The sequence below is a fragment of the Vibrio sp. R11-SG3-ISO9 genome, assembly GCF_059834255.1.
The window spans coordinates 1-57,671 of sequence record NZ_JCBDGU010000030.1 but is presented as its reverse complement, the minus strand read 5'-3'; the positions used below and the strand labels follow the sequence as shown (position 1 = coordinate 57,671).

The following is a 57,671-nucleotide window of genomic DNA, read 5'->3' as shown; positions in this document are numbered from 1 at the left end:
TTTCTTGCATTTACTGCTTACCCAGCACTAAAGAATTCTCCTCGCGACTATATACCAGCTCTTGATTGGGTATTGGCGCTTGCTGGTAGTTTCTCTGCTGCTTATATCTACATTTTCTATACGGAACTGGCTGGCCGTTCAGGCGCTCCGACGACTTTTGATATTGTGGCAGCGGTAACCGGTATGGTACTGCTACTGGAAGCGACACGACGTGCACTTGGTCCACCACTTATGGTGGTTGCAGCTGTATTCCTGCTGTACACGTTCGGCGGTCCATACATGCCAGACGTGATTGCACACAAAGGTGCAAGCCTTAACAAAGCAATGTCGCACCTATGGCTAACGACTGAAGGTGTATTTGGTGTTGCTCTGGGTGTTTCTACCTCATTCGTATTCTTGTTCGTACTATTTGGTGCGATGCTAGAGCGTGCGGGTGCAGGTGCTTACTTCATCAAAGTTGCATTCTCACTGCTTGGTCACATGAAAGGCGGCCCTGCAAAAGCTGCGGTTGTGGCTTCAGGCCTATCTGGTCTTGTTTCTGGCTCGTCGATTGCAAACGTAGTAACCACAGGTACCTTCACGATTCCATTGATGAAGCGTGTTGGCTTCCCAGGTACTAAAGCGGGTGCTGTAGAGGTAGCGGCTTCAACCAATGGTCAACTGACTCCGCCAATCATGGGTGCAGCTGCATTCTTAATGGTGGAATACGTGGGTATCTCTTACGTTGAGGTTATCAAAGCGGCACTACTACCAGCACTTATCTCTTACATCGCTCTGATTTACATCGTTCACTTAGAAGCGTGTAAAGCGGGCATGACAGGTCTTCCTCGTCGTCACACACCAACTGTGGTTCAAAGCCTACTGTCGTTCACTGGCACGATTTTAGGTCTATGTATCATCAGTGCTGTGGTTTACTACGGCGTTGGTTGGACGAAAGATGTGTTTGGTGCGGCTGCGACACCTATCGTAACAGTAGCCCTACTTCTCTCTTACCTTGGTTTGGTTCGCATCTCAGCAAAATACGCTGAAGAGGGCGGTATCGAAATCGACGAGAACCTAACGGAAGTACCGGATCCAGGTCCAACCATCAAGTCAGGTCTACACTACCTACTGCCTATCGTGGTTCTAGTATGGTGTCTGACGGTTGAGCGTTTCTCTCCAGGTCTATCAGCATTCTGGGCAACCGTGTTTATGATCTTCATCTTGGTGACTCAACGTCCATTGATGGCGATGATGAATAAGTCTGACGATCTTGCGGCTCAAACAAAAGAAGGCTTTATCGATCTAGCGGAAGCATTGGTTTCAGGCGCGCGTAACATGATCGGTATCGGTGTTGCGACGGCCGCAGCTGGTACAGTGGTAGGTGTGGTAACACTTACTGGTATCGGTCTGGTTATGACTGACTTCGTTGAGTTTATCTCAGGTGGTAGCATCCTACTCATGCTGCTGTTTACTGCGGTAATTAGCTTGATTCTAGGTATGGGTCTACCAACAACAGCGAACTACATTGTTGTTTCGACGCTAATGGCGCCGGTAATCGTAACCCTAGGTGCAGCACACGGCCTGATCATTCCATTGATTGCGGTTCACCTGTTCGTGTTCTACTTCGGTATCCTAGCCGATGATACACCGCCAGTTGGCCTAGCAGCCTTTGCAGCCGCAGCGATTGCTAAGTCAGATCCAATCCGTACTGGTATTCAAGGCTTTACCTACGATATCCGTACTGCGATCTTGCCGTTCATGTTCATCTTCAATACCCAACTACTATTGATGGGCATTGATTCATGGTGGCATTTAGCGCTGACGATCTTCTCATCGGTAGCAGCGATGTTGATCTTCTCTGCAGCGACGCAAGGTTGGTGGTTCACTAAGAACAAATGGTGGGAAACAGTACTCTTACTTGTGCTTACCTTCTCTTTCTTCCGTCCAGGTTTCTGGTGGGACATGATCTACCCAGCGAAAGTTCTTTCACCTGGTGTTGAGATTGCGCAAGTTACTGAGCAGCTAAATGTAGGACAATCTATCGAACTAAGAGTCGGTGGTGAGAACCTAGAAGGCGATTACTCAGAGAAGACAGTGCGTCTGCCATTTGATGACAAGGCAGCAACTGCTGAAGAGCGTATCTCATCAATGGGTCTTATGCTAACCGAAGCTGACGGCAAGATGATTGTCGACATGGTTGAGTTTGGCAGCCCTGCTGAAGCGGCTGGTATCGATTTTGACTGGGAAATTAAGTCCATCATTCAAGATGCTGACCGACCAATGAAAGAGTGGGTATTTGTTCCGACTCTACTGCTCCTCATTGGCTTAGGTATGAACCAAAGAAGACGTGCTCGTAAGGATGAGATTAGCGCGTAACAATGGGAAGTGAGAGTGCTCCAAACACTTTCACTTCTGTATTACACGGAAAGGATAGTACGGCGCTAGACTCGCTCAGCGCCGCTAAACCAAAGAGACAAAAACATGTACAGACAAATCCTTGTTCCAGTTGATCTTAACGACAAAGGCTTTTCAGACAAAGCCGTTGAACTTGCAGTATGGCACGCTAAACACAGCAATGCAGAGATTCACCTTTTGAACGTTCTGCCAGGTATTCACATGTCTATGGTTGCGTCTTACTTCCCGAAAGATGCGGCAAACCAAATGAAGCAAGACGTAAAGCGTCAGCTTCAAGAGTTTGCAGACAAGTACATCGATGACGAAGTGATCTACAAAGTACATGTGGCCGAAGGCAAAACCTACTCGACCATTCTAGATCACGCAGAGAAGCTAGGCGCAGACCTTATCGTTATGCCAAGCCATAAGCGCTCTAAGATTGATAAGGTGGTTCTAGGCTCTGTAGCAAGCAAAGTTGTACAGAACTCACCAATCAACGTTTTGGTTGTAAAGCCACAAGGCTAAATTTATACCGTTCTAAAACACAAAAGGTTGGCGTTTATGCCAACCTTTTTTATTGGGTAAAATTCAACAAATCGCCGCTACGTCACTAGATTTTGAGCAGACCCGGCTGCAAACGCGTCAATGTTATCCATTAGAATATCCGCCAGCTTCTGTATTGCACTATCGCTGCCCCACGCCACATGAGGTGTTAAAAGAAGATTGGGTAAATCGCTATTTGCTAACAAAGGGTTAGACTTATCCGCCGGTTCGGCAGTGAATACGTCAACGCCCGCACCAGCAATCTCGCCACTACGCAGCGCGTCAACTAACGCGACTTCATCCACTAGCCCACCGCGCCCGGCATTTATCAGCACACAATTAGACTTCATCACCTGAAGTTCTTCGCGAGAGATGAGGTTCTCCGTCTGAGCCGTTAACGGGCAGTGCAAGCTAATTGCATCTGCGGTTCTAAGCACTTCCTCAAAAGACGTGTAACCCTCTCGGCAAGTACTCGCTCCCTTGCGTTCAGCAAACATCACCTGCATTCCAATCGCTTTAGCCAGAACTCCGGTCGCTTGACCTAAGCTGCCGCTACCAAAGATACCTAAAGTGCTGCCAGCAATATCTTGGATTGGGTGAGTAAAAAAACAGAACTGCTTATCGCGCTGCCACACATCACGCTCGATATCTTGGTGGTAGCCCTTAAGGTTACGCTTTAAGGCAAACAGCATTGCAATCACATGTTCGGGAACGGACTGAGTCGCGTACCCCTGAATGTTGCTGACCGAGATTCCATTACTTTGACAGAACTCTAGGTCAATGTTGTTTACGCCAGTGGCAGAGACAGCAATAAAACGCAGTTTAGAAGCGGATAATAGATTAGACGCATTCAGCACCACTTTATTCGTGATAACAATCTCTGCATCGGCTATTCGTTCGGCGACTTGGTTTGGCTGAGTGAAGTCGTACTCAACCCACTCATGTTCAAAGCCCAACGCTTTTAAAGAAATCTGGGACGGAATGGTTGCCCTATCGAGGAACACCACCTTAGGTTTGCTCATTGTTCTTCCTTGTTTCAACATTCGTCTATCAGTCCATTCTAACCTTTCAGCTTTTTATAGTCTGGTAACTCAGACTCAATATCAAAATATTGAGTTATCTGTGGCTTGGCCTGTGGGTAAAAGTCACAAGGGACAAAAGCGGTAAACAGTTGGTTATTGGCAGGATGATAAAAGCTGAGCTCACATGCATGAAGCTCTAATCGTTGTGAGTAGCTGAGTGCCGGTTCCGTTGAGTAGAACTCGTCTCCAACAATCGGGTGACCAAGTTCCATGGTATGAACACGCAACTGATGAGAGCGCCCAGTGATCGGTAACAAACGTAACAAGGTCGTATATTCCTCACGCAGTGCCACTTGATAGCGAGTTTGAGAAGGCTTTCCGTGTTCAAAGCACACTTTCTGACGAGGCCTATTTGGCCAATCGCAAATCAAAGGCAGGTCGACTTCTCCCTCTATTAACTCTACTTTCCCCCATACTCGAGCGTAATAAAGCTTATGAGTTAATCGATACTGAAACTGCTTCTTTAAATGACGCTCAGCCTCTTTGTGTTTAGCAAACAACATTAGCCCTGAGGTCGACATATCCAAGCGATGCACGGCTTGCGCCTGTGGGTAAGCCTCTACAACTCGACTCCACATACTGTCATAGTGTTGTGGCTCTCGACCGGGGACCGACAGCAACCCTGACGGCTTGTTAACGACCAAGATATCTGCGTCTTCAAACACAACCTCAATCCAAGGATCTGTCGGTGGCTGGTACTCAATTAAAGCCATAGTGTGCCTTCTGTTGTGCCGCCATCATTTAATCTACCTATTTAAAAGCGTGCCGATAGGCGACAGGATAAAAGTAGGGCCTTCATAAAGAAGGCCCCAATCGATACTTTTCAGTTCAACGAATTAGTTGTGCGAAACGACAATCAAACGCAGAGAATCAAGCTGTACCTGCGCTTTGGCAATGTACCCCGTTAGCTCTTCAATTTGTGTCTCAATCACTTGCAGCTCTTCATCACGAATATTTGGGTTCACCGCTTTCAGTGCTTGTAGACGCTCTAGCTCGCCATTAAGGTTCGCCTGCATATCTTTCTGAGCTTGCTCTCGAACTTCTTCCACTTTAGATAGCACTTGAGCTTCACCAGCTTCAATCAGCTTATGAATATCCGCTTGCACCGAGTTCACTAGCTTGCTTGCTAAATGGCGGTTCACAGGGCTCAATTGACGGTTAAAGCCTTCAAATTCAACCTGCGAAGAGAGATCGTTACCACGACCGTCCATCATTAGACGAATCGGTGTCTTAGGCAAGAACTGGCTGATGCCGCTGCGCTTAGGCGCCTGTGCATCAACAAGGTAAACCAACTCTAGAAGAATCGTACCTACAGGTAGTGCTTTGTTCTTCAACAGTGACACAGCTGAAGTACCCACGCCTTCACTCAATAGCAGATCAATACCACCTTGAATCATCGGGTGCTCCCAGCTGATGAAGTTCATATCTTCACGAGACAGCGCCGTATCACGGTCGAAGGTGATCGTTGCACCCTCGTATGGCAGACCTGGGTAGCTTGGAACCATCATGTGCTCAGATGGTGTTACTACCAGTGCGTTTTCACCCTTATCATCTTGGTTAAGACCTATGGTGTCGAATAGGCTAAGTGCAAATGTCACCAAGTTGGTGTCGCCATCAGTAGAAGCAATTTTCTCAGCGATTTCAGCTGCTTTCTCACCACCGTTTGAATGCATCTCAAGCAGTCGGTCACGACCTTTCTCAAGATCAGCTTTAAGGCTCTGGTTGAGCTTCGCCGACTCTTCAATCACTTCATCTAACTGTTCAGTATTGCCCGATGCTAGCATCTCAATCAGGTTTTCTGCGTACTTGTCGTAAACAGTGCGACCGGTTGGACATGTCTCGCCAAACGCATTCAAGCCTTCATCAAACCAACGTGCAAGAATTGCTTGTGAGGTGCCTTTCAGGTAAGGAACATGGATATCGATATCACGCTGCTGACCGATACGATCAAGACGGCCAATTCGCTGCTCAAGCAAGTCTGGGTTAAATGGTAGGTCAAACATCACCAATTGGTTAGCAAACTGGAAGTTACGACCTTCAGAGCCGATCTCACTACAGATCAGAACCTGAGCACCGCCCTCTTCTTGAGCAAAGTATGCCGCCGCTTTATCACGCTCTAGGATAGACATTCCTTCGTGGAATACCGTTGCACGAATGCCTTCACGCTCACGCAGTGCCTGCTCGAGTTGCAATGCTGTGCTCGCACGCGAAGCGATCACTAGGATCTTCTCGCTACGCTTATCTTGGATCTTGTCCAGAAGCCAGTTTACGCGAGAATCGAACTGCCACCAGCTTGACTCTTCACCTTCAAACTCTTGGAAGATCTCTTCTGGGTATAGCATCTTCATCGCACGAGCTTCTGGCGTCATCTTACCGCCAATCATGCCCGATACGCGCATCGACGTGGTGTACTGACTTGGGATCTCCATTGGCAACAGGTGAACGTTACGCTTAGGGAAACCTTTAATCGCAGCACGCGTGTTTCTAAATAGAACACGACCTGTACCGTGACGATCCATGAGGTTATCGATCAATTCTTGACGCGCGATAGCTTGCTCTTCTTCAGGGCTATCGCCTTCGATAACGCGGAACAGCGGCTCCACATCTTGCTCAGAAAGAAGCTCTGTGATCTGATTTTTCTGACTGTCTTCTAGCTTCACACCAGAGAAGAGTGCAGTAACCGCATCAGCTACTGGAGCATATTGCTCTTCTTCTTCAACAAATGCGTCGTAGTCATAGAAGCGATCAGGATCCAGCAGGCGCAGGCGAGCGAAGTGGCTCTCGCGGCCTAACTGTTCTGGCGTTGCCGTTAGCAGCAACACACCCGGTGTATTTTCAGCTAAGCCTTCAACCACTTGGTATTGACGGCTCGGCTTGTCTTGGCTCCACTCTAGGTGGTGCGCTTCATCGACAACCAACAGATCCCACTCGCCCTCTAGCGCCTGCTCATAGCGCTTGCGGCTCTTACGTAGGAAATCCAGAGAACACAGTACATATTGCTGGGTATCAAACGGATTATCTGATTCCGCGAATGCTTCAATACAACGCTCTTCATCAAAGATTGAGAAATGCAGGTTGAAACGACGCATCATCTCAACAAGCCATTGGTGTTGCAGTGTTTCTGGTACCACAATCAAGATACGCTCAGCACGGCCAGACAATACTTGTTGATGGATAATCATGCCCGCTTCGATGGTTTTACCCAGACCAACTTCATCTGCGAGTAAAACGCGCGGTGCATGACGACGACCCACTTCATGAGCAATGTACAGCTGATGAGGGATAAGACCAGCACGCATGCCGCATAGGCCACGCATAGGGCTTTTGTGTTGTTGGTATTGGTTGCTCAGCGCACGGTAGCGAAGCACAAAGTTGTCCATGCGATCGATCTGACCAGCGTACAACTTGTCTTGAGGTTTGTTAAAGCGGATCTGGTTGCTCAGGAAGATCTCACGAAGCGTGATATCACCCTCTTCCGTATCTTGACGAGTACCTCGGTAGGTAAATAGACCTTTCTCTTCAATCACTTCCTCAACCGACAGTGACCAGCCTTCTTGACATTCAATAACATCGCCAACATTAAACGTTACTCGGGTTACGGGAGCATCAGTACGTGCGTAAACACGATTCTCTTCTGATGCGGCAAACATTAGTGTCACTGTGCGAGCATCCATTGCTACAACGGTACCTAAACCTAAATCGCTCTCCGTATCGCTTATCCAGCGCTGCCCCAAAGCAAATGTCATGAATCGACTACCTCAATCTTATCTATGGAATTTGGTCATTTAAGCTATCAATTTCTTATCGGAACTTTGCAATTCCCAGAATAAAAATATAGCTAAAAATGCTTCATTTGCAGCCACATTTTTCTCAAGCCAATCAGATTCTATTGGTTGAGAATATGGTGCAGAAAAAGGTCGCTAATCTTACTTGATGCTGTGATTTAGGTCACGCCAAAAGGTGATGATTTCATGCTTTTTTTCTGATTTCGTCTGTGCAATCAAACTGTCAAAAAAGCATGGCTATTCTAGCACGCAAAGATTGCTGTTTTTACATGAATGAACCATATTTACAGTATCGGCAATATGGTGACATTCCTCTGGCTAAAGTTGAGCTAGGTTGTTAACTAACATGCTCATTAGGCTTTGATCCTAGCTGGCTTTATCCACGTTTATCTGTGATACAAGAAGCCGTATCTGGCAAGGAGATGCTATGGGCGAGACCAATCGGAAACTATTTGTTCTAGACACCAACATTCTACTTCACGAACCCTTCGCTATTTTTTCTTTTCAGGAGCATGACGTGGTTATCCCCATGACTGTGCTTGAAGAACTCGACCGAATCAAAGACAGCAAAAGAGATGTCGCACGCGACGCAAGAATCGCGATTCGCGCGTTAGAAGACCTATTCAGAGACGCGACCCCAGATCAAATCTCAGAAGGCATTCCATTTTCTAAAGACCTAAACAGCGCTACAGGCAGTATTTCCATTCTCGCAGACTATGAGCTGCAAGAGAGCATCAAAGCATTTGCCGACGATAAAGCCGGCGACAACCGCATTCTTAATGCTGTGCTCTACCTACAAAACAAACGCGCACCACGTGAGGTGGTGTTAATCACTAAAGACATCAACATGCGTCTGCGCGCTAAAGGTGCAGGCGTGCGTTTTGTTGAAGATTACCAAACCGACCAACTGATTGATGACATCCAATACCTAACCAAGGGCTTCCAAACGATAGAGGGCGCATTTTGGGATGGCATTGATAACGTTGATAGCAGAACTCTCGGTGGAAAAACCTATCACACCTTGGCACGTGGTCCATTTGAACCAACCTTCATCAATCAGTATGTGATTGATGAAGAGAGTGATTTTGCTGCTCGCGTTGCAGAGATAGAACCTGAAACCATCACACTACAAGACATGAGTCGTGAGCGTTTGATGAATCGCCGCGCTTGGGACATAACTCCTAAGAACATCTATCAAGGAATGGCAATTGATGCACTGCTCGACCCAGATATCGATTTAGTGATACTCACAGGAGCTGCAGGTAGCGGTAAGACATTGCTGGCTATGGCTGCCGCACTTGAACAAACCATTGAACGCAAGCAGTTCGACAAGATCATCGTAACCCGAAACACACCCGACATTGGTGAGTCGATTGGTTTCTTACCCGGCACCGAAGAAGAGAAGATGTTACCGTGGCTTGCTGCGGTCACCGATACCCTAGAGGCACTGCACAAAAACGATCACTGCACCGAAGGGTCAATGAAGTACATCTGTGACAAAGCCAACATCCAATTTAAATCCATCAATTTCATGCGTGGTCGCTCGATTCAAAACGCTTTCGTACTGCTTGATGAGTGCCAAAACCTAACCGCCTCGCAGATTAAAACCATCATTACCCGCTGTGGCGAGGGTACCAAGATTGTCTGTTCGGGTAACCTAGCTCAGATCGACTCTTCCTACCTAACACCAGTCACGTCTGGCTTGACCTACATGGTCGAACGCTTCAAAGACTTCGAAGGCAGCGCCAATATTCACCTCAATGGCGTAGTACGAAGCCGTTTGGCCGAGTTTGCTGAAGAGAATATGTAGTTCTAAACCTAACTAACAAATACGAAAAAGCGCCTCACTAGAAGGCGCTTTCTTTATTCATCAGGGGAGCCGAGGTTACTCAGTACCACCGACAGTCAGTGAGTCTAGCTTCAATGTTGGCTGACCGACACCGACTGGTACACTTTGACCTGCTTTACCACATACACCCACGCCACGGTCAATGCTTAGGTCATTACCGACCATAGACACTTGCTGCATTGCTTCAATACCAGAGCCAATCAATGTTGCGCCCTTCACTGGGTGAGTGATTTTACCGTTTTCAATCATGTACGCTTCAGAAGCCGAGAATACAAACTTACCTGAAGTAATATCAACCTGACCGCCACCGAAGTTTGGAGCATAGATACCCTTATCAACGGTTGCGATGATCTCTTCTGGTGTGTGCTCACCTGGCAGCATGTAAGTGTTGGTCATGCGAGGCATTGGAAGATGAGCGTAAGACTCACGGCGACCATTACCTGTCGGTGCCACACCCATTAGACGAGCGTTGAGCTTATCTTGCATGTAGCCTTTTAACACGCCGTTTTCAATCAAGGTGTTGTATTGACCATTGACACCTTCATCATCGACATTAAGCGAGCCACGAAGATTAGTTAATGTACCATCATCAACAATCGTACAAAGACTAGATGTGACTTGTTCACCAATTTTTCCAGAGAAAACTGAAGACTCTTTACGGTTGAAATCCCCCTCTAGACCATGACCAACCGCTTCGTGCAGTAGCACACCCGGCCAACCAGAGCCTAGTACCACAGGCATTGCACCGGCAGGCGCAGCCACGGCTTCGAGGTTAACCAAAGCTTGGCGAATTGCTTCGTCAGCGAACTGATAAGCCACCTGAGAACCGTTGTCGTCACTTAGGAAGAAATCGTAACCAAAGCGACCACCGCCACCAGCACTACCACGCTCACGACGATCGCCTTTTTGCGCTAATACACTGATAGACAGACGAACAAGAGGACGAATATCACCCGCATACGTACCATCGGTTGCTGCTACTAGCATCTGCTCGTGTACACCACTTAGGCTAATCGATACCTCTGTAACCATTGGTTCTTTGGTACGAATATAGGCATCCAGCGCCTTCAGGAGTTCAGTTTTCTGCTGTTTTTCCCAGCTCGCTAGTGGGTTTACTGCATCATAGTAAGTCTGATTGGTATTGCGCTTAAACGCATGAACCTGAGCGTTTTGGCCCTGCTTAGCAATACCTCGCGCAGCAATCGCACTCTGTTTTAGACCTTCTAGTTGAATTTGGTCAGAGTAGGCAAAACCGGTTTTCTCGCCAGCAACGGCACGAACGCCCACACCACAATCGATGTTAAATGAGCCGTCTTTAATGATGCTGTCTTCTAAAACGAGAGACTCATGCCAGCTAGACTGAAAGTAGATATCAGCATAATCAATTTGGCGGGTAGCAATGCTCGCCAATGTATCTGCGATATTTTGCTCCGTAAGCCCTGTCGGGTTAAGTAGCGCTTCTTCAATTTGATTGATGCTCATAAATGGCTCTTATTTTTAATTAAAATTGATTCGAAAATCGAGAGTGTTGAACGATTGGCATATTCTGTCTAATAGGCTCACAACTTTTGGTATCGAGTTCGACAACCATGCTCTTCGGCTCTTGGCCTAGTTGTGCCACCACTCTCCCCCATGGGTCAATCACCATGGAGTGTCCCCAGGTCTCTCGCTGACAAGGGTGCTTCCCGCCCTGTCCAACCGCAACGACCCAAGATTGTGTTTCTATAGCACGGCAGCGCAATAACGCCTCCCAGTGCGCTTCGCCAGTTACCGCAGTAAAAGCAGCCGGCACTAACATAATTTGTGCACCCTGATGTCTTAACTCAGAGTAAAGGTGCGGAAAGCGCACATCATAGCAAATACTCAAGCCTAAGTGACCGAAAGGTGTTTCCGCAGTGACCACGCGTTCACCTGGCGTAAAAATATCGGACTCTCGATAACATTTGTGGGCATCGGCAACATCGACGTCGAACATGTGCAGCTTATCGTAATGAGCAACGACAGTGCCAAAGTCATCTATCACCAGCGAGGTGGTAGTAACCCCAGCCTCTGTCTTAATAGGCATACTACCGATAACAATCCACATACGGTGCTGCTTAGCTAACTCGCACACCTGCGCTTGTAATGGCCCATCACCTAATGGCTCCGCGTGTTGGTGGTAGTCTTGCTTACTACCGAACACCAAGGCATTCTCAGGGCAAACCACCCATTTGGCACCATGTGCTTTACACTTGATAACCTCTTGAGTGAGAAAACCTAAGTTCTCACTCGGATTCGGCCCTGAAGTCATTTGAATCAAGCCAACACTATCCATGTGTTTTACTCCTATTTCACCCTTTACTCAGTCCTGACAACTCATTGTTATTCGGACTTTATTTAGCCATATCTCTCAGTTTTTCTGGCAGCTTGAATTCACCTTTACTCCGCGACAACTCACTTACGGTTGGTGAATCAAGCGGTCCTTTAACCGAATAATTCACTTGGGTAAATACCTCAACAACCGGCGAGATCACCGTCGTAATCGCAAGCACATAGAGCGCGGTTTGCGGCGTTACAGCAAATGCAGTCAAAACTGGAATGCCTGATGTAATGTCTGGAGTGAAGTTCACTTCAGCATCAACTAAACGGCTATTGAGGTTAGCGATGCCTTTAATCTTCATCTCACCCGCTACTGCATCCATTCTTAGGTCGTTGGTCAGGAAGATACCGTTTTGGAACTCACCCGTACCGGTAATACTGTTAAACGCCATGCCTTTGTCGAACACATCGGAAAAGTCGAGCTGCATTTTACGAATGATAGAATCTAGACTAAATAAGCCAAGCAGTCGGGCGGCGCCACTAACATCAGAGATGATCCCTTTGCCCAGTTCGGTCTCTACCTTGCCATCCAGCGTATCTATCTTGATGCCCCAAGGTGAACCGTCCCACTCTAATTGAGCTTTCATCGCAAATGGGGCTTTTTGAATTCCAGAAGTAATACCAAAACGCTCCATCAGCTCACTATTGTTCTCACCCTCAACATCAACGTTCAGTGCTGAATGGCTCTTTGTATCACTCAGTGCCCACCAACCATTTAGATCCGCTTTATTGTTGCCGCTGCGCACTTGGATCTTATTCCATTCAATACGATCATCTTTGCGCTGTAGCTCAACATCAACTTTGCCGACCTTGTAACCCTGCAACCAAAAATCTTTGATCATTAAGGTCAAGTTTGGCATTGCATCATGAACTTTTCTATCGAGCTCTGAGATCAGTGGAGAGTCTTCATCCATGCGCTGTAAGAGCTGATCTTCACTCTTCTTCTCGCTCCAACCCGGAACAAACAGGTGCAAGCGATCTAAGGAAACCGTTAAGTCATAAGGTGCTAGGTAGTTGATATCACCTTCCACTTCCTGACTTGAAACCTGCATCTGCCACGCTAGCTTGTTTTTGCGTGCACTAAATTCAACGTCATTCCACGCGATGCCACCAAGAGTCAGCTCTTTGCTCTCAAGCGTTATTCTGGTTGGCGCAGGAATCGTTGGTGTATTCATCTGGCTCAGTACCGCCGTTGACGGTTTAACTGGCTCCATCACCACTTCTAGCCAATCATCAAGATTAAACTCATCGGTACGGATTAATGCATGATGTCCTACTACTGGGCTGATCTTAAAGCCACCACGCCCAAGAACTAAGTTGGTCGCCGTAAGAACCGGTACTTCACCTGTAATATCAATTTCGGTTTGATACTTAGTATTTGGCAACTGTAGACGAGCTGTAATCGACTCCTGATTGCCCGACGCCTGCAATCTAGCGGTGCCTTTCTCAAGCGTACTCTTTGAAAGTGGGTAAGGATAATCACTTGCCAAATAAGTTAAGTCTGACTTTAAGTCTAGTTGATATGTGAAGCCTATGTCGTTGAGTTGTATATCGATATTGGACTGCCATGGTGCATGTCCAGACAAACGACTCAGCCACTGCTCTCCGATATAAGGTTCGAGCGGTTTAACATCCCAGTCGCCTAACACATCAATCCCAACCGCATAGCCAGGACCATCATTTTGCCCTGTGAAATCAACAGAGATCCCCTGAGTTAGCAACTCAGCAGATAAACCGGTAGCGGTAACCACATCGTTATCAAACTCAATACGACCAGTGGTGTTTTCCAGCACCATTGGCGGCGCTTCAATCTGAACATGATTGCCTTTTAGGTCAGCATAGCCCCAAGCTCTTGGTTCACGGCTACTATCAAACGGAATATCTAGTTGGAATTCAGAGTAAACATCACCACTTACTTGTAGCGCCGTTAACGCAGCCCCGACCGAATCCACCAACGGAGACGCCGTCATATAATCGCGAACTGCATTGCCCGTCGCCGTTGCTTTGGCTTCGATCTCGATATGACCGCCTTCACCAAGATAGGGAATACGCCCTGTAATACGATCGGCAGTGACGTCCATCAATTGTGCCGAGCGAGAATCAAGGTGCATCGCATCGTTTTCAAACAACAGATCGAGTTGTAAATCGGTGATCAGTGGCCACGCGGTATCAAAACTGAACTTCACATCCTCAAGCCCAACCCAGATCTGAAAGATGCCATCGTTGTTCGAATAAGGGAATTGTGCCAGCTCACCATGCCAAAGTAGTTTGACAGAGTTTGATCGGCCAGCTTGAATTGCAGTCGACAGGTAATCGGTAAGATCTTGACCTAAAGCCAAGGTTGGCAGGTAACGCCATGTTTCACCTACGTTGTAAGCATCCGCTTCGCCATAGAAAGAAAGATATGGGCTGGCATCATTCGGAAAATCGAGACGAAACGCACCAAGCACCTGCAGATCTGGTGTTGCAGCAGTCACTTTATCTGACCACAATCTCCAGCCGCTCTCATCTTGCTGCCATACAATATCGACTTGCCCTTGTTTGATGTTGAGCGGTGCCTGAAATACCTCCCCATACGGGAAGACATCATCAATCACATTGATACTGGCTTTGGCCTCAGTCGTTGAACCAAAAACAGAACCTGACACCTGGCTAAACCCGGGCAGCAATTCCCACTGCTCCATAGCCAGCTCAGAGAAGTTTGCTGAATAACGTAAGCTCTCGATATCGCTTCCCATCGAAACACGAATGTCTTCAACAAGACCTCCCGGAGATAGCTTATCAATCAGCTCATTAGAGCTTTCAGAATCCGGAAGCAGTTTAATCAAAGGAGTCAGAGCGGCGATATCTAGCTCAGAGACGTTAAGTTGCCAAGGACCTTTCTGCCAATTGAATGCAACATCCAGTTCAGGCCAAGCATGGTCATCAGTGCGCAGGTTAAGTGAGTGACCGTTTACTTGCCAACCTAAATCGGTTGGCATGAGCTTAAAGGTCCCCGATTCAATCATCAGCTCGTGATAACCATCTTCGTTCCAAGCCAGTTCGGACGGAAGTACTTCAACATAAGCATCAACAGGTTTGCTGTTTTTCAGGGTTAACCAGCTGTTTAGGCTGACATTACCGGTCTCAATCCCAGACTCAGCTTGCATGTAGCGTGTCAGCCAAGGTTTTACGGAAATATTTTCAGCACTGACATAGAACTGACCAGTCACATCCGTTAGTGAGCCACCATCGATAAAGTTAGCGCTTACTGACAAAGAGTTAAGGTTTGCATCTTTAATGCTGACCACACCCTCAGCAAGGTGGTGCTTGCCAGAGTTCTGCCACTTAAGGGTTTCGATATCGAGCTGACGCTCTTCATCAGAAACAGTTCGATAAAGTAGAGAGGAGTCCTTGGCTGTAACATCAACCAAGGTTTTCAATAGAAGATTGTCGAGCTCTTTAATCACTCGCCCAGATGAATCTGTATTTTGCTTCTCGGTATCAGCACTATTACGAGCTGCGAACAGATCGATAGAGCGAATATCGAGATACATCCCATTCATCACCAGGTCCGCAACCACAGGGCGCATTTGCAGCGCAGATTGAACCAGATCGAACTCGACTTCGACGGTTTCAACCGAGAAAGTCACGTCTTCAGCTTGTGCGAGATTGGCATGAACGCCTTTCAATGCAATCGAAGGGTGAGTATTACGCCAAAAGCCACTCACATCTTGAATCGAGAATTCAAAACCTGAATGTTGGTTTACCCACTGTTCAATCTCAGATTGGTATTTATTCAGGTTAGGGAGCGCAACACGTAAAGTGGTTATTGCAATGGCGAGAGCCACAAGCAAAGTAACCACTAACCATAAACATGCACGCAGTAGCTGAGTAACACTAGAGCTCACAAAGTATCCATTACATCATAACAACGTCAAACTGCTCTTGAATATACAAAGGCTCAGCTTGAATTTTAACTTGTTTACCAATGAAGACCTCAAGCTCAGCCAGTGCATGAGACTCTTCACCCTCAAGGGCTTCGGCTACCGCAGGGGCAGCATAAACCACGAATTTATCCGCATCGTACGCGCGATTCACTCGAGTAATTTCACGTAGAATCTCGTAGCACACCGTCTCAACCGTTTTCACGCTGCCACGTCCTTCACAAGCAGGACAGCTTGAACAAAGGATATGCTCAATGCTTTCACGTGTGCGTTTACGCGTCATTTCAACCAAACCTAGCTGAGTAAAGCCATTGATATTGGTTTTAACGCGATCTTTATCGAGTGCCGACTCTAGTGAAGTAAGTACACGCTTACGGTGCTCTTCAGATAGCATATCGATAAAATCGATGATGATAATGCCACCAAGGTTACGCAGACGCAGTTGACGAGCAATCGCTTGGGTCGCTTCCACGTTGGTGTTAAAGATTGTCTCTTCAAGATTACGACGACCGACAAAGGCACCCGTGTTAATGTCTACCGTGGTCATGGCTTCCGTTTGGTCGATAATCAGGTAGCCACCAGATTTGAGCTCAACCTTACGGTCCAATGAACGCTGAATCTCATTCTCGGTGTCGTACATATCGAAAATCGGCTTGTCGCCCTCATACAGCTCTAACTTGCTAGTCAGCTCTGGTACGTACTCCGAGGTAAACTCTTTCAGATTTTCAAACTCTTGGCGTGAATCGACTTGAATCTTGCTTAGTTCAGTACCAACAAAGTCACGTAGAATGCGCTGGCTCAGACACAACTCGCCGTATAAGCGTGTGCGTGCTTTATGTTTCCCACGACGCTCCAAGACTTTTAGCCACAAACGCTTCAGGAATGCCGCATCTTGCTCAAGCTCGTGAGCATCAGCGCCTTCCGCAGCCGTGCGGATAATAAAGCCGCCGTGTTCATCACAGTAACGAGAAACAACCTTCTTAAGGCGATTACGCTCTGACTCACTATCGATACGCTGAGAAACGCCTACATGGCTAGCACCAGGCATAAAGACAAGATAGCGAGAAGGAAGTGTAATGTCGGTGGTTAGACGTGCGCCTTTGGTGCCGAGCGGGTCTTTAACAACCTGCACAACAATGTCTTGTCCTTGACGAACAAGCTCTGAAATATCACGAACCTGAAACTGTTTTTTCTCATTCTCCGCCACACACTCCGTGTGAGGAACGATATCTGAAGCGTGCAAAAACGCAGCTTTTTCAAGACCAATATCGACAAATGCTGCCTGCATACCTGGAAGAACGCGGCTGACACGCCCTTTGTAGATGTTTCCTACAATGCCACGACGAGCATCTCTTTCAATATGGATCTCTTGAAGAGTTCCCCCTTCAATCATAGCCACACGAGTTTCACTCGGGGTCACGTTCAGCAACAATTCAGCACTCATGGTGCACCTCAGATTAGTAAAATTATAAGAATTCTTGCAGTAGCTGGTCCGTTTCAAATAAAGGTAAGCCGACAACGGCGTAATAACTACCTTCGATTCGGGTGACAAATCGTCCACCCAAACCTTGGATTCCATAGCTACCTGCTTTATCGCATGGCTCCCCTGTTTGCCAGTATTTTTCTATTTCTTGTTCACTGAGGGGTTTAAACCATACGTCGGTAATTACGATTTCTGTTTTTTGTTTGTCTGCAGAAACCACAGACACAGCAGTCATCACTTGATGGCGTTGATCTGACAGCTGAGTGAGCATGCGCTTACAGTCAGCTAAATCACTCGGCTTTTCTAGCACCTGGCCTTGGCTGACGACCACGGTATCCGAGCCTAAAACTACGTACTGATTCGAGTTAGGCTCTTGCTCCGCTATCAAGTTCAATGCTGCTTTGGCTTTATCAAGCGATAGCCTTTGGACATATGCTTGCGCATCTTCATCCGGCTGTTGTTGCTCTTCAATATCGGTGACAAGAACAGAAAACTCGTAACCCAATTGTGTGAGCAGCTCTTTACGACGTGGCGAGCCAGATGCCAAAACTAGCGATGACTTATTCATATTCCTTTACCTCACATGCCAATGGCGACGCACGCGACGCATCAACAAAAACATCCAAGGCCAAAGTATACAGTTAATCAATGCGCTCCATAGCGATAATGGATTAAAAACAACGTCTTGAATCAAATATTCACCAAAGAAGATCAATACTTCAAACAAAACGGTCAATGCCGCCATGATCATAGCCTGTTGCCAAAGTGCCATGTTACGGATCACCAGGAAATTCATCGCAATAATGTACATCACAATCGAGAGCATCATGCCACGAATGCCGAGCGTGGAACCGATCAACAAGTCCCAAAGCAGACCAAGAATCAGAGCACTTCCCACGTTAACACGGTGTGGCAGAGCCAATACCCAATAACAGGTTACAAGCAGCAACCAAGATGGACGAAACAGGTCCAGGCTACCTGGCCATGGAATCGTTTGAAGTATCAGGGCAATCAGAAGCGAGCAAGCGATCACTAACTTACTTCTTAATACGCTATTGGCCATTGTCACCCTCTAACATGGTTTGTTCTATATTAGTCTGATCTGCTTGCATGCGCTTATTTTCATCAGGCCAAATCAATAGCAAGTAACGAAGTTTATCAAACTCAACCACCGGTTCTGCTTTGATTACTGCAAACTCACGTTTCGGATCGTAATCAACCGACGACACGTAAGCCACTGGGTAACCTTCTGGATAAACGCCACCCAAGCCAGATGTCACGAGCATGTCTTCTTGCTGAATATCGGTACTGGTTGGAATATGCTGAAGCTCGATCTCATCAATCTTGCCGTTGCCTGACGCGATCACTCGAATGTCATTACGGATCACCTGAACCGGAATCGCGTTGTTAGCATCAGTCAGCAGTAAGACACGGCTATTGTGCGCTGCAACAAAAGTCACTTGACCAACAATGCCTTTCTCATTGATCACCGGCTGGCCTTCATAAACACCATCGATCTGGCCTTTATCGATCACCACTTGATGGCGATACGGCGAGGTATCAACGGCCATTACTTCGGTTACCACCTTCTTCTCATCACGAATAAAAGGTGAACCAAGTAACTTACGCAGGCGCTTATTCTCTTCTTGATACTGCTCTAGCAGGATTAACTCACTCTTAAGGTGAAGCACTTCGCGCTTAAGAGAGTGACTTGATTCAATCAGACCTTTACGAGTATTAAAACGCTCATAAACACCATCAAACATAGTTCGCGGTAGATTAGCAGCATATTGAATTGGCGCTACCATGCTGTTCAATAGATAGCGAACATTTGAGAAAGCATCTAAACGACTATCAGCCAGCATAAGGCTGGCTGATATAATTACAGCAAAAAATAGGCGCAATTGTAGAGAGGGACCTCTACCAAAAATTGGCTTCATTCTATGTTGGTCCTAGGGCTACATTTGATCCTTTAGACAAAGTCCTAGGCTCTCAGCTGGCATAAGAGACGAAAGAGCCTAAAACTCAATGATTACTCTTCGCTGAACAGGTCGCCGCCGTGCATGTCGATCATCTCTAGGGCTTTACCGCCACCTAGAGCAACACACGTTAGTGGCTCTTCTGCTACAACAACAGGAATACCTGTCTCTTCAGTTAGCAGACGGTCTAGGTCTTTAAGTAGTGCACCACCACCTGTCAGAACCATACCGTTTTCTGAGATATCTGAAGCAAGCTCTGGTGGACACTGCTCAAGTGCAACCATTACCGCTGAAACAATACCAGATAGCGGTTCTTGCAGTGCTTCAAGGATCTCGTTTGAGTTCAAGCTAAAGCTACGTGGCACACCTTCAGCAAGGTTACGACCGCGTACTTCGATCTCTTCTACTTCATCGCCAGGGTATGCTGAACCGATCTCATGTTTGATCTTCTCTGCCGTTGCTTCGCCAATCAAGCTGCCGTAGTTACGACGAACGTAGTTGATGATCGCTTCATCAAAGCGGTCGCCACCGATGCGAACTGAAGATGAGTAAACCACACCGTTTAGTGAGATAACCGCAACTTCCGTTGTACCACCACCGATATCAACAACCATTGAACCAGTTGGTTCTGAAACACGTAGACCAGCACCGATTGCTGCCGCCATCGGCTCATCGATTAGGTAAACCTCACGAGCACCCGCACCTAGTGCTGATTCGCGGATTGCACGACGCTCAACTTGGGTAGAACCACAAGGAACACAAACAAGAACGCGAGGGCTTGGCTTAAGAACGCTGTTGTCATGCACTTGCTTGATGAAGTGCTGAAGCATTTTTTCTGTTACGTAGAAGTCCGCAATTACGCCATCTTTCATTGGGCGAATCGCTGAAATATTACCAGGTGTACGACCTAGCATCTGTTTTGCTGCGTGGCCAACAGCAGCAACACTCTTTGCAGAACCCACACGATCTTGGCGAATAGCTACAACTGAAGGCTCATCAAGAACGATGCCTTGGCCTTTTACATAAATAAGGGTATTGGCAGTACCTAAGTCAATCGATAGGTCGTTTGAAAACATGCCACGAAGTTTTTTAAACATATTCTTCGCTCATCCTGCAAGAATTAGAAGACAAAAATTGCACTAAATGTACCAATGCCTTGCTGTAACGGCAAGGCATTGAAGTATAAACATGGGCTGAAACCCGCATTTTCTTACAGATTCCTAACTTAGCGCGTGAAAATTATATTATCACTGACCTGTTAGACCACTTTCTCCTCGGTAGATCACGCGATCGTTACCGCGGTAGATACCGAATGTGACGACAGTGGAAGGATCCTCATCACCAAGTTGTCGCCAGTTGTAGCGCAACCAAGGCTGACCTTCACTGCTACCTAGACATGAAATATCATTTTCACCCGACTTCTTCGATGGACTACTACCATCCATTCTCAACCACAAACGAGCTTGTTCACGCGGTGAGTCCACACCAGCTGCTGTGTTTTGGCTGGCGTTGATATCGTCTTCACCATCAGAGACCGTGCCGTTACCATTGAATGAAGCGTTGGTTGTTGTCTTACTCTCACTATGCCAGATAACCTGCTTACAATAATTTGCACCATTAAAGGTACTCTTATCGTCATCTGTATTCACCTCGAAATCACTACCGTTCCAGAACTCAGCTCGAAGTGGAATAGTTAAGGTCGCTCCAGAGTTGCCGCCAATATCATCGAGAGCCATTCGGCCATAACGAGCAGGAGGCTGAACAGGGAAAGCAGCAGAGCTTGTTACTGGATCTGTATCAGTGAATGACACCGGATCAGTCCCCGTTACCGTCAAACCAAAATTGGTTACAGTGGCGTTTCCACCTGATGTATTAAACGGACGGTCTTTACGGCTTACATTGCCAGTCATATGACGCTTCAACATAGCATTGTCATCGTCCAGTAACCAATTCACCCGACTCGTATCCCACGCTCCTGACGTTGTATCTAATAGGAAGTCATTATCTACGTTGCTGTCATCCAAAACACCAAACTTAGCTTGGAGTGTAGAACTAAAGAAGCGATAGTTATTAAGCGCCTTAGCGGTATCACTTTGGCCCGCTGCCATAGGATAAACTCTATGTATCGCAGAGTCATAAGGCTGACTTAGGTATGCGACATTGTTTTGGTCTGCAACGATCCATTCATTGGTGTCTTGCACAAAGTACTTAGGATAGAAGCGGCCAATTGTCTGAATATCTTGTTGTAAGTTCTCTCCAAAATAAACAGCATCCGATTTTAAGTTCAATGATCCTACTTCTTGCCAAGACAAATTAATTGTCTTTTGACGAACATTACTCACCTTGTCCCCAGGAATGAATGAATAATCACCGGGGAAGTTGGATGGATCCAAGTTACTCAGGGTACCTGTATTTGGATAGGCTAATTCAAAAGTCAGTTTGAGAGGAGCAATGTGACCTGTTTCCGTAAAATAATTATACGTAGTTTGATAGTTACACTCATCAACTGGTAGCGTAGTGTAGAAGTCAGGGTGAACTATCGGTTTAAAAGATGCTTTAAAACTGCTGCCTGCAGAAACAAACCCACCATCTACATCATCTGTTTCCGCAGGATTCACTATCGTCCCATCAATATTTTTCACGTCACAGATAGCCAACTTCCATGGTCGAGACTCTACGTCAAAAGAGCCCGTGAGTTGACCATTACCATCGATAGGGCAGCCAGCCACACCAGAACAATCAAAAGAGCTATCAGTAAGCTTAACAGTAAACAAGCCAGACTCAGATATAGTGAAAGTATCTTGGGTTATTCCTTGATCATCGCTAGAAAACACAGGGGAGTAATCTAAAGATCCGTCAACTCCGCTTGTCGGCTGGTTACGTGTATGCATAACTGTTGGAGTCCCAGTGTAATTAGTAACTACAGTAGTACCACTATCGTTACAAGCCAAGACCTTGGCTGTGACATCATATTCTTTTCCAGCAATCACGTTTTGATCATCAACGGCAAATTTAAAAGGCACGTATTTAATGGTGCTTAAATCACTTTTTGAAGGGTCATCATCCATCGTTATTACTAAGCTGTAAGTCTGACTCAAATCAATATTAGCAATATTGTTAACCGTAATTTTTAGTTGTAACGCCCCTATGTTTGCAGATAAACCACTAGAGTTAAAATTTGGATACGCACCGGAGCCAACTCCATTATGAACAGCAATAGTAAAATCATCTGCGTTACTTGCAGGCAGAATACTCGCTGTAACAGGCAGACTCTCTAGAACATTGTTATTTGTCGTATTGATTGTAAATACTGGTTGGTCTGTACCGCACATTAATGCGTAGTCTGACTCCGGAGTCATTGTAACATGATAGTCATCTGCGGGTTGAAAACAGTGATTATCTGTAGCGATAACTTTAGCAGTGCCATTCATGGTTATGCTTTTTGCTGTCACTGCTCCATATACTTTTGTTTGATTACTTAAAGCGACTTGTACTTCACTATAAATCAACCCCTTGAACTCGGAATTACTATTAAAATCGACTTGCGACCCTTCAAGATCATGAACGAATACGATCAATTGACCAGTCCCCTCTTCACCTAAAAAAGCATCATTAGTAAGAGAGACCTTTTTAAAATGTAAAGTAACCTTTTGCCCATCAGGTATAATTATTTTTCCATAATTGTCGACATTTAAGCTTTCTATCCAGTATATCCCCGTATTAAAAGTGACAGAACCGTTCCCAACAGATAAGTTTCCAATTGATTCACTATTTGAAAATACAACATCGTCTTCCCAAACAATTATGTTTTCCAAACCACTATCAGGCGCCTGAAAACTCTCTAACTCTTGTTTATCTACCAAGAGCCCAGTGTCACCAAAACATTCTGTGTTGTCACAAGCAGTATCCACCATTGACCACTCATTGATATCTGATTGTTCAAAACCAATATACCTTCTTCCAGCAGACAGTTGGGCTCCCTCAATCGAGCTATGACCATTATTTGTCCAAAACGCAATTTCTGCATCAGAGTTACCCTTCCACGTCTGCACTGGTGAAGGAAATAACTGACAAATTTCACTGGTTGGAGGTTTATCAAATAAAAAGTACGAAAACGGCTCCAGCGTATGGCTCCTTTCGGCGTCTTTGTTCATATCCTCTTCAACAATCAAAGATACGCCGTTCTTAGTCACTGAACACCGTCTGAGCCACCCACCATTTGGACCATTTCTTGCGCTCTTCGAGGCAATCAATGTAGGGACTTTATTAAAGCTAACACCTGAAAAATTGACAAACTGTTTGCACCCCTCTGTAATTGGTTTAATAACCTTATCATTCAAGCTCAAAGTATTTTGGGTTGAACCTTGACCTAACCAAAACTTTCGCCCGTGAACAAAACCCTCACCAAGGCCGGCAACAAAAGCCACTTCTTCAGGATTAGTAAGGTTAGAGTTATTTGTGACTTCAGAGCGGTCCAACATAACAGTCACATTGTATCTAGATGGATTTTTAGCTGTTGCGGTCAACCATAGAGGCTCTCCATTTGAGCTATTCTCTTTTGATTGCAATTGAACAAGTACTCCGGGTGCTGAACCAAAGCTAGAACTCAAACCATAAGAATTGAAATTGATAGAGGTACCACTACCTTTATTATCTCTCCCTGAAATCGTTTTTTTCGTTGAGAAACTGCCTGCGACAATCTTCGCGCCATTGTCAAATTCAAGAACTCCAGGCTCAATAACTAAATAGTCAATATTCTCCATCGGCGCATCAATATAATTTACAACTTCACCTGATGTATTGTTTACACATTGCCAAAGCCACTCTCCTTTGTTGTTTCGTTTGTACTTGAGCCTACTACAAGCCTTAGCATGAGGAGCAATACGTTGTTTAATAACAGCTTTAGAATTAGTGACCGACCAAACTCGTAATGCTGACGGATACTCTGTCGTTTTTGTCGTAAAGTTTGAACGGCTAGCATTAATCGTAGACATGACAAAAACTAAAGGAGGTGAGCTGTAAGAGTTTTCAAAGTCAATATCACATGTAACAGCTGGTCCTTGAGCTATACATTTATCTGCTGGTATCGTCCCGAATTCAAACTGAGGGTTAGTATTAGTACTGGCAGACAACAACTGAGAAAAAGTGAGTAGTAATAGCCCAATTAATAATTGTTTCATCAAATTATTCCCCCCTCACCCAAACTTCTTGAATACGCTGCACTTGATTAATACCAGAGCCACAGGTTGTTGTTGATTCTATTTTGAAAAAGCCGACGCCATCTAGTACACCAATCTCATCACAGGTAAGCGAATCTACATGGCAGATCGTCGACATGCCGTGGCTAACCTGATTGGCATTTAAATTGCTACAAACCGTTCTTACACTTGACGAAACTGCAGGAGAAACGGTGAGTGGGTACACCTGAGTCAAAGCCCACTCATTGGCAGAGTGTGCCAACAACCATGCTTGTGTACCGAGCTGCTTACGAGTCAAAGTGTCGTGGTTGCTCCATTGAACTTGGACAAGTGATGTTGCAAGAAAGCCCATCACCGCAATCACAAATACGGCGATCACTAGAACACTGCCCTGTTGATTCGATTTTCTATGGCGCATTGAGTACCTGCACATCTTGTTGGTAAACACTTGTCTCATTATTTTGCTCGAGGACTAGATCTATATGGATAACCCCGCCTCGCTGCAAACTCGGCTCTTCATATCGAAAACTACTTTCTGAGTAATTAATACTGTCTGCGACTCTTACACCATTGCGTTCGATCACGCCCTGATTTTCTATCGTGTTATTCACTAGGCAGTAACTAACAGAATCACTGCTGTCATATATGTAGTGGCGTAGGGCGACCGATTGACTGCTTAAATTAACAGAAGTCGCAGTAAATACATTATTTGTAGATACCAGTCCTGACACTAGAATTCGTTTTGTCGAACCTGCGCCCAAATCAGCATAAGTGGTTGGGTTTATGATTAAATAATCATCGTTATCGAGGATTGGGGTATCTTGCCCGATAATGAAATCTAGGTTGTTACTGTTCTCATCATAATGATAAAAGCCTGAATATTTGATGGCGTAGAACGTTAAACACTTCTGAGCAAACGCCGAGGCAGGTGTAATACTTGTATCAAAGCTGTTGGGCACTGCGTGACTGATCTCGCGAGACATCTTCTCAACCACAAACTGTCCTTTTACTTGGACTTTTTGGCGGTCAATGGTCTCAGCGTAGCCCTTCATTCCAAATTCAACAAAACCTGCGATGGCTAATCCAATCACACCCACCACTACGATGGTCACAATCATCTCAATTAGGGTAAAGCCACGATTTTTCATCAGTAGTTCCCCTTATACGCAGCCAAAGTATATTGGTTATTGCCACCGAATATATTGAGCTCTACTCGCTTAAGAGTACCGATGGCATTGTCGTTAACACCATCCATGTTTTGATCGTAAAACACAGAGATTTCTACACGGAAGTTAGCGTAGCTTCCGGCAATATTCTCATCGAGGATGTTGGCCAACTCATACGTTGGTGTAGACTGACAAGCTGATTGAGTTGAGGCTGTATACCAACACCCAATGTAGTCATCAATATCGTTGAAAGAGGCTGGCATGGATTCTGTACCATCAACACCCAAATCACCCGGGTCTGTGCACGGCGTAGCGCCTGCATCGCCACAGCGTATTGAGCCACCGTCAAAATCACTATGTTCATCAAAACCTCTAGCTAAAATTTGGTTCATCAGGCTCTGCCCTAGTGCCACGGATCGGTTTTGATATTGTGGGTCAGCTGAACTTGCGACTTGCGGGACAAGAAAGCTAGTTATGGTCACCATAGCGATACCCAGAACGACAATCACTACGATACTTTCTATAAGAGTAAAGCCTCGTGCGCGTATCATAGGCAGGCTCCTTCACTCACATAACCTTGTGAGTTAATGCAGACATGAGCGCTATTACTCGAGGTCGTGGAATTAATGGTAATGTTGACTCCTGAACTGATAGACGGGTTACCTAACAAATCAAAATCAACGACAGTATTAGCTGGAGTAAAGGTGATCTCGTCTTCGCGAACATGGTCGCTGCGCACTTCCGCTTGTTGTCTTTGAGTTGAATTAGCGAAGTTAAGATTACAAGCCGTGACAGAACCTAAGCAATCGCTATTAATGGCTAAACGGAAGCTGTCGTTGGCAGCTGACACATTTGACTGCATTCGATTAACTTGAATTTGACGGATGACCGAAATGGCTTGCTCTTGCGCAGAAAAGGTAGAAAAGCTTGAAGTACCGATGAAGCGACTCGCAGCAAAAGTAGAAATAATGCCGAGTATGATGATGACGATAATAAGCTCTATAAGAGTAAAGCCATTACTTGGGAGACTTTTCTTCATCACAAACCTCTCACTACGGTGTGACTTCAAGTATACAAAACATTGATATCTAAAACGGTATCACTACCAATTGTTTTAACAGCAATGTGTGGTAGGTAGAAAAAAGGCCAGCAGGTGCTGGCCTTGAGTAATCTATTTTTTAATTAGTCACAGCTTGTCAGCTCAATTGTTGGTTCAGCAATACTAGTAGCTGGTGTGTATGCTACGTGACACTCAGAGGCATCATTGCTAAATCCATAACCAACACCGTTAGTCACTGGTACTTCAGTCCAATCAGTAGAAAGGCCTGAAACAATTGTTTCAAGAGCAGCTGAAGTCGCCTCTGGGTAACCCCAAACAACATTAATACTTGACGTGCCAACACCAGAAGACACTGAACCAGAAGCTTGATTTTCTACGCCTTCAATCGCTGATTTACCATAAATAATTCCAGCAGCGCCGGCAATTGCACCACGTAGGCCTTCAACAGATGCTCTTCTTGCATCATCTTGCAGGTTTAGGAAACGTGGTGCTGCAGTTACAGCAAGAATACCTAGGATAACAATCACTACCACTAATTCGATTAGGGTGAAACCGCCTTGTTTTTTCATAGTTTAGCTCTCTCTATGTTTATAATGCAGTGTTACTGCAACGTTACGGTCACACGACCAGTTTTGACTTCATAAACAAACTGATGTCCAGTATTACCTTCTAGTTGAACGTAAATACAGGTCGCATCGCTTGTATTCGCTTCCGCTGAGTACTTGTAGTTGCTGTCATTAGCCACTACATCTACATCCCCTACTTTTGGTGGGTTTTGCAGTAGATTATCCATCAGCTCAGAACAAATTACGTTAGTTAGACTTTGTGGAAATGAAGTTGAATCTTCATTGATTGCCCAAGGATAGCCATCACGAAAATCAGTATCTACATTGTTACTGTTCTTCGATCTTGTTAACCAAAAATCAACACCATCATAATTTACAGTATTGTATGTTTCAACCCCAATTGTCGTTGTTGGACGAGCTTCTGCTTCCCATTGCGCGCGAGCCGACAAAACAGCTGTTGCAAAGCCACCAGCGACACCTTCAATGCTCGATTTTTTCGCTTCGTCAGTCACATCCAAAAATTTAGGTAGTGCTGCCACAGCCAATAAACCGACAACCACAATCACGATAACTAATTCGACAAGGGAGAAACCCTTTTGATTTTTAAGCATTTTCTACCTTCTCATCTAATTACTAATGCGCATTATACATATGCACGCCCATAAAACCATAGGAAAACTGTCAATATTTTTACTAAGCCAAAATATTGGCCATGACGCGAAAATGTTCACCTTTGAGTAAAATCTCTATTTGGTGTTTTTCGGTATATTGGTAGCGACAGTGGTACTCAAATTGATCGCTCAAGTTCTCAATTTTAGGACTATCTAAACCTAAAACGCGCCCATCGGGATATAACTGTTCTAACCAATAATCACAGCTTACATCGCTCTGATCAATAGGTAATAACCAACCTGTTCGGCTATAACTGAGTGGTTCTCCTGAGTCGTTCATTTGCCGATGACCATTCAGAAGATACTGCTGCTTGTATAGGTTGGCACGGTCTAATATACGCTTGCTCGCCACTATCAAAGCGGTGTTCGTCGCCTCAGTTTCTACCGAGCGCCACGCGGTCAACACCCCAGCAATAATAGACAGAATAACCACACTCCAAATGACAAAACGTGAGCGTCGTAGGTTATTTATCATTCACTAACCTTTGATTGCATCGAGCATGCCCCACATCGGCAAGAAAATACCCAGAGCCAGTATCAGCACCATACCTGCAACGATCACCAATAAGATAGGTTCGATACGCGCAGTCAGGGTCTTCAAATCGTAATCCACTTCTCGGTCATAAAAATCTGACACCTCTAGGAGCAGCTCATCAATACGACCTGTCTCTTCACCCACCGAGATCATTTGTATCACCAGTGGTGTGAAAATTTCGCTGTTAATCGCTGTTGAAGAGACGGTACTACCCGCTTCAATCGCCGATTTCATATCTTGAACACGCAGCTCTAAGAATCGGTTATCCAAAGCTTCTGCTGATAGCGCCAAAGATTGGTTCAATGGCACACCCGCTTTAAGCATCAGAGCAAAGGTTCGTGAAAAACGAGATAACAGCGCTCGGTTAACCACTCCACCAATCACTGGCATCTTGAGACGGAACCTATCCCATGTCTCCAAGCCTTTATCGGTTTTCACCCAAGCCTTGAATGCGAAAATCAAACCGACAATTACGCCAACCATAAACAGCCAGTAGTTGACGAAGAAATCCGACATGCCGATCAAAATTCGAGTGGGCAGCGGCAGATCAACACCAAAGCGGGCGAACATGGTTGTGAACTGAGGGATAACCTTGATATTCAATACAAACATCGCGACCAAGATAAAGCTGATCACGAACGTTGGATAACGCATCGCCGTTTTGATTCGCTTACGAGTCTCAACTTCTTGTTCATAATAACCAGCGAGTTGAAGCAAAGCCTGATCTAATCGACCCGTGTTTTCACCAACCCCGATCATAGAGACAAACAACGGGCTAAACACTTTAGGGTGCATCTGCATCGATGCTGAAAGGCCACGACCATTGGTGAGCTCGGTACTTACCTCTTCAAGAGCAGCTTTGAGTTGCTTATTCTCACAGTTCTGTGTGAGCCCCTTCATAGAGCGCAACAAAGGAACACCAGCTTTGGTCAAGCTATATAGTTGACGACAGAAAAGCACCAAAACTTCCAAGGGAACGTTTGGTGAGAACAGACTAGAGACATCCATCTCCAATACAGACTCACCACTTTTTCCGAGTTTAATCGAGGTTGGAATGATCCCCTTACCCATCAAACTTTCAGCAGCAAGCTCTTCGCTATTTGCTTCTAATTGTCCGGAAACCTGACGCCCGTCGGAACCGCGACCAACATAACGATAAGTTGGCATACTCTACACCTCTACAACAAGATTGGGTCTGTCGAGCCAGAAGCATCACCTTCACCAAGGTGCATGATTTCATCTAGGCTCACTACCCCATGCAACGCCAACTCCATCGCCGATGCGAGCAGTGGTTTATAGTTCTCAGAGCGTCTTGCCGTTTGAGCAAAACCTACTGCATCGTTAGCACGTAGGGCATCCATCATATTTTGTTCAAGCTCTAACATCTCAAAGACACCAATTCGGCCACGATAACCGGTTAGGTTACAGTTCTGACAACCGCGACCTTTTACAAATGATGCAGAAACCTGATTCGGGAATCGCTCACTGAGCCACTGTTTGCGCGCATCATCCAACTCATCCTCAACCTTACAGTCGCTGCACACCTTACGAACCAGTCGTTGTGCCACCACCGCACGCACCGCACTGGCAACCAAATAACCTGGAGCCCCCATATCCATCATACGCAGAGCACTATCAACAGCATCATTGGTGTGAAGGGTACTTAATACCAAGTGACCAGTTAATGCTGCACGCAGACCAATCTCAACCGTTTCATGGTCACGCATCTCACCAATTAAGATGATGTCGGGATCCTGACGTAGGAAGGTTCTTAGGATAGTAGAGAAGTCGAGGTCGATTTTAGGATTAACCTGAACTTGGTTAATACGCGGTAGACGATATTCCACCGGGTCTTCTGCAGTGATGATCTTCTTACCCGGCTCATTGAGTTCACTCAACGCACCATAAAGAGTCGTTGTTTTACCAGAACCTGTTGGGCCCGTTACCAAAATCATGCCATGTGGTCGACGCAGCTGTTTACGCAGGCGAACCAAGAGGTCTGCAGGAATACCTGAAGACTCTAACTTACGTAGACCCGCTGATTGGTTAAGTAGACGCATAACCACAGATTCGCCGTGTTGTACTGGCATGGTCGACATACGAATGTCCACCGATTGACCTTTAGCACGAATGTTGAAACGGCCATCTTGTGGGAGACGCTTCTCAGAGATATCCAAGTTCGCCATCAACTTTAAACGTAAAACTAAAGCAGAAGCGATATTCACTTCATTAAGCAGAGTCTCGTGCAACACCCCATCAATACGCTGACGCAAGCGCAATACATTGGCATCAGGCTCAATATGGATATCCGATGCGCCGACTTGAATCGCATCTTCAAACAGCGAGTTAATCAGCTTAACAACCGTAACTTCATCGCTGTCTTCTTCTGCAATATCAAAGTCGAAAGCTTCATTAACTTGGTGCTCGGCATGCAACTGCTCAGCAAAAGATGCTATCTCTTTGGTGCGACGGTAATAACGATCAAAACCATCAACCAATTGGCGCTCAGGAGCAACCACGAACTCCAGTGCGTAATCACCTAATTGGCCAAGCAGTGCCTCTTGAGCGAACAGATCCGCTGGATCACTCATCGCAACACGCAGCGTGTCGCCCTGTCTGCCAATAACCAACGCACGAAGACGTCGAGCATGTACTTCTGGAAGCAGTTGTACCGCTTCAACATCGACCGCAGCACGGCTTAAATCGATAAGAGGAATATCAAGCTGTTGCGACAAGAAGCTCAGCATCTGTTGTTCAGACAAAAATCCAAGCTCAATGAGTGCATCGCCCAACTTTCGGCCTGAGCTTTTTTGAGCAGCAAGCGCTTGTTCAACTTGCGCTTCAGTAATAATGCCCTCTTCAACTAATAGGTCACCGAGTCTTTTTCTTAATCTAATTTGCATTCTTGGCGCCCTCTAGGTCTGAGATTACTTTTAGCCTATCGCGGATAAAACTTTGAGATTGTGATGAGATACCGACACGAACCAGTGCATTTTGATAAGACTGTTTTGCCTGTTCAAACATCAGTTGGCGTTCTTGTTGAATGGCCAAACCTAACCACCAGCGTGCGTTGTCTTGCTCTATTTCGGTCAATTTTTGATAGCTCTCTAGCGCGATTGTTTCTTGCTGAGCTTTTTGGCTTAGGGCTGCGCGCATTGCAAGGTATTCTTTCGATGCATTGTTAGGTAAATGCAACAACGGGCTAAGTGCCGCCTCAGCTTGATCCGCTTTGACTAGCAGTTTTGATAAACCTAATCGCAGTGCTTCACTATCGTTATTCAAGCGAATGCCCGCTTGCAGTAGCTCATAGGCTCTTCGCGTATCGCCTTTACCAAAATAGAGTATTGCAAGCTTCTGTCTAACTTCTTCATCACGAGGTGTGTAGCGCAGCGCTTCAGTAAAGCCTTGTAGTGCGCCATTTAGATTGTTGGCATCGAGCGCTTTCTTAGCTCGACCAACAGCATTAGCGGCCAATTGCTCCGGAGTAAGCTCAACCTGCTCAACAACGATCCCACCCGCTGTGTCTTCCGAAGTTGAAGTTACTTCAGGTGGAAGAGCTTTCGTTTGAGTTACTGACTCATTCGCCGGAGTGCTGGTTGTTTTTGTGCTTGCCAACAACACAGGTTTTTGTGTCGTTGTAGCCACCGGTACATCAGCAGTTTTTGCAACATTGACTTTGTCTTGGCTAGCTTTTACAGGTTCTGGTGATGCGGCAACCGATACCGTTGCTGGTTTGACGTTTGAGGTTGATACGTCCGCTTTATCCAGTGTTTTTTCAGACACAGGTTGTGATTCTGTTAGCACCATCTTTTTCGTCGGGGACTCTACTAATACTGGTGCCGAAACAACTTCATTTGAGGTTGTTTCATCATTCACTGAACTAGCTAGCGCAACAGATTCTGACTCAACACTTGGTCCTTGAGACACAGCCCATCCGCCCATCGCTAAACTCAATGAGAAGCCAACAGTCACCCAAATCCATGGTGAACGTGTTTTTATCTTTGGCACCTCAGCAGCTTCAATCGTCACCTTTGATTCTTTCTTAGCCAATTCTGATAAGGCGTTATTTATGGTACTCATGATTCACTCCAACCCCACAAAATTGGCTTTTTAAACTTAGGTTTCGATACATCGTAGGTTTCATGCATCGCTGAAAACAGGTGCTGGTTTTCTACGACCTGCTTATGTTCGCTAAAGGCCATTAACAGCGCTTTATGACAGAGTTGATTGATAAGCCTAGGTACACCTCCGCTCGAACGCCAAATCGCTTTCTTATGGTTCAAACTAAACAGAGCTGATGAACCACCAGACTTACTGATTCGATTGTCGATGTAGGCCACCGTCTCATCGAGGTTTAGTGTTCGTAAACAAGAACTAAAGGAGATACGTTGACGAAACTGTCTTAGATGATGCGCATTTAAACGGGCTTCCAGTTCTGGCTGACCCAACAGTACGATCTGCAGCAACTTGGTCGATTCCGTCTCTAAGTTACCGAATAGTCGTAGTGTTTCTAGCGCTTCATCCGATAATGCCTGAGCTTCATCCAGAATCGCCACCACTCTTTTTCCGGAGTGGTTTAGTTCAATCAACCTATGCTGGATCTCGTCCACCAGCATAGCTTTATTTTGAACATTGAGGCCAAGCTCTTTAGCGACGGCGTATCTCAAATCATCTCCAGACAACACTGGATTAGGCAGGTAGATTAATGCCGTATTGCCACCTAAATGGTTTATCAACATACGACAAACCATCGTTTTACCTGTCCCAACTTCACCAGTGATCTTAATGACCCCTTCACCCATATCGAGTGCCGATAGCACCGTCTGAATCGCTTCAAAATGCGGTGCTAAGCCATAAAAAAGATCCGTATTTGGCGTTAGAGAGAATGGCGACTGTTCAAAACCAAAGTGAGCTTGATACATAGTTGCTCACCTCTATGATGCCGCCATCGGACAAAACTGCGGATTACTCTTCATCAGGGAACCATTGCTGCAGCAGATCACGCGAACGTTCAAGTTCACTCTGCCAAGTGTTCACACCAACAATCGTCGGTTTCAACAAGATCACCAGCTCGGTCTTTTGCGTCAGCTGGCTGGTATTGCGGAACAGATGACCAAGTGCAGGGATGTCACCAAAGAATGGAACCTTAGAGGTTACATCACTCACGTTAGATTTCATCAAACCGCCGATAACAACAACATCACCGTTACGCGCACGAATCACTGAGTCTGACTCACGAATAGAGCTTCTTGCCAATGGCAGCTCTACCGTACCCGTGGTTGAACCAAGGTTTAGAGATTTGGTCTCCTCACTCACATCAATAACGGCAGGGTGAACGTGAAGGAACACATTGCCTTTGTCATCAATCTGAGGCGTAACATCGAGAGAAATGCCTGAGAAGAATGGTGTTAGCTCGACTTCTGGCGCAACGTTAGCATTATCGCCGCTGCCTACAGCGCTCGAAAGATCCGTCACGTAGTACTCATCAGTACCGACTTTGATCACTGCTTTTTGGTTATTGGATGCCGTCACTCGAGGGCTAGAAAGTACATTCAGATCACCTTGAGTACCCATAAAGCTCAACACCGCTTCAAAGCTACCACCAGAGACAACAATATTTGATTGACCACCTAACAGTGCACCAACAGGATCAAGCCCCGGTAGCGTCACAGGAGTGATAGCACCCGCAGTGTCTTTAACAATGTTGCCAGTACCAATGGTGTAATTCGTGCCATTCGATGAGAACATCTTGGTCCAGTTGATACCTTGCTGGTAACCGTCGCTTAGGGTGACTTCAAGGATCTTAGCTTCCAAGATAACTTGGCGTTGCAAGCGCTCCTGAGAAATCCCCAAGAACTGACGCACTTCGCGAATCTCATCTGGGTAAGCTCGCACCGTAATCACACTTGCTTGAGGTGTCACTACTACACTTTGGCCATTACCGCTGCCGATTAAGTGGGTCACCGCCGCTTCTAATTGAGGCCAGAAATCACTCTCTGAAGTCGTTTCAATCTCAGTACCTCCTGTCGATGACGAAGAGTTTGAAGACGTAGAAGAGCTGTTTGAGCTAGAGTTTGAACTAGAAGAGCTCGATGAATTCGAGTCTGAGTTAGTGATGGTACCCGTTGTAATCGTCGTCAATGAGCGACCTGCTCGCTTAAGCTGCAAGTAATCAACAGGGATAGTCACTGTACGCAGGCCAGCCGGGAAGATTTGGATAACCTTACCGCGCTTCTCGATATCGTAGCCGTAAAGGTCTTGTACGACAGACAGCACTTCATCTAAGGTTACGTCGGTGAGATTGACAGTAATATTACCCGTAACACTTGGGTGAATCGCAGCACTAAATTCAGTACCTTTTACTAGACTCGCGAAGAAAGCTCGAGCATCAACACGATTGGCTTGAATACGAAAACGCTTAACCGTTTCCATACTAGGCGACATTGGATCATCGTCAAACTGCGGCATAAGGTCGTCTTGAACCGATGAAGGCAGCTCGCTCAGTGCGCGGCTATTGGCTTCATTAATGGATTCATTCAAAGACTCTTTGATCTCAACAGGATCACGGTGGCCCATGGAACAACCAACTAAAGATGAAACTAGAATTGCTACTACAAGTTTACGCATGTCTTCACTCAAACCTTAATTCTTCTTAATATCCAAAGAGAACAGCTCTAACTTCCACTGCTGAGTACTTCTCTGAAGAGTGACGTATTCTGAATCTATTTTTTTTACCTTATACCCACGAATCACCTCGCCTTGCGAGACAACCTGACCATTTAAGATGGCATAGCATGGGCTTTCACCCTTACAAACTATGCTCTGCAATGAAGGTAAGCGATAACGAGTTGGGGCTTTTTTAACGGGTGCTGCTTTCTGCTCTTTTGGAACCAACCACCCCAGTGGCGCAGTTGGATCTTGTTCGGCCAGTACCGATGAGCTGCAAAACAACAGAGACAGTAAAAGAACTCTAACCACCAATGAACTCCTGTCTTGTCCCTAATGTGTAAACCTCGAATACCAAACGAGCTTGTGGATACTCTTCTACCTTGTATTGAAAGGTTCGCCAGTAATAACGAACGGGAAGAGACTCCAGTGCTTGCAGATAAGCAGAGATATCGAAGTACGAGCCTGTCAGTTCCATGCGAACCGGATGTACGTAGTACCCCGAGTATTCACTGGTGCCTTTTTGGTTTGAAATGGGTTCGGGCTTTAATGACTCCAGCGACGCAAGTTTCAAACCTTTACCAGAACTCAAAACACTCTCTAACAACTCTGTCATTTGTGACGGCGAGATCAAGCCATCAATCATCTGAGCCAGATCCATCGAAAGCTCTTGGCTCTGAGCCATCAGCGATTTGAACTCGATATCGATCTCTTTATCGGGATTTCTATTGAGCTTGGCTTGTAGCACTAACAACTCACCTTCGAGCCTTTGATTTGACTGGGTCAAACTCATGCTCTTTGCACGCTTGGCTTGTAAATCATTGTATGCAGGTTCGACCAATACACTGAATAGGAGCATAAACAGGCCGACGAAACCACACAGAAATACCAGCCATTTTTCTCTTGAGCTTAGCGCTAGGAATTTATCGCTATACTGCTCCCACCTTTGCATTACTACTTCTCCCTACGGGTGCTTAATTCAAACGTCACAACATCTTGGTCATTACGACCAATCTTCAGTTTTTCAAACGCGCGCCCCACGAGATTAAGCTCATTTTTGAACTGCCCAACCCAATTAGGAATCACCTCGGCAGAGCGAGCGAATCCTGAAAGGTCGAGAGAATCATGAGTCATATAAATGCGAGAAAGCGAGATATCATTGCGCCCCAATTTAGCCAGAGCGTTCATGACGCCAGAATACCCGATTTGCTGGCTTTCGTCGTATTGACCTACTGCCAGTAAGGCGTCTTTTTTAGCTTGAATCTCACGTTTGAGACGCTCAACGGCGGCCACTTTCTCTGGAGAAGGCTTATGCTGAGCTAATTCAGCATTAAGCTGCTTCACCTGACTATTTAATTGATTAGATTTTTGCTGAAGAACAATCAGTTCATCATCAATATGAATCGTTTGATAGTGCATAAAACCATAAGCTGCGAGCATAACAGCAGAAACTAAAGCCCAAGATGCTGCGACGTTGGTGAGAGTAAAGTACTCTTTTTTCGGTTTTAAATGCTCAGGATAGAGATTAACTTTGAATTCAGAGTGCGCTTGAGCGAGCTCTACAAGCAGTGATTCGGAGCTTTCGCGCCCATTCTCACTGATCAAAGACACACTAGAACTTAGGGTATTAGATAACGCCTCTTTTAGCTCCGCTTCGTCCTCTTCATCACAACATATTTTTAGCTGTCGTAACTGAACACCTTTAATCTGTGAAGAGAGGTAATCAATTGAACGTTGCAGCTCAAGCGCCAGACCATCCATTTGAAGAGCACTCGAAGCGACTCCAGTTAACGGCGGCACAACACTACGAATGGAGCGTTGAAAGCACACGGTGTGATCGACAAAAGCACCCAGTTTGAAGTGAGCATTTTTGCTGCGTTGCAACAAAATGAAGTTCGATAATTCGCCCGCGCTGTAACCCCAAAGTTCATCTTCAGGCGCCACACCGTTGAGTGTCACTTGAGCTTGGCTTGCCACACTAAGTAATTTATCAAGAAGCTTTTTCGCAAGAACATAAACTTGAAGTTTGTTCGACGTTGGTAAAGCAACTGCGCTGGCGGTGATCTCAGTGACACGTTCTGACACAAGATCTTTGAGTAGGAAAGGTAATGCAACCGGCCACTCACTCTCAGGGATTTCCGGCTTATCAATTTGATAGGTCTGGTAGTAGTTAGAACTCACGATCAACTGCAAGCTAGCGCTATTGAAAGCATCACTTGCCAGTGACTTTTTCAGTGCACTCTCCCAATCACCATTCATGATTGGCGTAGCAATAACACTCTTGTCCGCTGCTGAAACATAAACAGCGTCGCTGCTTAATAACACCACTTGAGCTTGGGTGCCGTTTTGGGCTGGCTTTATCTTATTTAAAATCGCTTTTAACTTCATGGTTAACTACTACTCTTACGCCATCGATTTCTTCGGCCAACTTTAACTACCGACTCTGTTTTTACCTTAGGCTTATTCGGCTGAGGTACCGGAATAATTTGCCTCTCTTCATCAAACAATCGTCCTTGATAGCCGTGGATTCCCAACTCAAGCAGAGCATTTTTCTCTGAATTCGTTTCTACACCAACTGCAATTACCTGCGTTGGAGAGTCTCCACAAGCTCCAATCAAACTGCGTACAAACAGTTGATTTTCATGCCTTTGATCGATCTTCTTAACCAAGCTTCTGTGTAGCTTAATAAAATCGACTTTCAAATCTTTAATATAGTGAGTGCTGACAATCGTTCGACCCGCTTGACCGACTGTCACTTTGCATCCGAGCCCTTTCAGCATTTTGGCGACTGGTCTCATGTAATCTAGGTGAGCGATCACATGACCTTCTGAAAATTCAAACCCTAAATGCGCACGTTGCTGAGTTGAAAGCTGCAATAACTCACTTCTAAACCACTTAAAGTGCTGCTTATTCGCAAAAGGAGTGACATTTAGGTTAATAGAGTAATTCATCAGTTTCGAGGATTCTTTTACCGACTTCAATAAAACACGCAAAACTGATTGATCCATTTGTGCTTGATACCCAATCTGCTCTACCGCTGGCATAAATCGAGAAGATTTGAGTAAGCCTTTCTCTGGATCTTGAATCCTTGCGAATATTTCTCTATGTAATTCATGAGGTTGGCCTTTATTGGACGTAAGATAACACTGCTGCGCAAAGATTACTAAGTTTTCCGGCTGCAATGCCTTATCCAATAATGTTCGCCAACGAACACTGCCACGGTCCAACTCATTCTTATTCAGTTTAGGGTAACGACTCCAGTTATTACTTCGCTCTAACTGAGCACTCTTCAGTGCCGTCTCCGCTTCATCCATAATCTGACTGTGGCGCTCGCCTTCGGCATACATGGTCACACCGATGTGGCACCAATTATCCACATCTAGCGGCTCCGGTGGTGACAATTTATCGAGTTGTCTCAAACATTGGGCAGCCAGTGTCGCAATATCTTTACTACCTTGATGAGGAATAAACACGGCAAAGTCCGCATCGTAGTATCGAGAAAAGATAACATCAGGGTAACGTTGGACGATATTGGACAGTACTTCACCGACTTCAACGATAAAGGCGTCGGTTACTTGCTTGTCATTACTGTCTCGAACTTGTTCCCACTCTTCGATACGAATAAGCAACACGCCACCACGCGCGCCGCTCTCATGGAGGGCCGATTCCAGTTTGTTATCGAAAAGTACTCGATTAGCCGTACCAGTGAGCTTATCTAAGAAGGTATGTGTGCGAATAAAGGTATCAAAACGACTGCGCTCTTGGCGGGCATCTTGCAGTTCTTCAATCAAGACATCAAGGGCTTCACTGGCGGTATATGGCCACTCACGCTCATCTCCCTTGGCGTGAGATTCCACCTGCCCCGCAAGAATCATTCGTCCACGCTCTTCGAGCATTTCAGAGCCCATCAATTGCTCTTTAAGCCATTGCACGCCTCTTGCTAAGCAGAAAATGATCATAGCCACCGCTAAGGTGATCGACCACATCGCTTCCATTGAATAGTTATAACCAATATAGGGAGGCAAAGCCTTAAATTCGATTTGATACCCGGTATTTCGCTCTAATATAAAGATGCGCTCATAGAGACGATTCGGGTCGATTTGTGGAGAAGTATCTTTGAAACGATAAACAATACCGGTGGAGTTAGAGAGTTTCATCTCGACGATATTGCTGGCTTGCAACATTTTAGGCATCCAACGCTGCATAGAATAAGCAGCGTCTGGATCTTCCATTTCTTTATCCACGACATCAACAATCCCGACCAAATAGTGATCGAGATACTCTTGCCCAATACGCTTGAAAGAGAGTGTGCCCCCGATGAATAGAATAAACATCGCACTGATAACAATAACAGTAACGAATGCAACCAAGCGGGTGCTCAACTTAAGGGTCGGGGTATATCTCATGAATAACGAAATCCTTTTCAACTCACATTATACCGTACTGCTACGTTATACTATATTTTGCGGTTGTAAATAAAGCGTTAAGAGTTTTGGGTAGCAAAAAGCCGCGACAAACGCGGCTTTTCCATTTTAATACTTTGTTTTCTGATTTACGAAAAACAGAGTTTAGAACGGGATGTCGTCATCAAAATCCATTGGTGGCTCATTGTATTGAGGTTGAGCCTGTTGTGGAGCTTGTTGTTGAGGTGCTTGCTGCTGAGCAGCTGCACTGTATTGCTGCTGTTGTGGTTGCTGAGGTTGACCCCAACCACCTTGCTGCTGTTGACCACCCATACCGCCTTGAGCTGGTGCGCCACCTTGAGCACGACCGCCTAGCATTTGCATTACACCATTAAAGCCTTGAACAACAACCTCTGTTGTGTAGCGATCTTGACCGCTTTGATCTTGCCATTTACGTGTTTGCAGTTGGCCTTCAATGTAAACTTGAGAACCTTTACGTAGGTATTCACCTGCAACTTCTGCTAGCTTGCCAAACAGAGCCACACGGTGCCATTCTGTTTTCTCGCGCTGTTCGCCAGTTGCTTTATCACGCCATGATTCTGACGTTGCAATGGTAATGTTCGCTACTGCACCGCCATTTGGCATGTAACGAATTTCAGGGTCATTACCTAGGTTACCCACTAATATAACTTTGTTAACTCCACGGCTAGCCATGATTTGCTCCGTCTAAACTCATAGTCTTGAAAAATTTTAGCGCATAAGAATAACACGCTTTTTAACAGTGATAAATCGCAATCCGATTCTCTATTGAATCGAAAGAATAAAAACGTAACAAATCATGATATTCAGACGGGTGTTGTTTTTTTCGCCACTTACAAACCACTCATTTACGTGGTGAATTGATATTCAACGCAAGTCATAACAAAGCGACTAGTGATGAAATTAGCATCATGACAGTGTGAACGCTTCCCAATAAACATTAGAAGGAGCTTTCACATGAAAGTATCGAGGTATACTCGCACATTACACTTTTTATGCTTAGACCTAGAACAGAGTCATCTGTACATCAATGAGATAGAAAATTTACTTTCTATTCCAATGTATAGAATGCCTCCAGGAGAGATAATGTGCGTCAACAAAAAGCAGAGCAATCGAATCCTCTTGGTCGATTACAAGCAACTGCCTGACCTGTTTCAGGCTTTCCCCAATCTTGCTGTATTGTGGAAGAACTTTGAAATCATTCTTTTCAATGTCGAAAAGCCACTGCAGACTCAAGAGATCATCCGCTTTGGGCATCTAAAAGGGCTGTTCTACTGCAGCGATACCAAGCCTAAAATAGCTGAAGGCATCACAAGAATCATTAATGGGGATAATTGGTTACCGAGGAAGATCACCAGCCAACTGCTGTTCTACTATCGCAATATCGTCAACATCAGTACTTGCCCTGTTACTGTCGATTTAACTATCCGAGAGCTACAGGTGATTCGCTGCCTACAAACTGGCGCTTCGAATACCCAGATAGCAGAAGATCTATTTATCAGTGAATTCACAGTCAAATCCCATCTTTATCAAATCTTTCGTAAATTGGCTGTAAAGAATCGAGTGCAAGCTATAGCGTGGGCGAACCAGAACCTTATATCTTAATTGTTGAAACAAAAATTTTTGAGGGTAACGGGCACAACGATAGAGCTCGTTGCTAATTTTTCGACATTACTTGTGCTAGAGTTGCCCTCAGAAATACTACCCCACGGTCGTAAATAATAATTAGGTATATATAGGGTTTTATCATGATTAAAAAGTGTCTATTCCCAGCAGCAGGCTACGGTACTCGTTTTTTACCAGCAACCAAGTCGATGCCAAAAGAGATGATGCCAGTAGTAAACAAACCACTCATCGAATACGGCGTGGAAGAAGCAATTGAAGCAGGTATGAACGGCATGTGTATTGTAACAGGCCGTGGTAAGCACTCAATCATGGACCACTTCGACAAGAACTACGAACTTGAGCACCAAATCAGCGGTACTAATAAAGAAGAACTGCTGTACAACATTCGTGAAACCATTGAAGCGGCAAACTTCACTTACATTCGTCAGCGTGAAATGAAAGGCTTAGGTCATGCTATCTTGACGGGTCGAGAACTCGTTGGTGACGAACCGTTTGCTGTGGTACTGGCTGATGACTTATGTGTAAACGAGCAGCAAGGTGTACTTGCGCAGATGGTCGCGCTTTACAAACAATTCCGCTGTTCAATCGTTGCGGTACAAGAAGTACCAGAAGACGAAACACACAAATACGGTGTGATTTCAGGTGAGATGATTAAAGACGACCTTTACCGTGTTGATGACATGGTAGAGAAACCAGAGCAAGGTACTGCTCCGAGCAACCTAGCTATCATTGGTCGCTACATTCTGACTCCAGATATCTTCGAACTGATTGAGAATACTGAACCTGGCAAAGGCGGCGAGATTCAAATCACCGATGCGCTACTAAAACAAGCTAAAGCAGGCTGTGTACTCGCATACAAATTCAAAGGTAAACGCTTCGATTGTGGTAGCGTTGAAGGTTACATCGAAGCAACGAATTTCTGCTACGAAAACCTATACAAAAAAGACGCACAGAAAGTTGAGCTAGATAAACACTCAACCAAGAAAGAAGCTTAATCGCTTCCAGTTTTTACTCTGTTTTAAAGGCAGCTCAATCGAGCTGCCTTTTTTGTACTGTTTTTTTATCCAGTAAAACTTTGCACAAAACTCACACTATGTAATACTTTAGCCACTGAAAATTACATGGTTGCCTGAAATGGATAAAATTGAAGTAAGGGGTGCTCGCACGCACAACCTCAAAGATATAAACCTAACAATCCCAAGAGATAAATTAATTGTGATTACGGGTTTGTCTGGGTCTGGTAAGTCTTCACTGGCTTTCGACACCCTGTATGCAGAGGGTCAGCGTCGTTACGTTGAGTCACTGTCTGCCTACGCTCGTCAATTTTTGTCCCTTATGGAAAAGCCCGATGTTGACCACATTGAAGGCTTGTCTCCGGCGATCTCTATCGAGCAAAAGTCGACATCCCATAACCCGCGCTCAACAGTGGGAACAATTACAGAGGTCTATGACTACCTGAGACTTTTGTATGCTCGTGTTGGTGAACCTCGCTGTCCAGATCATCATATTCCTCTTGCAGCACAAACCATCAGTCAAATGGTCGATAAAGTTCTAGAACTGCCTGAAGGCTCGAAGATGATGCTGCTTGCTCCTATCGTTAAAGAACGTAAGGGTGAGCACGTTAAGACACTGCAAAACCTTGCAGCTCAGGGCTTCATTCGAGCAAGGATCGACGGTGAGACCTGTGATCTTTCCGATCCACCAGCACTAGAACTACATAAGAAACATACGATTGAAGTTGTGGTCGATCGCTTTAAGGTTCGCCCTGATCTTCAACAACGACTCGCTGAGTCTTTTGAGACCACTCTAGAGCTATCTGGCGGTATCGCCGTTGTCGATTGGATGGATGATAACGATCAAGAAGAGATCGTGTTTTCGGCTAACTTCGCTTGTCCTAAATGTGGTTACAGCATGCAAGAGCTTGAACCACGACTTTTCTCTTTCAACAACCCAGCTGGTGCCTGTGGTTCCTGTGATGGCCTAGGTGTACAACAATATTTCGACCCAAGCCGCATTATTGTTGACGACAACCTAAGTATTGCCGACGGTGCCATTAAAGGTTGGGATCAAAAGAACTATTACTATTTCCAAATGCTCACTTCGCTCGCTGAGCACTACGGATTTGATCTGTTTGCGCCGTTCAACTCTTTGCCAAAGAAAACTCAAGACATCATCTTGAAAGGATCGGGTCGCACAGAGGTTGAATTCAAATACATCAATGATCGTGGCGATATTCGAGTTAAGCGTCACCCGTTTGAAGGTATTCTGAATACGTTAGAGAGACGCTACCGTGATACTGAGTCGAACTCAGTTCGTGAAGATCTTGCGAAGTATATTTCAACTAAGTCCTGTTCTAGCTGTGGCGGTACCCGCCTAAGACTCGAAGCGCGCAATGTATTTATTGGTGATACCACCTTGCCACAGATTGTTGAACTGAGTATTGCTGATGCCTTGGCATTCTTCCAAAACCTGCAATTGAGCGGTCAGCGCGCACAAATTGCCGAAAAGGTAATGAAAGAGATCAACGACCGCCTACACTTCTTGGTCAACGTTGGCTTGAACTATCTCAACCTATCGCGCAGCGCAGAGACACTTTCAGGTGGTGAAGCGCAACGAATCCGACTTGCAAGCCAAATTGGTGCAGGTCTAGTTGGCGTTATGTATGTTTTGGATGAACCTTCCATTGGTCTCCACCAGCGCGATAACGAGCGACTACTACAGACTCTCGTACACCTTCGCGATCTTGGTAACACCGTATTGGTTGTCGAACATGATGAAGATGCGATTCGCTGCGCCGATCACGTGATTGATATTGGTCCGGGAGCTGGTGTTCACGGTGGTAATGTCGTAGCCGAAGGCACCATGCAAGAGATCATCGACAATCCAAACTCTTTGACTGGCCAGTACTTAAGTGGCGTAAAAGAAATTGCAGTACCAAAAGAGCGTACTCCAATCGACAAGAAGAAAGTCGTAGAGCTGATTGGTGCGACAGGCAACAACCTTAAAGAGGTGACAGCGACAATTCCTGTCGGCCTGTTCAGCTGTATTACGGGTGTGTCAGGTTCTGGTAAATCAACTCTGATTAACGATACCTTCTTTAAGATAGCCCACACGCAGCTTAACGGTGCAACAACAGCAGTGCCAGCACCGTACAAGAAGATAAAAGGCTTAGAGCATTTCGATAAGGTCATCGATATCGACCAAAGCCCAATTGGACGCACGCCACGTTCTAACCCAGCAACCTATACTGGTATCTTTACACCAATTCGTGAACTGTTTTCAGGTACACAAGAAGCGCGTTCCCGTGGTTACAAGCCGGGCCGCTTTAGCTTCAACGTTCGAGGTGGACGCTGTGAAGCCTGTCAGGGTGATGGTGTAATTAAAGTCGAAATGCACTTCTTACCAGATGTATACGTTCCTTGTGATGTATGTAAAGGGAAACGCTATAACCGTGAAACACTGGAAGTACGCTATAAAGGCAAAACCATCGATGAAGTGTTAGAGATGACGGTCGAAGATGCTCGCGAGTTCTTTAACCCAGTTCCAGTGATCGCTCGTAAACTCCAAACATTAATGGATGTGGGCTTATCATATATTCGACTTGGACAAGCCGCGACAACGCTGTCTGGTGGTGAAGCGCAGCGTGTTAAATTGGCTCGTGAGCTATCTAAGCGTGATACAGGCAAGACTCTGTACATCCTAGATGAGCCGACCACAGGTCTTCACTTCCACGATATCCAACAGCTATTGACTGTTCTACACCGACTGCGTGATCACGGAAACACAGTCGTAGTCATCGAACACAACTTGGATGTGATTAAAACCGCAGACTGGATCATCGACTTAGGCCCAGAAGGTGGCCAAGGCGGTGGTGAAATTATTGCTGCTGGCACGCCTGAAGATGTGGCATTGGTCGAAGGCTCTCACACAGCTCGCTTTCTTAAGCCTATGTTGACTATGAAATAGGTCTACAATAGCGCTCAGCGAATAAGACGAAAAGTGTTAAAGTATCGGGGCTTGTTCTAATTGGACAAGCCCCGTTTTTATAAGGTTAAGGATCTATGGCGACAATACACACCAGTGGTACACAGCTTGAGGGTCAAGTGACTCAACTTCCGCTCAATAAGCCCTTTTTGGTTTCTTTGGCCGTTGTCTTTCTCATCGCTATGCACTTTTTTATGCCTAACCCTGGTGGTTCAGGCTTAGCACTCTCCTTCAACCCTACCACTTGGCTGGCCTTGAGCTTTACTTTAGCAATTGGTTTTTACCAAATGGCCAATAACCGAGTCATCAAGTACTCAAAGCTTACTATCGGGCTTCTGATTAGCTGCATTATTCTTACACTGCCAGTCCTATACAGCAACGCAGACCCTTCCGGTGCTTCAGGTCGCTTACTTGGGCTGTGGACTGGTTTCTCTTTTTTCGTTCTTCTTCAGCAGTTCAAGTTTAGTAACAAACATAAGCAGCGCTTACTGTGGTTCATTGTACTCGCCGTTATGATTCAAGCTCTGTTTGGTTACTTCCAGTACTTTTTCTTAGAAGCCGGCAATATGTTTGGCTACAACACCAAAGCCAACCGCCCTTATGGTATTTTCCAGCAGCCAAATGTGATGGCGAGTTTTCTCGCAACTGGCTTTGTGCTTTCTGCATATCTTCTGGCGAGACAGCCAACCAAATACAACCTTAAACTGAGCGAGTCGTTTCTGCTCTATATGATGCCTGCGATCACAGTACCACTGCTGATCATCATCGCATCCAGAACAGGTTGGCTGGCTAGTGTATTAAGCTTTGTCCTTATCCTGCCATACCTTTACAAGTTTTCGACCAAGAAGCGCTTTTACGGCTGGTGCGGTTCTGTATTGCTCGGACTGATTGCTGGTTTTGCTATTATCAACTTACAGGCAGCTGATAGCTTAGCCAGCAAGCGTACACACTTGGAAAGTGCTCGTGCTTACACTTTCCCACAAGCCCTCGACATGATGGTGGAAAAGCCATTCTCTGGTTATGGCTACGGTAAATTTGAGTCTGAATATACGCTGTACACAGCACGTCAACATCAACTCAACTCCAATTATCACCCAGGGCTTCCTGCGATGGATCACCCGCACAATGAGTTGTTATTTTGGGGTGTTGAAGGGGGTATTGTACCGATCATCGGTATTCTACTTGCAGCGGCTTTGGTCGCAGGCCGGATAACGACCGCAACAAAGGGAACACAGTTAGCTCTGTTCGCTCTGTTTATTCCGATCGTTTTGCACTCACAACTTGAGTACCCGTTTTATCACTCGGCCATTCATTGGGTCACCTTTATTGTACTCCTTTATTGGGTTGATCAACGCACTTCCTATCATTACCAAAAGGGATTTAGCGTTATCAGTAAAACCTTATTTAGAGTAACGAGCCTGGTTGTGCCAATTCTTGTCAGCTTCTATATGTTGAGCGCCTTACACACCAATTATGTGCTGACCAAGTTTGAGAAATCACAACCTAAAAATCCGGATATTCTTAAAGAGGTTTCGAACCCTGTAGTTTGGAAAGATCGTTACGATTGGGATATCTACAGTACTTATCTCAATATCGGACTCTATCAAGAAGATCCGAAGCTGATTCAGCCGTATATCGATTGGTCTTTGAATATCATCAAGTCAAAGCCACGTCCTGCGTTTTACAACAACCTGATCTTGGCTTACCAAGGCTTAGGGGACGAAAGCAAAGCCGAACAGATTCGCAGCGAAGCGCAATTCCTGTTCCCTAATAGAGATTTTTCGACCGTGCAGTATCAGCGCCCATCACAGGTAAAGTCATCGACATCATCAGCGCAAAGCAGCGCTCAATAGCACCTAATAAAAAAGGCGAACGAGATAACCCGTTCGCCTTTCAAATCAATGATACGAAGTATTTACTTCAAAACATCCGCCAGAGCTTTCAAACACAAGGCAACATTCTCTTTGCGAGCGCCATAACCCATTAAGCCAATTCGCCACGCTTTCCCAGCTAATGCGCCAAGACCCGCGCCAATCTCTAGGTTGTATTCTTCAAGCAATCGCGTTCGAACAGCTACTTCATCAATTCCTTCAGGGAAATACACCGCGTTCAATTGCGGTAGTCGACTTCCCTCTTCAACCACAAAGCTTAGTCCAAGAGATTCAAGCCCTGCCTTTAGCTCACGGTGCGCTGATTGATGACGCTCCCAGGTATTCTCTAACCCTTCATTGTGGAGAATCACCAAGGACTCATGCAAAGCGTACAGGCTATTTACCGGCGCAGTATGATGATAGCTACGTTTTCCTTCACCACTCCAGTACCCTAGCACCAAGCTCTGATCTAAGAACCAGCTTTGCACAGGCGATTGACGCGCTTTCATCTTCTCTACCGCTTTTTGAGAAAAAGTCACTGGCGAAAGACCCGGAACGCAAGACAAACACTTTTGACTACCCGAGTAAACGGCGTCTAACTGCCATTCGTCCACCAACAGAGGGACTCCACCCAATGAAGTCACAGCATCCACGATTGTTAGTGCGTTAGAACGACGAGCAACCTGAGAAATCGCTTCCGCATCTGTAAGGGCGCCCGTTGATGTTTCTGCATGAACAAACGCAACAGCAACTGCATCTGGGTGTTCGGACAGTGCCTGCTCAACTTTATCGATGGATACAGGTTTCCCCCACTCATCGTCAACCAGAATAGCTTCGCCACCGCAGCGAACTACGTTTTCACGCATTCGCTCACCGAATACACCATTACGGCACACAATCACTTTTTCGCCGGGTTCAATCAGATTGACGAAACAGGTTTCCATACCTGCACTACCCGGCGCTGAAACAGCAATCGTAAACTCATTTTCCGTTTGAAAGGCATACTTTAATAGCTGCTTCACCTCATCCATCATATTGATAAACAAAGGATCTAAATGGCCAATAGTAGGACGACTCAGAGCCTGTAGCACTCGAGGGGAAATATCAGAAGGCCCCGGTCCCATTAGCGTGCGATGAGGAGGAAAAAAGCTTTCAGCGATGGCGGTTGTGTGCAGGTTCGACATAATTATCCCTTATGTTTATGACATGAACCTTCCACACTAAAGCAAATCCACTACCTCAGCAATTAGTCGAAAGTCTCGAGGTCAAACCAGTGTCACAGAATTGTTAAATTTATTTTCACTTTATCTTGAGTTACCGATTGACATTCTTACCGCAAACACGTTCAATAAAACAGCTATCAAGCAGAAGAGGAGCACTGCCCAGGTAGATGTTTTGTGGAACCACATTTCCAATACAGAACATTCAGGGGGAGCAGTGCCGAGGTAACTGAAACATGTCGGGTTTCTGTTATCGGTTAATCGGGCTGAATCCCATTAACTGTCATCATTCCAATATGATGAGGAGCTTCTGAGGTTTACAATTCAAATACACACCTCTCTTTTTGCTCTAAACCCTCTCTTCAAAACATTGGACGTTGGATTACCAACAGTAATTTTTATTTTAGGAAGTCGGGAGATTTATCGTGAGCGCATCTAATGTAGCTGGTTCTTTTAATGTCGCCAAATTCGGTGGGACAAGCGTTGCTAACTTTGAAGCAATGAGTCGCTGTGCAGCCATTATTGAGAATAACCCAAATACCAAGCTTGTTGTCAGCAGTGCGTGTTCAGGCGTCACCAACCTGTTAGTTGAATTAGCTAACGGCGTACAAGACCAAGGCCGCCGCCAAGAGTTAATGAGCCAACTAACAGATATTCATCACGCGATTTTGGATCAACTCGCAGAACCAATGAGTGTCGAGAAAGAGATCCATACGATTCTGGATAATGTAGCGAGTGCTGCAGAAGCTGCATCTTTTCAATCAAGTGCCAAGTTAACTGACCACTTAGTGGCGTGTGGTGAGCTAATGTCGACTCACCTTTTTGCGCAAATTCTTCGAGAGCGTGGCGTATCTGCCGTCAGATTTGATATCCGTGACGTCCTGCGTACCAATGACGCTTACGGCAAAGCAGAACCTCAACTGGAGCAGATCTCTCAGCTTGCTCAAGAAAAACTGATTCCTTTGTGCCAAGAACACGTCGTAGTTACCCAAGGATTTATTGGTGCAGACGATGAAGGTAATACAACCACACTTGGTCGTGGCGGAAGCGACTATTCAGCAGCATTGATTGCAGAATCAGTATTGGCGGCTGGTCTAGAGATTTGGACTGATGTTCCGGGAATCTACACCACAGACCCTCGTATCGCCCCTAAAGCTTCACCAATTCCAGAGATCAGCTTCAGCGAAGCATCTGAAATGGCAAACTTTGGAGCTAAGATCTTACACCCTTCTACATTAGTGCCAGCGCTACGCCATCAGATTCCTGTTTTTGTCGGATCATCTAAAGAGCCTGAAAAAGGTGGTACTTGGATTCGTCAACAAGTTGAGAGCTCACCACTGTTTAGAGCACTGGCCCTGCGCTGTAATCAAACCATGGTCACACTGCGCAGTGCTAACATGTTTCATGCATACGGCTTCTTGGCAAAAGTATTTGAGATCCTCGCTAAGCATAAGATCTCTGTCGATCTTATTACGACCTCAGAGATCAGTGTCTCTCTGACACTCGATCAAACAGATACTTCTGGTGGTGCCCCAGAGTTGCCTGAAGTTGTACGCAAAGAACTTGAAGAGCTATGTACAGTAGAAGTTGAACACAACCTATGTCTTGTTGCGCTTATTGGTAACAATATGAGTGAGAGCAAAGGCTATGCAAAACAGGTCTTCAGCACTCTTGAAGACTTCAACTTACGCATGATCTGCTATGGTGCAAGCCCACACAATCTTTGTTTCTTAGTCCATGAATCAGTTTCTCGTTCAGCAATTCAAAAACTACACCAAGAGTTGTTTGAGCAAGAGTAAAATAATCAATTAGATACAAAAAAAGGGTTGCTCAATGGCAACCCTTTCTCTTTCTAGTCGATCTTAGTTAATGTTTGGACCTAACCACTTCTCGGCTTCAAGCGAATCCCAACCCTTGCGATCAGCGTAGCTATCTACTTGATCTTGCTGAATCTGAGCAATTGCAAAGTAGCGTGAATCTGGATGAGAGAAATACCAACCCGATACTGATGCACCTGGCCACATCGCATAACTGCTCGTCAAAGACATATCAATGGTTTCCTCAACCTTCAATAGCTCCCACAATGCGCCCTTTTCAGTATGCTCAGGACAAGCAGGGTAACCCGGTGCAGGACGAATACCTTGGTATTTCTCACGAATCAGCTCATCGTTCGAGAGGTTTTCATCGGCAGAGTAGCCCCAGATATCTTTACGCACTTGTTCATGTAGATATTCTGCAAATGCTTCTGCAAGACGGTCAGCCACAGCTTGAATCATAATCGCATTGTAGTCATCGCCCGCAGCTTTGTATTCATCAGCAAGCTCACGCTCTCCGATTCCGCCTGTCACCGCAAAGGCACCGATCCAATCTTTCTTACCTGATTCTTTTGGCGCAATGTAATCAGACAGACAGTAGTTAAACCCTTTCGGTTTCTCGGTTTGTTGACGTAGGTTGTGCAGAACCTTAGCGACCTCAGTTCGTGACTCATCAGTGTACACTTCAATATCATCGCCAACACTTGCCGCAGGGAACAGCGCACACATACCACGAGCTTTAAGTAAGCCCTCGCGTTCAACTCGATCAAGTAGGTCATTGGCGTCTTTGAATAGACGTTTTGCCTCTTCGCCTACTTCTTCATGTTCAAGAATTGCAGGGTATTTGCCCACTAGAGACCAAGTCATGAAGAACGGAGTCCAATCAATGTAACGACGCAAGGTTGCAACATCAAAGTCATCATAAACATGAACGCCCGGCTTAGCTGGAGCTGGCGGCGTATAGCTTTCCCAATCAATAGCGACTTTATTCGCTCGAGCTTGCTCTAACGTTACAGGCTTAGTGCGAGGTTTTTTACGGTTGTGCTGATCGCGAACACGCTCATAATCCAAATCTAGCTTCTCAACAAATGCAGGACGAAGCTCATCAGATAACAGGGACGTACATACCCCAACCGCTCTTGATGCGTTGTTCACATACACCACAGGGTTCTTGTAGTTCTGTTCAATCTTAACTGCAGTATGCGCCTTGGAAGTTGTTGCACCACCAATCAACAGTGGCAAATCGAAATCCAAACGTTCCATCTCTTTAGCTACATGCACCATCTCATCGAGTGATGGAGTAATTAGGCCAGATAGACCGATAATGTCGACATTCTCTTCTTTAGCGACTTTTAGGATCTGTTCGCAAGGAACCATCACTCCAAGGTCAATAATCTCGTAGTTATTACACTGCAGTACCACGCCCACAATGTTCTTACCGATATCGTGAACATCACCTTTTACAGTAGCGAGCAAGATCTTACCGTTTGAAGAACCAGCTTGCTTAGAAGCGTTAATGAAAGGCTCCAAATGTGCAACGGCTTGCTTCATTACACGCGCTGACTTAACTACCTGAGGAAGGAACATCTTACCTTCACCAAACAAATCACCAACCACATTCATACCATCCATTAGAGGGCCTTCAATGACCTCTAATGGCTTACTGGCATTCAAACGAGCTTCTTCAGTATCTTCGACGATAAATTCAGTAATACCTTTGACAAGTGCATGCTCTAGGCGCTTCTCAACCGCCCAAGTACGCCACTCAAGTGCTGAAGCATCTTCCTCTTTACCGACACCTTTATTAGCGTATTCAGCAGCGATATCTAGTAGTCTCTCAGTCGAGTCATCACGACGGTTTAGAACCACATCCTCTACCGCTTCACGCAGTTTATCAGGGACGTTATCGTAGATTTCAAGCTGACCAGCATTAACGATACCCATATCCATACCGTTCTTGAAACAGTGATACAGGAACACCGCGTGAATCGCTTCTCGAACGTAGTTGTTACCACGGAAAGAGAACGACACGTTAGATACACCGCCTGAAATCATCGCATATGGAAGGTCGCGTTTGATGTCTGCTACCGCGTCAATAAAATCAACCGCGTAGTTGTTGTGCTCTTCAATACCTGTCGCAACCGCAAAGATGTTCGGGTCGAAGATAATATCTTCCGGCGGGAAACCGACTTCATCCACCAAAATATTGTATGCGTTAGTACAAATCTCTAGCTTACGCTGACGGGTTTCTGCTTGGCCAACTTCGTCAAAAGCCATCACGATAACTGCAGCACCATAACGGCGAATCAGCTTAGCTTGCTCAACAAATTTCTCTTTACCTTCTTTCAAAGAGATCGAGTTAACGATGCCCTTACCTTGAATACATTTCAGGCCGGCTTCGATGACTTCCCACTTCGAGGAGTCGACCATAATAGGCACTTTAGAGATTTCAGGTTCAGACGCACACAGATTTAAGAAACGCACCATGCACGCCTCAGCGTCTAGCATGCCTTCGTCCATATTGATGTCGATGATTTGCGCGCCATTCTCAACTTGTTGACGAGCAACTTCCAAAGCTTCGTCATAAAGCTCTTCTTTAATCAGACGCTTAAATCGAGCAGAACCGGTAACGTTGGTACGCTCGCCAACGTTGACGAACAAGGTGTCTTTTTCGATAGTGAGAGGCTCTAATCCTGATAGGCGACATGAGACAGCTAACTCAGGTAAAGCACGCGGCTTAACATTGTCGACCACATTAGCCATATGGCGAATATGTTCTGGCGTGGTACCACAACAACCACCGATTAGGTTTAGGAAGCCGCTCTCCGCCCACTCTTTTACGTGAGAGGCCATATCTTCAGGAGAGAGATCATATTCACCAAAGGCATTAGGAAGACCAGCATTGGGGTGAACTGAGACAAATGTTTCTGAAATGCGAGAAAGCTCATCTACATATGGGCGCAGTTCATCTGGTCCTAGGGCACAGTTCAAGCCAAAGGACAGCGGGCGAACGTGGCGAAGTGAATTGTAGAAAGCCTCTGTTGTTTGTCCGGAAAGCGTTCGACCTGATGCGTCAGTGATAGTACCTGAGATCATTACTGGCAGAGTAATACCTAACTCCTCGAACACGGTATCAACGGCAAAGGCACAAGCCTTAGCGTTTAGAGTATCGAAAATGGTCTCAATCAGGATCAGGTCAGAACCACCTTTGATCAGCGCTCGGGTTGATTCGGAATAAGCTTCCACTAACTCATCAAAGCTAACATTTCGATAGCCCGGATCATTTACATCAGGAGAAATCGAACAAGTACGGTTAGTTGGACCAAGCACACCAGCGACATAGCGAGGCTTTTCCGGTGTTTTCGCAGTCCACTCATCAGCGGCTTCACGAGCTAGCTTGGCTGCAGCAAAGTTAATCTCTTCGCTAAGGCTTTCCATATCATAGTCAGCCATCGCAATGGTAGTAGCGTTAAAGGTATTGGTTTCAAGGATGTCTGCGCCAGCTTCTAAGTAAGCTGAATGTATGTCCTTAATAAGCTGAGGTTGAGTAAGCACCAAAAGGTCGTTGTTGCCTTTAAGATCACTATGCCAATCAGCAAAGCGCTCTCCTCGATAGTCCTGCTCTTCCAGTTTATAGTTCTGGATCATGGTGCCCATGCCACCATCGATCAATAGAATTCGTTGCTTTAATTGAGCTTCGATCTGTTGCTTTACATTACTTCCCACAGTACAGCCTCATTCCTTTAATTATCACTCCATCCTATCACACATTAAAAAGGAGTCTAGACGTCTAAACGGAGAATTTGATAACTAATCTATGACAAAAAACAGTTTGCTATTTAAGCGATAGAGGACGAAAATTCATGTTCATATTTTGTTACATATCGGAAATCCAATGTCGGTCTACTACACACTTTGCTTTTTATCTGCAGCAGCAATGTTGATAGCGTTTGTAAACAGCAAGATAGGAAAGATGCAAACCACAATCGCCATTACTGCTGGTTCGATGATGCTTTCACTGATTATCCTGATTGCTGGTCAAAACAATTGGTTTCAGCTGTCTGAAATCGCTTCAGACACAGTGGCAAGTATCAATTTCGAAGATTTTCTACTCAAAGGAATTTTAGGTTTCCTATTATTCGCAGGTGGACTAGGGATTAAACTACCTAATCTAAAAGATCAGAAGTGGGAAATCACAGTACTCGCATTAGGAGCAACTCTATTTTCGACTTTCTTTATTGGATTTGTGCTTTACGGATTCTGCCAAGTTATCGGCATTCAATTTGATCTTATCTACTGCCTGCTGTTTGGCTCTCTTATTTCACCGACTGACCCAATAGCAGTACTCGCGATCGTTAAAAAACTCGATGCACCAAAACGCATTTCGACCCAAATTGAAGGTGAATCGCTGTTCAATGATGGCTTTGGTCTGGTTATCTTTGTCACCCTATTTACCATTGCATTTGGTACTGAAGCTCCAACGGTAGGTAGCGTAACGATGTTATTTATCCAAGAAGCGATTGGTGGGATTGTTTACGGTTTTGCATTAGGACTCCTGTTCCATTACCTGATTAGTAACACCGACGACCACTCAATGGAGTTGTTACTGACTATCGGCATCCCAACGGCTGGATACGCGTTCGCAGAAGTACTCCATGTATCAGGTCCATTAGCTATGGTGGTATCAGGTATTATGATCGGCAACTGGACTCGCTTTATCGGCTTCTCAAAAGAGAGTGAAGATCACTTAGACCACTTCTGGGAGCTAGTCGACGAGTTTCTAAATGGCGTGCTATTCCTACTGATCGGTATGTCGATGCTACTTTTTGAATTCCACGAAGAAGACTGGATCTTAATGGCTTTCTCTGTACCGTTAGTACTAGGAGCACGATACCTCAGTGTATTCTTGTCATACATTGGCTTTAAGCGCTTTAGAAGCTACAACCCATGGTCAGTTAAAATTCTTACTTGGGGCGGATTACGTGGTGGTCTAGCTCTCGCAATGGCTCTATCTATTCCATCAGGTATCTGGGTCATCGAAGACAAACTTATCGATGTAAAAGAGATCATCCTAGTCATGACATATTCAGTAGTAGTCTTCTCAATCTTAATTCAAGGCTCAACGATTACACCAATGATAGAGAAGGCTAAGCTCGCAGAAAAAGAGTTAAACAAATAACACTCCTACCCTATATAGAGGCTGCTTCCTAAGTAGCCTCTATCCTGTCCCTATCAAGCCATCTTCTAACTATCATTCCTACTCGCTTACTCTTCGCATTAATACATCCTAGCAACTACTGAAAATCTCACTTTTTGAAATACACAGCCTTGTCTCGATAGTTCAGACACCAATGAGTTAGAGCTAATCAAGGATTAAGTAGTATTTGCGCTCAATAGCACCAGACTATCCCTTCACTTATAAATTAAATGGAACTGGAATTTGAGGATTACAGATGTGTTGTCTTCATGTGGCAGGAAGTGGATTAATACTTCCTAAACAACAAAAAGCCTAGATATAAGTTAGAGCTTCTGATACAGGTGGGTACAAACTCCACTCTAGTTAGATCCATCAAACTAGTAAGCCAGGTCATCTAGTTATCTCAACACTACTTCGTGGAAACAGATGAAAGGCCCTAGAACTCCTATCGAGGCTTCAGTACATAGCAGAGTTGAGAATTTCTAACTCTCGACACAAGCTTTAGAAAATACAAATACGTTAGGGTTTCAGCTAGAGCCTTCAACAAGGCGATGCTCGATTGCGCTGACACTTCAAATACTCGATCGGATAAGCGAGCGATTTGCTTAGCTCTTTCAACACTGTTCCAAATTTAATATATAGCAGGTGAACTCGGCTAGTGATTCAGAGGTCGACTATGTTGGCACAGCTGCTCTCAATACACGCTGTTTTGGTGATCGGGGAGTCAGCTATTCTGTTAATGGTATTGTTGTAGTGTCTGAAAGAAAAAAGGCTCTGACGTTAGTCAGAGCCTTTGAATATGGCTGGGGGACTGGGCCGGAACTCCGGGGATTCGACTATGTTTTAAATCTAACTCCCAACGTATGTATCTCTGGTAACCTCAGAATCCGCTGTTTTATTTTTTGGCAGTCGAATACGAAAAAAGCCTCAGCATTTCTACTGAGGCTTTCGAAGATGGCAGGGGTGGAGAGATTCGAACTCCCAACACGCGGATTTGGAATCCGCTGCTCTGCCAATTGGAGCTACACCCCTAAAATTTCAATACTGTAGATTCGAAAAAACCTCGCACTAGGCGAGGCTCTCGAATAAGTGGCGGAGTGGACGGGACTCGAACCCGCGACCCCCGGCGTGACAGGCCGGTATTCTAACCAACTGAACTACCACTCCGCAGTGGTAAACACGTCTTTAGACGTGGTTCCAAAATTAAAGCCTGGTGATGTCCTACTCTCACATGGGGAAGCCCCACACTACCATCGGCGCTATTGCGTTTCACTTCTGAGTTCGGCATGGAATCAGGTGGGTCCACAACGCTATGGTCGCCAAGCAAATTCTTAAAATTCGGAAAGCTGTTTCTATTCTCTTCAAACTCATTCAAGCGTTTGTATCTTTGAGTCCATCAAAACCCCTTGGGTGTTGTATGGTTAAGCCTCACGGGCAATTAGTACAGGTTAGCTCAACGCCTCACAGCGCTTACACACCCTGCCTATCAACGTTCTAGTCTTGAACAACCCTTTAGGACGCTTAAAGCGCCAGGGAAGACTCATCTCAGGGCTCGCTTCCCGCTTAGATGCTTTCAGCGGTTATCGATTCCGAACTTAGCTACCGGGCAATGCCATTGGCATGACAACCCGAACACCAGAGGTTCGTCCACTCCGGTCCTCTCGTACTAGGAGCAGCCCCCTTCAATCTTCCAACGCCCACGGCAGATAGGGACCGAACTGTCTCACGACGTTCTAAACCCAGCTCGCGTACCACTTTAAATGGCGAACAGCCATACCCTTGGGACCGACTTCAGCCCCAGGATGTGATGAGCCGACATCGAGGTGCCAAACACCGCCGTCGATATGAACTCTTGGGCGGTATCAGCCTGTTATCCCCGGAGTACCTTTTATCCGTTGAGCGATGGCCCTTCCATTCAGAACCACCGGATCACTATGACCTGCTTTCGCACCTGCTCGAATTGTCATTCTCGCAGTCAAGCGGGCTTATGCCATTGCACTAACCTCACGATGTCCAACCGTGATTAGCCCACCTTCGTGCTCCTCCGTTACTCTTTGGGAGGAGACCGCCCCAGTCAAACTACCCACCAGGCACTGTCCGTAATCCCGATTCAGGGACCAACGTTAGAACATCAACACTACAAGGGTGGTATTTCAAGGACGACTCCACCACATCTAGCGACGCGGTTTCAAAGTCTCCCACCTATCCTACACATGTAGGGTCAATGTTCAGTGCCAAGCTGTAGTAAAGGTTCACGGGGTCTTTCCGTCTAGC

40 protein-coding genes, 2 tRNA genes, 2 rRNA genes and 1 riboswitch (1 of these 45 running past the window's edge) are annotated in these 57,671 nt (G+C 45.6%); of the genes, 9 read left to right on the top strand and 35 right to left on the bottom strand.

Features of this window, described 5'->3' with window-relative positions; all coding sequences use genetic code 11:
- Together AC6R05_RS09200 and AC6R05_RS09195 are read left to right on the top strand one after the other, a co-directional pair.
- Positions 1–2,358: the 3' portion of a TRAP transporter permease gene (locus AC6R05_RS09200; protein WP_500647207.1), read on the top strand. Its footprint begins 222 nt before the window's first position; the window shows 2,358 of its 2,580 coding nt (coding positions 223–2,580); its start codon lies beyond the left edge, outside the window; its stop codon occupies positions 2,356–2,358.
- 105 nt (positions 2,359–2,463) lie between these two features.
- Positions 2,464–2,901 carry a universal stress protein gene (locus AC6R05_RS09195; RefSeq protein ID WP_255231540.1) on the top strand — a complete coding sequence of 146 codons (438 nt, stop codon included), beginning with the start codon at positions 2,464–2,466 and terminating at the stop codon, positions 2,899–2,901.
- A 77-nt stretch (positions 2,902–2,978) separates the two neighbouring features.
- On the opposite strand, the gene AC6R05_RS09190 is transcribed toward AC6R05_RS09195, so the two are convergent.
- The 3 genes from AC6R05_RS09190 to rapA all read right to left on the bottom strand — a co-directional run bounded on the left by AC6R05_RS09190 (position 2,979) and on the right by rapA (position 7,747).
- Positions 2,979–3,941 (bottom strand): D-2-hydroxyacid dehydrogenase, encoded by a 963-nt coding sequence (locus AC6R05_RS09190; RefSeq protein WP_500647206.1) that lies wholly within the window; start codon positions 3,939–3,941, stop codon positions 2,979–2,981.
- A gap of 38 nt (positions 3,942–3,979) precedes the next feature.
- Complete coding sequence (locus AC6R05_RS09185) at positions 3,980–4,714, bottom strand: pseudouridine synthase (RefSeq protein ID WP_500647205.1); 735 nt, start codon at positions 4,712–4,714, stop codon at positions 3,980–3,982.
- A 123-nt stretch (positions 4,715–4,837) separates the two neighbouring features.
- Positions 4,838–7,747 carry an RNA polymerase-associated protein RapA gene (gene rapA, locus AC6R05_RS09180; RefSeq protein ID WP_500647204.1) on the bottom strand — a complete coding sequence of 970 codons (2,910 nt, stop codon included), beginning with the start codon at positions 7,745–7,747 and terminating at the stop codon, positions 4,838–4,840.
- 466 nt (positions 7,748–8,213) lie between these two features.
- Here rapA and AC6R05_RS09175 point away from each other — a divergent pair, with 466 nt between their 5' ends.
- The gene (locus AC6R05_RS09175; protein ID WP_500647203.1) at positions 8,214–9,596 is read left to right on the top strand and encodes a PhoH family protein; all 1,383 of its coding nucleotides are present in this window, start codon (positions 8,214–8,216) and stop codon (positions 9,594–9,596) included.
- Positions 9,597–9,671: 75 nt separating this feature from the next.
- On the opposite strand, the gene tldD is transcribed toward AC6R05_RS09175, so the two are convergent.
- The 26 genes from tldD to AC6R05_RS09045 all read right to left on the bottom strand — a co-directional run bounded on the left by tldD (position 9,672) and on the right by AC6R05_RS09045 (position 40,360).
- Positions 9,672–11,117: a metalloprotease TldD gene (gene tldD / locus AC6R05_RS09170; RefSeq protein ID WP_500647202.1), complete on the bottom strand. Its 1,446-nt coding sequence runs from the start codon at positions 11,115–11,117 to the stop codon at positions 9,672–9,674.
- Between the two features lie 19 nt (positions 11,118–11,136).
- Positions 11,137–11,949, bottom strand: a complete 813-nt coding sequence (locus tag AC6R05_RS09165) for a carbon-nitrogen hydrolase family protein (RefSeq protein WP_500647201.1) — start codon at positions 11,947–11,949, stop codon at positions 11,137–11,139.
- Between the two features lie 58 nt (positions 11,950–12,007).
- Positions 12,008–15,883 (bottom strand): YhdP family protein, encoded by a 3,876-nt coding sequence (locus AC6R05_RS09160; RefSeq protein WP_500647200.1) that lies wholly within the window; start codon positions 15,881–15,883, stop codon positions 12,008–12,010.
- A gap of 10 nt (positions 15,884–15,893) precedes the next feature.
- Complete coding sequence (gene rng, locus AC6R05_RS09155) at positions 15,894–17,363, bottom strand: ribonuclease G (protein WP_032553012.1); 1,470 nt, start codon at positions 17,361–17,363, stop codon at positions 15,894–15,896.
- A gap of 22 nt (positions 17,364–17,385) precedes the next feature.
- A complete protein-coding gene (locus AC6R05_RS09150; protein ID WP_500647199.1) occupies positions 17,386–17,970 on the bottom strand; it encodes a Maf family protein in 585 nt (194 codons plus the stop codon).
- Positions 17,971–17,976: 6 nt separating this feature from the next.
- On the bottom strand, positions 17,977–18,465 hold the full coding sequence (gene mreD / locus AC6R05_RS09145; RefSeq protein WP_152468090.1) for a rod shape-determining protein MreD: 489 nt from the start codon (positions 18,463–18,465) through the stop codon (positions 17,977–17,979).
- Positions 18,455–19,342: a rod shape-determining protein MreC gene (gene mreC, locus AC6R05_RS09140; protein WP_032553008.1), complete on the bottom strand. Its 888-nt coding sequence runs from the start codon at positions 19,340–19,342 to the stop codon at positions 18,455–18,457. The genes mreD and mreC overlap by 11 nt, the downstream gene beginning before the upstream one ends.
- A 92-nt stretch (positions 19,343–19,434) precedes the next feature.
- On the bottom strand, positions 19,435–20,478 hold the full coding sequence (locus AC6R05_RS09135; RefSeq protein ID WP_004740843.1) for a rod shape-determining protein: 1,044 nt from the start codon (positions 20,476–20,478) through the stop codon (positions 19,435–19,437).
- A gap of 150 nt (positions 20,479–20,628) precedes the next feature.
- Entirely contained in the window at positions 20,629–24,561 is a 3,933-nt protein-coding gene (locus AC6R05_RS09130) for a DUF7305 domain-containing protein (protein WP_500647198.1), read from the bottom strand.
- Positions 24,562–24,565: 4 nt separating this feature from the next.
- A complete protein-coding gene (locus AC6R05_RS09125; protein WP_500647197.1) occupies positions 24,566–24,997 on the bottom strand; it encodes an MSHA biogenesis protein MshP in 432 nt (143 codons plus the stop codon).
- Complete coding sequence (locus AC6R05_RS09120) at positions 24,987–25,727, bottom strand: prepilin-type N-terminal cleavage/methylation domain-containing protein (protein WP_500647196.1); 741 nt, start codon at positions 25,725–25,727, stop codon at positions 24,987–24,989. The genes AC6R05_RS09125 and AC6R05_RS09120 overlap by 11 nt, the downstream gene beginning before the upstream one ends.
- The gene (locus AC6R05_RS09115; RefSeq protein WP_500647195.1) at positions 25,727–26,296 is read right to left on the bottom strand and encodes a type IV pilus modification PilV family protein; all 570 of its coding nucleotides are present in this window, start codon (positions 26,294–26,296) and stop codon (positions 25,727–25,729) included. The genes AC6R05_RS09120 and AC6R05_RS09115 overlap by 1 nt, the downstream gene beginning before the upstream one ends.
- Entirely contained in the window at positions 26,293–26,784 is a 492-nt protein-coding gene (locus tag AC6R05_RS09110; protein ID WP_500647194.1) for a prepilin-type N-terminal cleavage/methylation domain-containing protein, read from the bottom strand. The genes AC6R05_RS09115 and AC6R05_RS09110 overlap by 4 nt, the downstream gene beginning before the upstream one ends.
- Positions 26,785–26,927: 143 nt before the next feature.
- The gene (locus AC6R05_RS09105; protein WP_500647193.1) at positions 26,928–27,374 is read right to left on the bottom strand and encodes a type II secretion system protein; all 447 of its coding nucleotides are present in this window, start codon (positions 27,372–27,374) and stop codon (positions 26,928–26,930) included.
- 32 nt (positions 27,375–27,406) lie between these two features.
- Positions 27,407–27,982 carry a prepilin-type N-terminal cleavage/methylation domain-containing protein gene (locus AC6R05_RS09100; protein WP_500647192.1) on the bottom strand — a complete coding sequence of 192 codons (576 nt, stop codon included), beginning with the start codon at positions 27,980–27,982 and terminating at the stop codon, positions 27,407–27,409.
- Between the two features lie 82 nt (positions 27,983–28,064).
- A complete protein-coding gene (locus AC6R05_RS09095) occupies positions 28,065–28,517 on the bottom strand; it encodes an MSHA biogenesis protein MshF (protein ID WP_500647191.1) in 453 nt (150 codons plus the stop codon).
- Positions 28,518–28,520: 3 nt separating this feature from the next.
- The gene (locus tag AC6R05_RS09090; protein ID WP_500647190.1) at positions 28,521–29,744 is read right to left on the bottom strand and encodes a type II secretion system F family protein; all 1,224 of its coding nucleotides are present in this window, start codon (positions 29,742–29,744) and stop codon (positions 28,521–28,523) included.
- Between the two features lie 11 nt (positions 29,745–29,755).
- On the bottom strand, positions 29,756–31,480 hold the full coding sequence (gene mshE / locus AC6R05_RS09085) for an MSHA fimbrial ATPase MshE (RefSeq protein ID WP_500647189.1): 1,725 nt from the start codon (positions 31,478–31,480) through the stop codon (positions 29,756–29,758).
- Positions 31,470–32,657, bottom strand: a complete 1,188-nt coding sequence (locus tag AC6R05_RS09080) for a tetratricopeptide repeat protein (protein WP_500647188.1) — start codon at positions 32,655–32,657, stop codon at positions 31,470–31,472. The genes mshE and AC6R05_RS09080 overlap by 11 nt, the downstream gene beginning before the upstream one ends.
- Positions 32,654–33,499, bottom strand: a complete 846-nt coding sequence (locus AC6R05_RS09075) for an ExeA family protein (protein ID WP_500647187.1) — start codon at positions 33,497–33,499, stop codon at positions 32,654–32,656. Before AC6R05_RS09075 ends, AC6R05_RS09080 begins: the two co-directional genes overlap by 4 nt.
- 43 nt (positions 33,500–33,542) lie before the next feature.
- Entirely contained in the window at positions 33,543–35,204 is a 1,662-nt protein-coding gene (gene mshL, locus AC6R05_RS09070; RefSeq protein ID WP_500647186.1) for a pilus (MSHA type) biogenesis protein MshL, read from the bottom strand.
- 15 nt (positions 35,205–35,219) lie between these two features.
- Positions 35,220–35,555: a hypothetical protein gene (locus AC6R05_RS09065; protein WP_032552993.1), complete on the bottom strand. Its 336-nt coding sequence runs from the start codon at positions 35,553–35,555 to the stop codon at positions 35,220–35,222.
- Positions 35,548–36,195 (bottom strand): MSHA biogenesis protein MshJ, encoded by a 648-nt coding sequence (locus AC6R05_RS09060; protein WP_500647185.1) that lies wholly within the window; start codon positions 36,193–36,195, stop codon positions 35,548–35,550. The genes AC6R05_RS09065 and AC6R05_RS09060 overlap by 8 nt, the downstream gene beginning before the upstream one ends.
- Positions 36,196–36,197: 2 nt before the next feature.
- A complete protein-coding gene (locus AC6R05_RS09055) occupies positions 36,198–37,631 on the bottom strand; it encodes a PilN family protein (RefSeq protein ID WP_446578187.1) in 1,434 nt (477 codons plus the stop codon).
- 2 nt (positions 37,632–37,633) lie between these two features.
- The gene (gene csrD, locus AC6R05_RS09050; protein ID WP_500647184.1) at positions 37,634–39,649 is read right to left on the bottom strand and encodes an RNase E specificity factor CsrD; all 2,016 of its coding nucleotides are present in this window, start codon (positions 39,647–39,649) and stop codon (positions 37,634–37,636) included.
- Between the two features lie 162 nt (positions 39,650–39,811).
- On the bottom strand, positions 39,812–40,360 hold the full coding sequence (locus AC6R05_RS09045; protein WP_500647183.1) for a single-stranded DNA-binding protein: 549 nt from the start codon (positions 40,358–40,360) through the stop codon (positions 39,812–39,814).
- 282 nt (positions 40,361–40,642) lie between these two features.
- On the opposite strand from AC6R05_RS09045, the gene AC6R05_RS09040 reads away from it, so the two are divergent.
- The 4 genes from AC6R05_RS09040 to AC6R05_RS09025 all read left to right on the top strand — a co-directional run bounded on the left by AC6R05_RS09040 (position 40,643) and on the right by AC6R05_RS09025 (position 47,148).
- A complete protein-coding gene (locus tag AC6R05_RS09040) occupies positions 40,643–41,290 on the top strand; it encodes a LuxR C-terminal-related transcriptional regulator (RefSeq protein WP_500647182.1) in 648 nt (215 codons plus the stop codon).
- A 143-nt stretch (positions 41,291–41,433) separates the two neighbouring features.
- Complete coding sequence (gene galU, locus AC6R05_RS09035; protein ID WP_500647181.1) at positions 41,434–42,306, top strand: UTP--glucose-1-phosphate uridylyltransferase GalU; 873 nt, start codon at positions 41,434–41,436, stop codon at positions 42,304–42,306.
- A gap of 139 nt (positions 42,307–42,445) precedes the next feature.
- On the top strand, positions 42,446–45,277 hold the full coding sequence (uvrA, locus tag AC6R05_RS09030) for an excinuclease ABC subunit UvrA (protein ID WP_500647180.1): 2,832 nt from the start codon (positions 42,446–42,448) through the stop codon (positions 45,275–45,277).
- A gap of 95 nt (positions 45,278–45,372) precedes the next feature.
- Positions 45,373–47,148, top strand: a complete 1,776-nt coding sequence (locus tag AC6R05_RS09025; RefSeq protein ID WP_500647179.1) for a PglL family O-oligosaccharyltransferase — start codon at positions 45,373–45,375, stop codon at positions 47,146–47,148.
- A gap of 62 nt (positions 47,149–47,210) precedes the next feature.
- Here the strand turns inward: AC6R05_RS09025 and AC6R05_RS09020 are convergent, their stop codons facing one another.
- Positions 47,211–48,350: a pyridoxal-phosphate-dependent aminotransferase family protein gene (locus AC6R05_RS09020; protein WP_500647178.1), complete on the bottom strand. Its 1,140-nt coding sequence runs from the start codon at positions 48,348–48,350 to the stop codon at positions 47,211–47,213.
- Positions 48,351–48,526: 176 nt separating this feature from the next.
- Positions 48,527–48,704: riboswitch (Lysine riboswitch) on the top strand.
- Between the two features lie 107 nt (positions 48,705–48,811).
- Between AC6R05_RS09020 and lysC the strand changes: the two genes are divergently transcribed.
- The gene (gene lysC, locus AC6R05_RS09015) at positions 48,812–50,185 is read left to right on the top strand and encodes a lysine-sensitive aspartokinase 3 (protein ID WP_500647177.1); all 1,374 of its coding nucleotides are present in this window, start codon (positions 48,812–48,814) and stop codon (positions 50,183–50,185) included.
- 63 nt (positions 50,186–50,248) lie between these two features.
- Here the strand turns inward: lysC and metH are convergent, their stop codons facing one another.
- The gene (metH, locus tag AC6R05_RS09010; protein ID WP_500647176.1) at positions 50,249–53,926 is read right to left on the bottom strand and encodes a methionine synthase; all 3,678 of its coding nucleotides are present in this window, start codon (positions 53,924–53,926) and stop codon (positions 50,249–50,251) included.
- A gap of 169 nt (positions 53,927–54,095) precedes the next feature.
- On the opposite strand from metH, the gene AC6R05_RS09005 reads away from it, so the two are divergent.
- Positions 54,096–55,379 carry a cation:proton antiporter gene (locus tag AC6R05_RS09005; protein WP_032552981.1) on the top strand — a complete coding sequence of 428 codons (1,284 nt, stop codon included), beginning with the start codon at positions 54,096–54,098 and terminating at the stop codon, positions 55,377–55,379.
- A 973-nt stretch (positions 55,380–56,352) separates the two neighbouring features.
- Here the strand turns inward: AC6R05_RS09005 and AC6R05_RS09000 are convergent.
- The 4 genes from AC6R05_RS09000 to AC6R05_RS08985 all read right to left on the bottom strand — a co-directional run.
- Positions 56,353–56,429 (bottom strand) — tRNA-Trp (locus tag AC6R05_RS09000).
- 58 nt (positions 56,430–56,487) lie between these two features.
- Positions 56,488–56,564: transfer RNA gene (locus AC6R05_RS08995), tRNA-Asp, on the bottom strand.
- Positions 56,565–56,605: 41 nt separating this feature from the next.
- A 5S ribosomal RNA gene (rrf, locus tag AC6R05_RS08990) occupies positions 56,606–56,721 on the bottom strand.
- Between the two features lie 93 nt (positions 56,722–56,814).
- A 23S ribosomal RNA gene (locus AC6R05_RS08985) occupies positions 56,815–57,671 on the bottom strand; the annotation flags it as partial.

Bases quoted from the DNA above. Each gene is read 5' to 3' on its own strand.
- AC6R05_RS09150 (WP_500647199.1), bottom strand. From the start codon at position 17,970: ATGAATAAGTCATCGCTAGTTTTGGCATCTGGCTCGCCACGTCGTAAA.
- mshE (WP_500647189.1), bottom strand. From the start codon at position 31,480: ATGCAAATTAGATTAAGAAAAAGACTCGGTGACCTATTAGTTGAAGAG.
- AC6R05_RS09130 (WP_500647198.1), bottom strand. From the start codon at position 24,561: ATGAAACAATTATTAATTGGGCTATTACTACTCACTTTTTCTCAGTTG.
- AC6R05_RS09045 (WP_500647183.1), bottom strand. From the start codon at position 40,360: ATGGCTAGCCGTGGAGTTAACAAAGTTATATTAGTGGGTAACCTAGGT.
- AC6R05_RS09125 (WP_500647197.1), bottom strand. From the start codon at position 24,997: ATGCGCCATAGAAAATCGAATCAACAGGGCAGTGTTCTAGTGATCGCC.
- AC6R05_RS09055 (WP_446578187.1), bottom strand. From the start codon at position 37,631: ATGAAGTTAAAAGCGATTTTAAATAAGATAAAGCCAGCCCAAAACGGC.
- AC6R05_RS09190 (WP_500647206.1), bottom strand. From the start codon at position 3,941: ATGAGCAAACCTAAGGTGGTGTTCCTCGATAGGGCAACCATTCCGTCC.
- AC6R05_RS09020 (WP_500647178.1), bottom strand. From the start codon at position 48,350: ATGTCGAACCTGCACACAACCGCCATCGCTGAAAGCTTTTTTCCTCCT.
- AC6R05_RS09075 (WP_500647187.1), bottom strand. From the start codon at position 33,499: ATGTATCAAGCTCACTTTGGTTTTGAACAGTCGCCATTCTCTCTAACG.
- csrD (WP_500647184.1), bottom strand. From the start codon at position 39,649: ATGAGATATACCCCGACCCTTAAGTTGAGCACCCGCTTGGTTGCATTC.
- AC6R05_RS09040 (WP_500647182.1), top strand. From the start codon at position 40,643: ATGAAAGTATCGAGGTATACTCGCACATTACACTTTTTATGCTTAGAC.
- uvrA (WP_500647180.1), top strand. From the start codon at position 42,446: ATGGATAAAATTGAAGTAAGGGGTGCTCGCACGCACAACCTCAAAGAT.
- AC6R05_RS09080 (WP_500647188.1), bottom strand. From the start codon at position 32,657: ATGAGTACCATAAATAACGCCTTATCAGAATTGGCTAAGAAAGAATCA.
- AC6R05_RS09060 (WP_500647185.1), bottom strand. From the start codon at position 36,195: ATGCAAAGGTGGGAGCAGTATAGCGATAAATTCCTAGCGCTAAGCTCA.
- AC6R05_RS09165 (WP_500647201.1), bottom strand. From the start codon at position 11,949: ATGGATAGTGTTGGCTTGATTCAAATGACTTCAGGGCCGAATCCGAGT.
- AC6R05_RS09110 (WP_500647194.1), bottom strand. From the start codon at position 26,784: ATGAAGAAAAGTCTCCCAAGTAATGGCTTTACTCTTATAGAGCTTATT.
- tldD (WP_500647202.1), bottom strand. From the start codon at position 11,117: ATGAGCATCAATCAAATTGAAGAAGCGCTACTTAACCCGACAGGGCTT.
- AC6R05_RS09090 (WP_500647190.1), bottom strand. From the start codon at position 29,744: ATGCCAACTTATCGTTATGTTGGTCGCGGTTCCGACGGGCGTCAGGTT.
- mshL (WP_500647186.1), bottom strand. From the start codon at position 35,204: ATGCGTAAACTTGTAGTAGCAATTCTAGTTTCATCTTTAGTTGGTTGT.
- AC6R05_RS09115 (WP_500647195.1), bottom strand. From the start codon at position 26,296: ATGATACGCGCACGAGGCTTTACTCTTATAGAAAGTATCGTAGTGATT.
- AC6R05_RS09135 (WP_004740843.1), bottom strand. From the start codon at position 20,478: ATGTTTAAAAAACTTCGTGGCATGTTTTCAAACGACCTATCGATTGAC.
- mreD (WP_152468090.1), bottom strand. From the start codon at position 18,465: ATGGCCAATAGCGTATTAAGAAGTAAGTTAGTGATCGCTTGCTCGCTT.
- AC6R05_RS09175 (WP_500647203.1), top strand. From the start codon at position 8,214: ATGGGCGAGACCAATCGGAAACTATTTGTTCTAGACACCAACATTCTA.
- AC6R05_RS09025 (WP_500647179.1), top strand. From the start codon at position 45,373: ATGGCGACAATACACACCAGTGGTACACAGCTTGAGGGTCAAGTGACT.
- mreC (WP_032553008.1), bottom strand. From the start codon at position 19,342: ATGAAGCCAATTTTTGGTAGAGGTCCCTCTCTACAATTGCGCCTATTT.
- AC6R05_RS09100 (WP_500647192.1), bottom strand. From the start codon at position 27,982: ATGCTTAAAAATCAAAAGGGTTTCTCCCTTGTCGAATTAGTTATCGTG.
- AC6R05_RS09105 (WP_500647193.1), bottom strand. From the start codon at position 27,374: ATGAAAAAACAAGGCGGTTTCACCCTAATCGAATTAGTGGTAGTGATT.
- AC6R05_RS09185 (WP_500647205.1), bottom strand. From the start codon at position 4,714: ATGGCTTTAATTGAGTACCAGCCACCGACAGATCCTTGGATTGAGGTT.
- rng (WP_032553012.1), bottom strand. From the start codon at position 17,363: ATGAGTGCTGAATTGTTGCTGAACGTGACCCCGAGTGAAACTCGTGTG.
- AC6R05_RS09095 (WP_500647191.1), bottom strand. From the start codon at position 28,517: ATGATAAATAACCTACGACGCTCACGTTTTGTCATTTGGAGTGTGGTT.
- galU (WP_500647181.1), top strand. From the start codon at position 41,434: ATGATTAAAAAGTGTCTATTCCCAGCAGCAGGCTACGGTACTCGTTTT.
- rapA (WP_500647204.1), bottom strand. From the start codon at position 7,747: ATGACATTTGCTTTGGGGCAGCGCTGGATAAGCGATACGGAGAGCGAT.
- AC6R05_RS09005 (WP_032552981.1), top strand. From the start codon at position 54,096: ATGTCGGTCTACTACACACTTTGCTTTTTATCTGCAGCAGCAATGTTG.
- AC6R05_RS09195 (WP_255231540.1), top strand. From the start codon at position 2,464: ATGTACAGACAAATCCTTGTTCCAGTTGATCTTAACGACAAAGGCTTT.
- AC6R05_RS09120 (WP_500647196.1), bottom strand. From the start codon at position 25,727: ATGAAAAATCGTGGCTTTACCCTAATTGAGATGATTGTGACCATCGTA.